The organism is Saccharopolyspora sp. NPDC045839 (genome assembly GCF_056431645.1).
In genome coordinates, this window is sequence record NZ_JBWKKH010000018.1 from 1 (window position 1) to 57,671 (window position 57,671).

A 57,671-nucleotide genomic window follows, 5' to 3' on the forward strand; every position below is an offset into this window, starting at 1 on the left:
CGGAGGGTCGGGTTGCGGCTGAGGCGTTGGTGGTGGGGTGGCCGGAGGGTGGTTTGGGGGGTGGTGCGGGAATTCGGGCGTGGCATGTGCCGGCGATGGGGGAATTGCCGTCTGGTCTGGATGATGTGGGTTTCCGGTACTCGGTGGTCGTGGTCGATAATCAGGGGCAGCGGCTTGATCTGGTGGTCGATGGCGAGGTAGCGCCGTCGGGGCAGTCGCACATGCTGGAGGCTGCGCCTGCCGATCCGAATAGCGCCGCCGAGCGTGTCCTCGGCAAGTTCGCTGACATGAACCGGTTGATGACTCGGCCTATGCATTATGGCGCTGCGGTCGACGCGATTAGCCAGCTGTTGAGGAATGGCGACTTCAGTGGCGCGTATATCGACGAGGATGCTCGGTTGATCGCGCGTGGGCTCGGGGTGCTTCGTGCTGAGCCGGTGACGTTTGCGCCGCCTGCGGTGGTTCTTGGAGACGGTCAGGACCGGTTGGGCAGTGCAGACGACATCTACGCGGTCGCAGCGGGTCTGAGTCCGGATTACAACGCCCTGACGGTCGCGTGGCGAATCGTCGACAAGACCAATCTCTTTGACCCGTCGGTTGATCTCGGGAGCACGGTTGGCGGTGGCGTGGGGTCTCAGTACGACGCCGTTTCCCGTCTCGTTGCCCATCAATACGCGACGAATCCTGGCTTGAGGTGGAACGAGAAGCGTCTGGAGGAGTTCGCGGTTGGTCTTGGCCTCATTCTGGGCACGGTCAATCCGGCGTGGGTGGTGCGGTTCGAGGGGTTGGCCGGTACCGGTCCTGATCAGGTCGGTCAGGAGCGGCCCGCGCCGGTCTCGCGGGACGGCGCGCGGGACGAGTCTTCGGACAGCGACGGATCTTTCGTGGAGTTCGATGGAACGGCTGCTGACGATCGGGTGATTGAGCACGACAATCGCGGCCAGGAATCGCGTGCGGGCGCGGCTGATGTCTTTGGTGGTGAGGTGATCACCAGTGAGCAGCTGGAGAACGTGGTTGGCGGGCCCGAGGCGCGGGATGCCTTCCTACGGGCGCTGGAAAGGCGACGCAAGCCGCGCACTGAACCGGAGCCGGCCTTCTTCAGCGACGATGCGAATTTCGCCAAGACTTCGCTGACGGCTCTGGCCGATGCTGGTGCGTTCGTCGAGGCGGTGGTGGTGCGGCTGCCGAAGACCGGGGCGTCCAGGTTGGACGGTCAGGCTTGGCATCTGAGTGTTGAGCGGGTGCGGGAGTCGGGATTCCCGGACAACTTCGAGGATGCTGGCTCCAGGTACTTCCTGTATGCGGTACGCGACGACGGTAGTGCGGTCACCGGCGATTTCCCGATCCGCAGCCTTGAGGGCGATCCTGGGGTGGGGTCGTCGTCCGGGCCTCGTGGTGGTGGGCCGGGGCCGGGCGGGGTGAGTCTGCCGTCGGTTGAGCCGTTGGTTGAGCGGCCCGCGCGGGGATCGTTCGAAGGGCGGGTTGGCTCAAACGACGATGGATTCCGCATCGAGGTCGAAGAGGCCCGCGCCGGGGAACCTGCGCCAGGCGTGGGTTCTGCCGCCGGGGATTCGGCGGTTGTCCGGTTGGGGCAGGAGCTGGACCGGGGTCGGGAGTATTCGCCGGACCGGCTGCGGGCTTTGCGTTCGCTTCGTTTCATGGTCGCCGATCGGGAGAACGTTGAGGAAGATGCCGTCACCGCTGATCAGGTCCGCGAGTTCGTCGAGTCCCGGCTAGGCCCGGGCCATGTTGGCACGCTGTTGTACCGGATTCAGACCGCCCGCGAGTTTCTCGGCGAGGTCAGCGAGGTCAACCGGTTGGAGGCCCGCCGTAGGCATTACGAAGCGGCGATTGCCGAAATCAGCACATTGCTGGGCATCCGCGAGCTGAACCGCGATGCCGTCGTCGAGATCGCCAAGAGGATCGCGCGTGGGCTGGGGGCGCTCCGGCCCGAGTTGGCGACGTCGTTTGACCAGTCGCTCGCCGCGCGCCGCGGAGAGGGCCGGGAGGCGCTGACGAGTGAAGCCGAGATCTACGCTGCCGCAACGAAGCTGAGCCCGCCGCACTACAACGACCTGAAGGTCGCGCAGCGGATTGTCGCCGAGACCAACCTGTTTGACACCCCGGTTGACCTGGACCGGGTTGACGTCGGCGTTGAAGTCGGCGTGGGTTTCCCGTTCAACACGGTGTCTCGTCTCGTTGCCCATCGATACGCGACGAATCCTGGCTTGGGGTGGAACGAGAACCGTTTGCGGGAGTTCGCGGTTGATCTTGGCCGGGTTCTGGGCACGGTTAATCCGCACTGGGTGGTGCGGTTCCAGGGGTTGCGTGGTGGTGCCCCTGGCCAGGCCGGTCAGGAGCCGTCCGCGCCGCTGGATCAGGAGGCCGCCGCGGCGGGGGAAAGCGCCGCCGCGCGCCATGCGGGGACGGAGGATTTCCGGGAATCCGCGCAGGCGGACGAGCGGGCGAGCAACGGCGACAGGTTCCCCGACCCCGACCGGGAAACCGTGCCCGCTCAGGACGACGTGCTGATGGAGGAGTTGCGCCCGTTCGCGGAGAACGAACAGAACGCGCCTTCGGTTCGGCTGACGCCTAGGGTGCTGCGTGACGCGGCGGAGAGGCTTCAGCCGCCGAGGGGGCCGCGGACTGGCGCGGAAAAGCAGGTTCGTGAGGACCTGCGCACGGCGGGAAAGAACGTCTCGAAAATCGCAGAGCGGGCGGAGCTGGCGCAATCGGTGAAGGATTTCCGGGCCGAGAACAAGACGGCGTGGGATCACATCAGGTTGGTCGCCGTCCATGCGGCGGCAGGCACGGCCGCGGCGCTTGACCTGCTCAGGAATTGGGGCTTGTTCCAGGGCCAGCGACTGGGTCGGGACGATGTCGCGACGTTGCTGGCCGACTTGATGCGGCGTGTGCGCGAGTTCCCCCCAGGCCCCGAGGAAAAGCTCACGAGGGATCAGTGGAAGCTCGTCCCGTACCTCGCCGAAGAAATGACCGACAAGGAGATCCGACGCGAACTGGGGTGGAGGCAGAGTCGCTATGACGCCGAGCTCGAGGGGCTGAGGAAGGTTCTGGGCCTCGAAAGCCGTGCCCAGGTCGTCAAGTGGGCATACGACCAGAGATCGTCGGCGGGGACCGGGGGGCTAATTTTCACGTCGGAGTCGCTGCGCAGGGCAAAGATCATGCTGCTCGCGGCCGAGCCGAGGCCGGCGCGGTCGGAGGCGGAGCAGCAGATCCTCGGTGATCTGGACAGGGCGTCAGCGGCGGTCGAGGCTGCCTACCGCAGCGAACCGGCGCGGCGGATGGACGAGGGTACGTGGGCCGCTATCTCGGTGCTCGCCCGCCATGCGTTGGCGGGCAGGCCGGAGGCGCTGGAGCTGATCAAGGGGTCGGAGCTGGCAGGGTTGGTGGTCGGCACGGTCGAGGAGAGGATCGCGGTCTCCGCTGCCGAGCTGGTTGACCGAGTGGTGAGTCTTGCGCAGGATTCCGGCGGCTCTGGCGATAACGCCGGCGAGGTGAAGCGTAAGGGTTCCGAGGAGATTTGGGGGGATGCGTTAGCAGCCGTGTTCCTGGCGAATCCGAATGTGTTGTTGGAGTCGGAAACGTGGTTGTACCGGGCTCGTCCAGCTGTCGAGGAGGCTGGTGGTAAGGCGCGGGCGTCGAGCGGGAATTCGTTCAAGAATTATCTGCCTTCTGCGCGGAAGAGCCTTGGTTCGGGTCCTCGCGTGGCGGGGTGGGTCGTGTCCCGGTCTGAGAAGGTAACTGATCAGGTTGTTGAGAAGTACATGTTCGTTCCGAATACTGCGGTATCGAATGCTGCGGTATCGGATCGTGATGGTGGGGGGTTGGCGGATGATCGAAAGCGCTTGAACTGGGAATTTGTGCTGGACAAGGCTGGGGTCAAGGTGTTGGCGGGGTTCGTCGAGGCGCCTCGGCGTTTCATTTCGGTGGCGGAGGTCGATGCGGTGCACGGTCGAAAGGGGGTCGGAGTTTCCGTGCGACTTGTCGCTGAGATCAATGCGTTGTTGCTGGCGAATGGTGCGGGTTATATCTTTGCTGTCAATGACGGCGGCAAGCGGGTTACGGGGTTCATATATGCGTTGTCTGGCAAGGAGGGGGATCGGTTGTTGTCGGTGGCCGGGATCCCGGATGTCGGTCGTGAACAGTTGCAATATAAACGCCGGCGGGGTGGGTGGGAGCTGCTGGTGGGTAACGACTGGCGGGCGTGGTTGAGTGCCGGTGCGGGGCAGTTGTTGACGGACCTGCAAAAGGGTCGGCCGCGGCCGGTGGACGAGTCGTCGACGCAGGCAGTGGACGAATTGAACTCGGTCGGCGCCGATGCGGGGGTGGGGGACCTCGTCGCGGCGCCTGTTGGCGAGAACCTGCTGCTGCAGCCGGCCTGGAGTGAGGCGAAGGCGACGCTGACCAAGTTGGAGGAACCGAAGCTCGGTGAACAGAACTACCGCGGGCAGAAGCAGGCGCGGGACGAGCTGGGGCTGGGGACGCCGGAGGGGGCGCGCAACGTCAAGAGGCAACGGCGTGCCGAGGAGAGCCCGGTGCAGTTGGAGTCGTTCAATCTGATTGACCACGCGTCTTTCGCGACGCCGGAGGAGAGGTTGGAGGCGTTCTTCCGGGCGAATCCGAGTCGCCCCATACCTACGCGCATTCTGCTGCAGGCGACGGGGATAAAAAAACGAGCGTTCGATCGCTTAAAAACTGTGGTCCAAGGTCGCCTGCATGGCGATAACGGGGGCTTGATTGTCGCCGAGAATCGTGGTGACGAGGCGACTTATATGTATGTGCCCAAGATGTCGATGGCGCGAACGGGGCACCGGTTCACCGCGGCCGACTGGGGGAAATTGTTAGAAGCAGGCCAGTTGGAGATGCTGCATTTCTTCGCGCAGGCGCCGGGGCGGGAGTTCTTCCGTACTACTCTTCGGAAGATCTGGGGTCCGAACTCTGACGATGTCGCAGATTACGCTGTTGATAAAAGAATCTTGAAAGTCAACCTAGTGTTGAGGCGGCACGGTGCCGGGATCATCGTTTCGCACACCGAAAAAGAGGGTGGCGGTGCGAGATCGTGGCGGTATACGACGACCGGTGCGCCAGGGGATCGGCTGGTTGATCCGTCCACGATCGAAGGTCTGGTGAAGAGGGTGCTGCCGCGCGGGAATCCGCCGCGGGCTGCGGGGTTGTTGATGAAGACGTCTGGGTGGTGGGGGTGGTTGAGGCGCGATGAGTTCGATGTGATGCGTGCGCTGATGGCTTCTCAGTCGGGTGCGTGGTTGGAGCTTGATGTTTTCGCGGACGCCAAGGGCACGATCTCGGCAAACGAACTGAAGCAGTGGATCGCGCAGTTGAATGCGGTCCTGGCACCCCGGCCCGATCCGGAGGTGCCGGGAGGGGAATCGGTGAGTTCGGGTCGGGTTGAGTTTGACCCCGAGCTGGGGATGATGTTCGTTCCGGGTGAGGGTGCGGTGGAGTTGGTGGAGGCGGGGGATTCGTGGGTGGGGGGTGTGTGGACCAGGGCGCGGGTGCTGTCGGCGGTGCGGGACGTGTCGGGGCTGGAGCGACCTGTCAGAGGTGGTGAGGTGTGGAATCGGATCTGGCGCGAGTTGGGTTCGGTGAGCGGGGTTGAGGCCCTGCAGGCGTTGGCGGGTGAGTCCGGGGCGGTCTTTGACGGGGTGGCGCGGGTGTTGGGGCTTCGGGCTAGTCGGGGCGAGGCCGCTGAGGTGGTGTTCAAAGAGATCCTGACTGGTTTGTTGGCTGAGCAGGCGGCCGCGGGGGCACCGTCGCAGACGCAGACGCAGACGCAGACGCAGGGACAGGTGCCGGTGCGGGTATCGGCTGAGGCGGGAGATTTGTGGGTGGGGGGTGTGTGGGACAGGAAGCGGGTGTTGTCGGCGCTGGGCAACGTGTCCTCTTTGCCGCCGGTGGACGACATTCTGTTTGAGTGGTTAATCCACGAGCAGTTGCCGGAGAAACTTGAACTCACCCAAGCCGAGAAAGACGCTGTGACGCGGATCGTGTCGCATCGCCACGGTCATGGCGACGAGGTCACCGCGGTGGTCGAGGAGATCGTGAGCGGTCTGACCGCCGAGCGGGAACTGGCAGGCGGCGAAGGATCCACTGTGGACGACGTCGGCCTTCGGTCGCTGCCGGAGCAGGCGGAGCAGCGCCGCGTCGCCGAAGCGCCTGAGCGAAATCCGGGGGAACGATTCAGTACGGAGGAAGCGGAAACCGCCGGACGGAGCGGGGAAACCGGGCCAGCAGGCCCCCGGGGCGCCTTGTACTACGACAGGCTCTGGCCGAACAAGCAGGAACCCGGGGTCGAGGACCTCGTCTGGCGGCGTACCAAGGTGCGGGAGGCGTCGTGGTTCGCCCCGCTGCCGAACCCGGTGAAGCCAGCCGACTGGGAGCACCTGCGTAACGTGCTTCCGGATGGCTCGGCGAACTTCGAGATCAGTGGCATCAAGATGTCCAGCCGTCCGGACAATGTCGATGACCGCTTCGTTTTCGGTGATTACGAATGGCGGCGCTTCGAGGTCAACGGGCGTGGGGTTCAGGAGTTCACGTTCAAGGCGCATCTGAAGGAAGACGAGTTCCTGGCGCCGTTCCGGGAGCGCGCGGAGCGTGAACTTCGGCTTGCCGAGGAGGCATCGGATGCTGCCGACGATGCCACCGTCGCCGTCCAGCGTCTCGAATGGCAACTGGATTCCTCGCCGGAAAACGCCGCCGTGCTGGCCCGTGCGCAGGACGACGCCGATGCTGCCCGGCGCCGGGCCGACGATCAGTGGGAGAAGGCCTACGAGGCCGGCATGGAGCTCGACCAGCGGCAGCAGCTGATCGACGATGTCAAGCGGCGTGCCGCCGGTGCGGCGGACGAGGTGTTCAACCAGGGCTACCGGATGCCACGTTCCGGCGACCAGTTCCACTTCCGGCTCGAGTTCGTCGATGACCCGGCGCAGGCACGCCAATCGATCCGTCTCCACACCGATCCGAGCGGCCGTACGAATCAGCTTGCCTGGAACCCGTACACGGCCGATGACTCGACGTTCGCGCACGAACTCGGGCACTGGCTCGGTCTCCCTGATGAGTACCGCCAGTTGGGGAGCTACCAGCGGGGCTGGCGGCAGGCGGCGGACGGTGTGCGGCTGCCGGAGTACACGGTCCGGACGCATCTGGACACCGATTCGCGTCTGGGCCCGCTTCGGGATGAGGTGGACACTGATGAGCGGTGGGCCGCCGAAGCGACGGCGGACGCGGCGCGCGAACCGCATGACGCGAGGCTGCGGGACGAGGCACAGCAGTTGCGGGCGAAGGCGGACGAGTCGAAGCAGCGGCTCGCCGACGCCGAGCGGGAGATCGATGAGCTGAAGGCCCGCGCGACCGGCGCGGTCTCGGACTTGTTCGATCCCGAGGAGATGCACCCGGACTCGCGGTTCTTCGTCAATCTGGAATTCACCGACGTCTGGGCGGACTCGCATTACAGAGTCAACCTCGTGAAGAAGTCGGCCGGCGATCCGAGCGCCTGGGACACCCGGACCGGCAGGTTCGGCCTCGCCGGCAGGGTCGGTCTCCACCTGGGGTTGGAACCTGAATTCCTCCGGGCATTGCGCTGGGGCGAGGCCGGCGACATGCAGGCGCGCCCGAAGGCCGATGACCGGCTGATCTTCAACCGGGCCGATCCGCCGATGCCCACCGACATCACGACCGGTGAGCCGCATCGCCCGCAGAACTCCTACATCGGCGATGACGGCGTGATGGGAACCCAGCAGAAGGCGTTCCTGCCGCGGAGTCTGTGGGAGATCGAGGACCACGCGATTTCGCAGGGGCTGCGCCCGGATTTGGCGGTGCCGGGCCCGGAGCGCCGGGCGAGGACGCTGGATCACCTGCTGACGCGGGAGACCGTCGACGAGCGCGCGGTGCTGGTCGAGCTGGCTGCGCTGCGCGGGGACCCGGCGGCGGTCCAGGAGGTGCGGGCCGCATACCTGGCGAACACCGGAACGACCCTGGACACCGTCCTGCGCCTGGCGCTCGGCGACGACGGTCACCAGCGCGCAGTGCAGCAGCTGGAGACGCGTGACACCGCGCGCCATGCGGGCACCGAGAATTTCCGGGAATCCGCGCAGGCGGACGAGCGTGCGAGCAACGTCGACGGTCGCGGCCCCGACTGGGCCGCCTGGCCCGCTCCGGACGGCGATGTGCTGATGGGGGAGTTGGATCCGTTCGCGGAGAACGAGCAGAACGCGTCTTCGGTTCGGTTGACGCCTGAGGCGCTGCGTGACGCGGCGAACGGGCTTCGGAAGGCCGAGCCGCCGCGGCCGCCGCGGACGGACGCGGACAAGCAGGTTTCCGAGGACCTGCGCAAGGCAAGAAGGGCGGTCTCGAAAGCCGGGGAGCGGGCGGAGCTGGCGCCATTGGTGCAGGCTTTCCGGGCCGAGTACCCGAAGACGTGGGACAGTGTCAGGCTGGTCGTTGTCCATGCGGCGGCAGGCAGGGACGCGGCGCTGCAGTTGCTCACTGAGTGGGGCCTTGTGTTCGCGGGCCAGCGACGGAGTCGGGATGATGTCGCGACGTTGCTGGAAGACTTGATGCAGCGTGTGCGCGAGCTCGGCTCCCCAGGCCCCGAAGAAAAGCTCACGAAGGATCAGTGGAGTCTCGTCCCGTACCTCGCCGAAGGCATGACCGGGGCGCAGATCGCACGCGAACTGGTGTGGGGGCGGAATCGCGTTGACGACCAGCTCGCGGGTATGCAGGAGGTTCTGGGCCTCAGAAACCGTGCCCAGGTCGTCAAGTGGGCATACGACCAGAGATCGTCGGCGGGTAGCGGGAGGCTGGTTTTCACGTCGGAGTCGCTGCGCAGGGCAAGGATCATGCTGCTCGCGGCCGAGCCGAGGCCGGCGCCGTCGGAGGCGGAGCAGCAGATCCTCGCTGATCTGGACACGGCGTCAGAGGCGGTCAAGCATGCCTATGAGCGCAGCGAACCGGCGCAGCAGATGGCGGAGAGTACGTGGGCCGATATCTCGGTGCTCGCTCGCCATGCGTTGGCGGGCACGCCGGAGGCGCTGGAGCTGATCAATGGGTCGGAGCTGGCACATTTGGTGGCCAGCACAGTATTCGAAGACCACACGGTCAAGGAGAGGATCACGGTCTCCGCTGACGTGCTGGTTGACCAAGTGGTGAGTCTTGCGCAGGAATCCGGCGGCTCTGCCGATAACGCCGGCGAGGTGAAGCGTCAGAGTGCCTCGGAGATTTGGGCGAATGCGTTAGCAGCCGAGTTCCAGAAGGAGCCGTACGTGCTGCTGGAGCCGGAAACGTGGTTGGCCCGGGCTCGCCCAGCTGTCGAGAAGGCTGGTGTTCAGCCGCGGGCATCGTCCCGGAAATCGTTCGAGACGTATCTGGTTTCTGCGCGAAAGAGTCTTGGTTCGGGTCCTGACGCGGCGGGGTGGGTCGTGTTCCTGTCTGAGAAGTACATGTTCATTCCGGATGCTGAGGTACCGGATGCTGAGGTACCGGATGCTGAGGTACCGGATGCTGAGGTACCGGATGCTGAGGTACCGAGTGTGGTGGTAGCGGATGGTGATGGTGGGGGGTTGGCGGGTGTTCGAAAGCGCTTGAACTGGGAAGAGGCGCTGGACAAGCCTGTGATCATGGTGCTGGCGGAGTTCGTCAAGAATCCTCGGCGTTTCATTCCGGTGGCGAAGGTCGATGCGGTGCACGGCCGAAAGGCACTGAACGCTTCCGAGAACATTTTCGCTGAGATCAATGGGTTGTTGCGGGCGAATAGTGCGGGTCATATCTTTGTTGTCAAGGACGACGTGCGGGGTAAGGGGTTCGTATATACGTCGACTGGCACGGGGGATCGGTTGTTGTCGAGGGCCGAGTTCCCGGATGTCGGTCGTACACAGTTGCGGTCCGATCTCCGGCGGGATGGGTGGGAGCTGCTGGTGGGTGACCGCTGGCGGGTGTGGTTGAGTTCCGGTGCGGGGCAGTTGTTGAGCAAACTGCAAGAGGGTCGGTCGCCGCAGGCGGACAAGTCGTTGATAAAGGAACTGAACTCGGTCGGCACCGAGACAGGGGTGGGGAACCTGGTCGCGTCTGTTGGCGGGAACCTGGAGCTGGAGCAGGCCGGGCATGCGGCGACGCTGACCAAGTTGGATGAACTGGAGCTCGGTGAAAAGAGCTACTCCGCGCAGAAGCAGGCGCGGAACAAGCGGGGGCTGCCGGCGCCGGGGGGGTCGCTCTCCGACAAGCGGCGACGGCGCGCCATGGAGAGCCCGGTGCGGTTGGAGTCGTTCAATCTGGTTGACCTCGCGGCTTTCGCGACCCGGGAGGAGAGGCTGGAGGAGTTCTATCGGAGGAATCCGAGTCGTCCCATGCCTAAGCGCATTCTGCTGCAGGGGGCGGGGCTAGCAGATACAATGTTCAAGCCCACGAACGCTGCGGTCCAGAAGCGTTTGGAGGGGATCGATGCGGGGGGCTGGATTGTCACCGAGAAACGTGGTGACGAGACGGCTTATCTGTATGTGCCCAAGAAGTCGGTGGCCGTAACGGGGCACCGGTTCACCGCGGCCGACTGGGGGAAATTATTAACGGCAGGCTTGTTGGAGATGCTGCATTTCTTCGCGAAGGCGCCGGGACAGGAGTTCTCCCGTACCGAGCTTTGGGGGGGTATCTGGGGCTCGAACTCTGACGATTACACAGAGCGGGCTGTTGATACAAGAATCGTCAACGTCAACAAGGTGTTGAGGCAGCATGGTGCCGGGATCATTGTTTCGCACACGTCCGGAAAAAAGGGTGGCGGTGAGAGTTCGTGGCGGTATATGACGACCGGTGCGCCAGGGGATCGGCTGGTTGATCCGTCCACGATCGAAGATCTGGTGACTAGGGTGCTGTCCCGCAGGAATCCGCCGCGGGCTGAGGCTTTGTTGATGAAGACGTCTGGGTGGTGGGGGTGGTTGGAGCCCGATGAATTCAAGGTGATGCGTGCGCTGCTGGACGCCCAGCCGCATACATGGCTGATTCCTGATGGTCCCACGCCAAAACGACGGGCGGGGATCGCGGCTCAGTTGAACGCGGTCCTGAAAGCCCGGCCCGACCCGAAGGTGCCTGGAGGGGAATCGGTGTATTCGGGTCGGGTTGAGGTTGACCGCAAGCTGAGGATGATGTTCGTTCCGGGTGAGGGTGCGAAGGAAGTGAAACTGGTGGTGGCGGGGGATTCGTGGGTGGGGGGTGTGTGGACCAGGGCGCGGGTGCTGTCGGCGGTGCGGGATGAGTCGGGGCTGGAGCGGCCGGGCGGTGGTGAGGTGGCGGATCGGATCTGGGGCGAGTTGCGTTCGGTGAGCAGGGATGACGACGCTCAGGCCTTGGCGGCTGAGTCCGGGAAGGTCCTTGACGGGGTGGCGCGGGTGTTGTGGCTTCGGGCTAGTCGGGGCGAGGCCGCTGAGGTGGTGTTCAAAGAGATCCTGGCTGGTTTGGTGGCTGAGAAGGCGGCTGCGGGGGCATCGTCACAGACGCGGGAACAGGTGCGGGGATCGGCTGAGGCGGGGCAGCGTTGGACGGGGCCCGGCTGGACCTCGGCGCGGGTGTTGTCGGCGCTGGACGACGTGTCCGGATTGCCGCCGGTGGATAGCTTTTTGATTCCGGTGTTGATCAGCGGGCTGTTGCCGGAGGAACTCACCAGGGCCGAGTACGACGCTGTGGCGCGGATCGTGTCGCATCGCAACGGTCATGGCGAAGAGCTCACCGCCGTGGTCGACGAGATCGTGAGCGGTCTGGCCGCCGAGCGGGACCTGGTCGGCCAGCAAATAACGGTTCCCGCTCAGGGACAGGCGGCCGGGTTCGGTGCCGACGCCCGCGGTAGCGCGGTCACCGGCGATTTCCCAGGCGATCCTGGAGTGGGGCCGTCCGGGCCTCGTGTCGGTGGGCCGGGGCCGGGTGAGGCCACGGGTGAGTGGTCTGGTTGGCCGGAGACGCCGGGGCCGCGGCTGCGGTGGGATCGGGATCTGGTTTTGGGGATGGCGGCTCGACTGGCGGCTGGGGACCGTCGTCGGTCTGAGCCGGAGGATGCGGTTCTGGCGGATGCGGTGCGGGCGGCGTATGAGCGGTTCGACGAGCCAAATCGTGGTCTCGAAACCCGGAAGTTCTTGGGGCGTCGTAATTTGGCTGATGCCGTTCAGGTGATCGCCATGCATGCCTGGAAGGGGCGTGCGGAGGTGTGGTCGTTCTTGCCTCCGACGTTGCCGCGTGATTTGAACGCGTTTGTGCGAGCGATGGCGAACGTGGTCGCGCAGGACGTGAAATGGGCGATGGGGGATCCGGTCGCGGCCGCACACATGGGTGCCGGCGACGGCGGGGTGGAGCGCGAGCTGGTGATTCGGCGGGCGGTCGGCCAGGTCTTGTCCGGTTTGAGCGAGGTGGCCCGGAAGTTCACGGATCTGGACGGCCTCCCTGCCGACGTCCGGCAGGAGCGGGCGACGCAGTTGGCGGCGGCGCGGCGGGCCGTGGGAGACGGCATCGATCCGGCGCAGCTGGTGGACAATGGCTTGACCTTGGAGCAGGTCGCGCTTGTGGTGGCGGATCAGGTGGATCCCTCCCGTGCGGAGGAATCCGCGGGCGAAGCGGCGCAGCAGTGGGCGCAGGCGTTGTCTGTTGGCCCGCCGGCGTCCGCGCAGACCGGGGATGTGCGCGCCGTCGAGTCGGAGCCACCGGGGGCTGTGGCCGAACCGCGCGATGCGTGGGACGGCGTGAAGGATTCCTCGCCGGATGTGCTGGATCTGCAAGGCATGGAGCCGGATGAGGCTCCGGATCGGGCGGGATTGCGGGATGACTGGCTGAACGACGAGGAGCATCCGCGGAGCCTGGACCCGGGGGATGAAGCCGCGCGGCGGCGGTGGGAAGCGGCACAGGACCTGCATTTCGCGGACGACAACGAGCGCACGCGGTGGCGCGACGGGCTGGAGTCGTGGGCGGCCAAGCTGGGGACGCGTGAGGCCTCGCAGGCAGTGGTGCCGCCGTCGAGCCAGCCGGCGCGGGGATTGCCTACCCCGGCGGAGAGGCTTGGCAGGAAGGCATTCCCCATTAAATTGCTTCGGCCGGAGGAGGGGTGGACGGCTGAGTTTGTGGTGCGGAAGGTGAACGAGTGGAAGGGGCCGTTCGAGGCGGGTGTGTGGTCGCGTGCGGTGGGGTTGGTGCGGGATGCGGCGCCGGGTTCGCTCGGCGGCCGTGAGTGGGCCGATCACCCGGTGGGTGCGGATGTGGCGAGGATCGCCGCCATCGCGATGTCGTGGACCGGTCGGCCTCTGTCTGACGTGGCGCGGTCCTATGCGGACGAATTGGTCCGGGAGATCGTCACCGATCTGCTGGGGTTGCCGAACCCGCCGGTAGTGACCCGGGATGCGTTCAGCCGGGAGGAGGCGCTGCGGTGGGTCGCCGTCAACGACGGGTTCGCGTCGCAGGTGGCGGGGTTGGCGCACCATGCGGGCGGGTTGCGGCACCACGAGGACTACTTCTACACCTGCGTGCTGGCCACGGCTGCGGCGTACAACTCGCGCAAGCGGGGGGAGTTGTACGCCTTCGGCCCGACGACGCAGCGGGAGTTCACGGAAAAGGACGTCAGAGAGGCGTTCAAGATCCCTCGATTCGATCGCTACGACAACAAGGCCGGTCTGCTCCGGCGACTGGACCGGCTGCCTGACCGGTATTCCGGTCTGATTCTCATCGAGAACAGCGAAAGGCCCCGCGAAAGCCATCTGATCGAAGTGCGGCGGACCCTGCGCGAGCGGCTGCACATCATGGACAGGCGGACGGGGCTTCCGGCCGAGTTGCCCGACGGCAAGAAGGGTCAGTACACCTTCAAGCTGGCCGAGATCGTCGAGAGCAGACTCACCGACGGGCTCGTCGAGCTGGACGGGCTCCAACCGGCACCCGTCGACCGGCCCGATCCCGGCTCGCTCGTGCGTGAGATCGGCGAGGGCATGCGGGACAAAGCCCGGCCCGGCTACCTGCAGACGGTGAAGGCAATGCTGAACAACGAGATCAGCTTGACCAGGATCGTCAGCTTGGGCATGGATTTCGACCAGGTGGCCGGGATGATCGAACGCCGCTATTACGTCCAGGCCGCGTCGCAGGTCAAACCGATCGACGAGATCGTGCGGGATGTCCTGCGTGACCTGAAGGTCATCAAGCACCGGTCGCCGAGCCTGCCGGAGCCGGTGGACGTGCCGATCAACGACGAGGCGCGCGACCCGGCTGCGGCAGCGGGGACAAGGCCGTGGCTGTACGGGATCGAGCTGTTCGAGAAGATGCACGCGGATGTGCGGCGCGGTGAGACGCAGCATGTGCTTGCCGACGGGACGGTGGGCGTGCGGACCTACCGGGTCGTCGCTGCGGGAGCTGCCGAGCAAGCCGCGAACAGGGTGGGCGAGCAGGTTCGTTCGGGATTCGCTTACGCGCGTGCCGTTTACCTTGCCGGATGGCCGAACCCGGAGGAGCTGCCGGCGGAGACGGACATCGACGTCGTCACCGACGTGGCGGAGCATGAGGTGCTGCCGTCGCCTGGCGCCGAACGGGTGAGGATCTCGGTCCACGAGGACAGTCCGGCGCTGCGCTCGGTTGCTCGAATGGTGTTCGCCGAGTTCAGTTTGATGCGATTGCAGCTGTTGAACCTGCACCCGAATCTGGTGGCGAGGGACGCCCTGCAGCGGCACGGTGGGGACATCCGGGACGGTTCCGCTGTCCGTGCCACGGTCAAGGAGATGGCGCACGACCTTCAAGCGAGTAAGGCGGACGTGGTGGCGGCCTATGCGCCAGAGACCGTCACGTTCGAGGAAGAAGGTGATGCCGAGCTCACCGGCGAGAACGCCGAGACGGCGTACAACGTCGGCAAGGCCTGGTTCGACAGGGCCTTCGTGGACCACCGAGAGCGTGACGGGTCAGACGAAGCCTGGAGCGCGAGGTCGGGTGACGGGCCGGTCACGGGCGGCGAGAGGCGGAAGCTGCCACGGATCTTCCTGAATACCTATGACAACGAGCGCCGGGGCGGTCGCAGCGGCGGAGAGATCAAGGCGGAACGGGTCGTCGCGTTGATACGTGAGGCGGTGAGCGACGCGCGCCGGATGGCCCTCGAAGCCGGGTTGCCGCCGGCCGATGTTCCGCACCCCTGGGATGTTCCGGTGACCGTGATTTCGACGAACCCGGCGCTGTTGCCGGGCGGGTCGTTGGGTCGTCAGCGCAGGCAGGTGCAGATCGTGCTGGGCGACTCGACGCCACTCCCCGAGACCGGACAGATCAGCACATGGCTGAACGACCAGCCGGAGGAGTTGCTGTCCCCGGACGAGCCGAAGACAGCAAGCGAGCAGGCGTTTCCTCGGCTGCCAGATGATCCGGTAGTGAACAAGAAACACAAGCTGTTGGTGGCGCTGAGCACGGCACGACTCGGGCCTGGGACACCCGATGAGGTTCTCAAGGGCATCCGTGACGCACTGGAGTTCCAGAGGTTCTTCCACGGGCGTGATGCTTCGCCGTTCACCGACCTCGAGCCGGTGAAGAGCAGTGGCATCGAGGGGCTGGCCCAGAGCATCGAACGCGTGCGTGGCGCGGGCCCTGGCGCGTTGTCGTTCCTGGTCGGTTATCGCGAGCCGTTCCGGGGTCACGTCTGGGTTCTGGTCAACCTGGGCCGGGACGACGAAGGCGACCTGGTGTACATCGTCGATCCTTCGAGCGGGGACAAGTTCCGGGTGCGGAACCTGGAACGGGTTCCCCAGAAGCAAATCGTGGACGTCGTGGAAAACGGGGCCATGGTTCAACGCGAGGAGTGGGGGTATGCGGTCCGTTCGGTGACGGTGACCGACCTGGTCGCGGAACCGGAGGAGGAGAACAGGGGCGGGGCCGGCGGGAAGGATGCCGACGGTCACGATCGCCCCGCGCGCTGGGTCCTCAAGGAGCGGCGATGGGAGATCAAGGAATCCCGAGAGGACATCTACGTGTCCAAGATACGGATCGAGAAGATCTCCGAGACCAAGACGGTGACGTCGCAGAACCCGCACGGGACGGGCAACCCCGTCACCCGCGAGAAATGGCCGGAGAACTCACTTCCTGGCCTCGATTCGATCTACGAGGTTGCCCTCGACGCGCGGGAGAACCCGGTCGACGTCTCAAGGCCGCCGATGTACGCCGGGCAATTCACCCACACACCCGACGTCGCGCCGTCCAGGTTCGGCTTCGAGACAGTCATGGCCGAGGGCGGAGTCGAAGCGCTCAGGGCGTTTGAGAGCCACACGGGGAAGTCGGCGGATCTGCTCACCCAGCACACGCTGGAGCAGTTCGGGACCGGCGGAGACGGGGTGCGGCAGGTGCTCCAGCGGATGATGGTGGCCAAGGACAGGGATCCGCGGAACCGCGACGCTTTCACCGTGATGTTGGTGCGTGGGCTCGAGGAGCCCAGCCCGGAGGCCGAGGCGGAGATGGTCCGTCGCAACAAGCTGCCTGGGCTGGCACTGGCACGCGCATACGTCGTGCGCTTCGACGGCGACGAGTTGACGATCGTGGACCCCCGGACCGGGGTCGTGGTTTCGCCGGCGGACTTCGGCTACGCCGGCGTGATCGAGGCGGTCGGTATCTCGGTGTCCACGCTTGTGGCGGACCCGGTCGACGCCGACGGCGAGTACGTCAGCCCACCAGAGAAGCCCGGTGACGCCGGGAATACCGGTCCGTGAGTGGGCGGCGGGCCGGGCGACGAGCCGGTGACGGAGGACGATCCTAATCGGCCGTTCGGTGCCGAACCGTCGGGCTCGGGCCTGCGCATCCACGCCGGAGCAGGGAGTTCCAAGCCGGAGGCGGAGTCCGTCGCGGCCGGTCAGCTGCTGAGCGAGCTGAACGAGGCGACGCTGTCGGACCCGGCTTCCGCCGGTGTGCTGCCCGAACCGGACCTGTTCGGGCTGCTCACGCCCGCCGACCCGCCGGAGTTCCTTCGCGGTCACGACTACTCGGAGATCACCGCGGGTCAGGGCTTGGACCTGCTGCAGCGTCTCGACCTGAAGCGCCCGGCACCGAACTGGTCCGACGTCGCGCCGCACAACCTGCGGGATCTCGACGACTTTGTCCTGACACGGGAACTGCGTGCCCGAGCACGAACGCGGCTGGGCGGAGAACGAAACGCCGCTACCCGCTGAGCTGCAACTGCTGCGCGCCCGCGCCTCCGTCTGGTTGGGCGGTCCGCTGGACGCTAGCAGCCCGGCGAAGGTCGAACTCCGCGAGAACATCGCGGAGTCCGAGAAGCAATTGCGGGGCTGGGCACCGATGGTGGTGTTCACCGACGTACCGCGGGCGCAGTTCGAGGAGGCCGCGAAGCTCCCGGTCGACCACGAACCGGACTCGCTGGCCGGTGTTCGCGAGATGCTGGCGTGGGCCGAGGACAACAATGTCGCGCTGGTCAACGTCCACGAGGTCTTCCACAGTTCGTGGCCAATGCCGCACCAGGAGGCGTTCCTGGCCGAGCTGGCGAAGCGGACCAAGCCCGGCTACACCGCGTCAAGCGACTACCTGCGGGTGGCGGATCTCCTCGTGCTGCCCAAGGGACACCCGTACGCGGATAAGTTCTTCGGTCGCGCGCGACAACTACGGCAAGACGCAGGCTGAGATCCACAAGGTGCCGGACTTCCTCCGCGCCGCGAGCTTCGTCACCAACCCGCAGCTGAGGTCGCACCGCTACTCGGTCACCTCCCGCACCGGCCCGATCAACATCGCAAGACTCGCCTACGAACTCGGGCATGGAGGCGAAGACCGAGGAGCCATGACCGGACCGGCGATGAACACGGGCGGCCAGTGGGTCGCCCGCCCCCGCCCGCAGCCGTCGATCTCGCTGCAGGATCGCGTGGCGACCGTCGAACTGACCAAGAAGGTCGTGCAAACCCTGGTCCGGGAGTTGCACAACCGCGACGGTGACCTGCACCTGACCCTGGTGGGCGACGCCGTGCACCGGCACGAGGCCCCGGACGTGATCTGGACCGCCGCACTGGGGTACCTCGCGCAGCGGCCGGAACTCGCCGGGCTGGTGCGGACCGTCACCGACCGCGAACTGGCCACCATCACCGGCGACCAGCACGAGGAGCGCCGCGTCGAACTGCCGGAGCAGGCCCGGAAGCACCTGCGGTTCCTGCCCGGGAAGGAGACGCACCGGCTGGCCGAATACTCGCGGCCCGCCAAGATGACGCAGGATCTGCCCGGGCCGGACACCGCGTCGGACGGCGCAGCGGGCCAGGACCACGAAGGCGGCTCCGACCACCACAATCCGTAAGACCGCAGTCGGTGCCGGAGCCGCAGCACCAGGACGTGAACTGGTACCTGACCGTCGGGTACTAGGCGTTGATCACTTCGTCACTTGCGTGGCCCTCGTGCTGCTCGACGAGCCGCTGCCACAGTCGATCGCGCTCATCGCCGGTGAACAGGGTCCTCTGGATCCCGAACACGTCACCTGCCGCCGTCCACCATGCTTCGGGGGATTCGAGTACTTCTTCGGCACCGTGGCGGTTCAAGGTCAAAGCTTTGAGAGTGTCGACGCCTGTCGCGTCGCGGCGCATCAGCATGCAGAGGCGGACAAAACCCGACTCCGGCGCTGTCGACAGCCACACCCACTTTTCCGCGAAGTCGGCCATCTTCGCGACGCCGGGCGCAACGTCGAAACCGACAAAGGCACCCGCCGGGTCGTGGTCGAACCGCCAGCCGCCCGGTGCCACCTCGGACGGCCGGATCCGGTAGGTGTAACGGCCCTGGTCATACGAACCTTCGCGCAGCAGTAGCGGCAAATGGAAGCCGTCTCCCAACCCGGCGTCCACCAGCCACGCCGCTTCGGGGTCTTCCGGCAGGCCGGTGATGGTCAGCGCCAGGTGATTCCGGCTGATTTTCGGCGGATCCTCCGTGCTGTGCTGCACTCCGCCAAGATGGCGGGTGACCTGGTAACCGAGCTCGCGCAGCAGCGCGGAGAAGGCGCCATTGAGGTGGTAGCAGCCGCCACCGCGGCCCTGCAGTATTCGCGCTGTCGAGGCCGACGGATCCAGCGAGGGCGGCTGTCCGAACTGGAGATCCAGCATCTCATAGGGCACCCGTTCGACGTGTGCAGCCTGCAACCTCTGCAACGCCGCCAGGCTCGGCGGTTCATGTTCGAGACCGAGTCGTGCCAAGTAGCCAGGTACGTTCACGGCGGGAGTATAAGATTCTCCGGGCGCGAACGGGAACCCTTTGTTGCGCGAACGGGAACCCTCTGTTGGTCGCCCCCCGCGGGGCGCGAGAGTGACGGGGACGCACCAAGACCAGGCCAGGTAGTGATCGAGCCGGAGGGTGTCCAACCCGCAGGACGTGTAGTTCTTGTCGTTGGGGTTGCGGCCGGGCGGTGTGTCGGGGGGACGTCCACTCCGCCCGGCCGCGCGGCTCGATGCCGCCGCGAGTAGGGGAGGGCGCGGCATCGGGCCGGGTTTCTAGAGCGCGCGAAGGCGCTGGATGATTCGGTCTTTGAGCTCGTGGTCGATTCGGGCCCAGACGGGCGGCTCGGTGAATCGCCAGGCGTGGTTGCCGGTGGTCGGGGTGTCGTCGGGTTCGGGGTCGACTGGGGTGCCGTCGGGCCACCGCATGGGAGAGGTCACCGGGGCCAGCCCTTCATTTCTTTGAGCAGCGCGTTGCAGTCCGGGCATGTCCTGGCGTGAATCCAGTCCATTTCGGACGGGTTGGCCAGGGCGAAGGTGCTGCCGCAGAACGCTTCGTCGGCTGTGCCGGCGTCCAGGCGGGTGCCGGCGAAAGCGTGTCGCACGAGGCCGTAGGCGCTGGACTCGTCCGGCACTGGCAGCCAGAAGTAGCGCTGCTGTGTCTCGGGCTGGGACATGAAGACTCCAGTGTTCGGGGGTTGTAGGGGTGGGCGGGCGGCGCGCGGAGCCCGAGAGGGCGCGCGGTGTCGGGGAACACCGCTCGGTCTCGACGCAGCGCCGCCCGCCTTATACGCCCGGTCCGTCCCGTCGGGAGGGGGCACGGACGGCCCGGGCAGGTTTCAGAGGTGCTGAAGGTCGTTGGTGAAAGCGAACTTCTGCATCACTCGGCGCGAGTAATCCAGGGTGATCGGGGCTGGCAACGGGAGGTCCTCCAACCGGCGAGAGTCTTTGAGGTCAGGCGCGGGTAACCTTGAACTGGAGATCGACATGAGGTAACCATAAGCAGATAATCAACCTTTGACTAGCCGCCTGATCGGGTGTGCTTGGGCGATACCCTCCTTCGCGAAGGGAGGTAGCTCACGCAGGCCCGGACTCCTGCTGAGAGGCAGCCACGATGGCAACCATCCGTACGGCAAAGAAGTTGCTGCTCGGACGCGAGATCGCGCACATGATCGAAACTGCGGGCATCTCGCAGACTGAAGCTGCCAAGTTGATCGAGACGAGTCAGAGTCGGATCAACGCGCTCATCGGCGGCACCGGTGCCATCGCGCCTGGTGACTTGATGCTGTTGGCGTCGAAGCTCGGCTTCACTGACGAGGGCTACCAGGAAGCGTTGCGCGAAATGCGGCGCGACAACCACAAGCGGGGCTTCTGGAGCGCAGGGCACAACCGCGCCTACGGGGAGGAGGTGCGCCTGCTGGTTGATCTTGAGAAACACGCGGATCAGATTCGCTGGTCCCAGGTCGAAGTCATCCCTGGCCTGCTGCAGTGCGAAGCGTACGTACGGGCCATGTATGCGGATCTGCCTGAGATCGACGGCTTGACGCTTGACGAGCGTGTGAACGCCCGTCTTGCTCGACAAGACATCCTCGACAAGTCCAAGCCGCCGTCCTTGCGGTTCGTGCTTTCCGAGTCCTGCTTGCGTCGGATGTGGGGCGGTGGGCGTGAGGTCATGCGCCAGCAGCTTGACCACATGATCAAGCTCTCGAATCGAGAGAATGTCATGATCCAGGTGATGCCCTACGAGTCTGCTCCTGGGCGCAAGTCGCCGATCGGCAATCACTTTGTGCTGCTTCGTGTTCCTTCGCCGGGCCAGGCCGGACCGCTGGAACTGGCGTACGTCGAAGGCGTGGGCGAGATTCGATATATCGATGACAAGAAGGCGCTCGCTGCGCACGACACTGCTTGGGCGCGACTGAGTGCTGCCGCTCTGAACTTTGCCGAGACCCGCAAGTTCTTTGCACAGGTCGCACGCGAGTTCAAGGAATAGATCCAAATATCAAGGAGTCCGCATGAGCGCCATGCCGCCGTTATTTGCTGAAGGTGAGTTCCGCAAGGCCACCCGCAGCCAGCCCGATCAGTCGTGTGTACGGGTGGCCCGGCGGGATGGTTGGGTTGAGCTGCGTGATGACAAGACGGTGTTCGGCGCGCCGGATGATCACCGGTTGGTGTTCTCCGCGGAGGAGTTCGATGCCTTCTTAGCTGGTGCTCGGGAGGGTCGGACCGAGGGGCTGTGCCTGGAGATCACCCGCCGCGACGCGGACGGCATGCACGTGTTCCGCCGGCGCGGCTGGGCAGCCGTCGAGCTGGTGTTCACCGAAGCCGAACTGCTGGCGTTCCAGGACGGCATCACCAACCACGAATTCGACGCAATCGCCTACGCCGCATAGGTTTTCCGCTGTCGCCCGCGTGTAAAGCCGTGAGTGTTTTGGCGCTATGGCACCCCAAAACACTCACGGCCCCTGACCTGCCGGAACGTCGCTCCAGGCTGAGTGAACGGCACTTTCACGCCCCCCGCCCGGAACGATTGAACCGGATGCCGCTCGGCGTACGTGTGCTGGCAAACAGGTCCGTGCACCGAGAAGGCATGGAGGGACTCCGTGACCGAGCCCGGCAGCTGGAGCGAGTTCGAGCGGATGGAGCAGCGGAAAGCTCAGGATGAGCAGCTGATCCGGGAGTGGGAACGAGCCAACGGCAGCGAGCATGTGCGGCACGTGCGCAACTTCGTCGAGCACGTGCGCCGGGACATTGGCGTCAACGGCGTCATCGGTCAGGTCGACATCAAACCGGTCGACGGAGGGATCGAGGTCGTCGCTGGGTATCGCATGGAGTCGGACCCGGTCGATGGTCTGCCAACTTTGCGCCCGTCGGTGTCGAGTCCGGATTCGTCCCGGCCAGACTGCGCTGGCGCGGGCGCCTGCGGGGTGGGTGAAGTGAGCACACCCCTGATGAAGCGTGTCGAACCGCTGTCTGACCTCGTGTTCCCGGGCGAGCCAGCGACGCAACCCGACTGGGGTGGTCCAGGCGGTGCCGGCGCGGTCGCCGATGTCGAAGGTCAGCAGGCCAGTGCGACTGGGTGGAGCGGGCCCCAGGCCTGATCTCTGCACCGGTGGACCACAGTTTCAATTGAAACTGTGGTCCACCGGTGCCGGCGTCAGAAGTGCACCAGCACCCGGCCGTCGTTGTTCGGATCGACCTCCACGGAACGGTAAAGGCGCTTGAGATGCGCCGCACCTAGCATCTTCACGACCCGGTTCTGCAGCGTCTTCTTCCCTTTGCCGACGATGATCTCGGCCATCGGGATCCGCTCGCGTGCGGCCCGGAAGATCACATTGCGCACCGCCTGATCGATGTCGCGGTCGCTACGGAAGATCGGGTGCAGATCGACCGTGATCTTGTCGGCCATGCGGGACTCCTCCTGAGTGCGTGACGGGTAGTAGCGCTGCGATCGACACCACGCTACGAGCACGTTGGGAAGGCGGTCGGGGGTTCATTCGGGCAAAGCCCGCAGTGGGTTCGCGGGCGGTGAACCCTGGCGCTGTGTGTGGCCGTGTCCATGACGGTGAAGGGAGGCACGGTGGACGCGCCGATCGAGGTCGAGCGGATTCGGCACGCTCTCGTGGTCAGCCGTTCAAAAGCTGACGACGAAGCTGTCGCTCTCGCTGAGGCACTGCCGCAGGAACGTGGCCGCACCACGGTGGTGGTCGGCGCGTCGGCGCTGGCTGCGGTGGCGCAGCTCGATCCGTGGGTGGTGGCGGACATCGCCGGGGCGACCACACGCAACTTGCGAATCCTCGCGCCGAGCCTGTCGTCGGTGGCCGAGGACGGCTCACCATTGCCGGGACGGACATTGTCGGAGTGGCTCGGCGTCGAGGTCGTCGTGCCGGCCGGCGTCCCGCGCACCCTGGCGGACGGGAGCCTGTTCGTGCCCGGCTCCGGCCCTGGGTGGGTCGCCTACCGTTCGGGGCGGCCGGGTGTCCCGCTCGGGCCACGGCTGCCGAATCCGGAATGGCAACGCCCGCTGGCCATGCCGTTGCCGGAGGGCGTCACGCAGATTCCGCTCGGGCTGTGGGTTCGCGGTCCGGGGAGCCCGGAGCGGCCCGACGACCAGCTGTCCACGCGACCGCCGGACCCCGATCGGATGTACGTCGTCATCGGCGCTCCCGGCGAGCAAGCTCCGTCACCGGCGGCTGTGGCCGCGGTGTTGCGCACGCTGCCGGACGAGGTGCGTGAGCGCGCGGTGCTGGCGGAGTACGGCGGCCGGGGTGTGGCCAGTGCCGTGGCTGACGAACTTGGCGTGCCGGTGCGCGCGGCGCATGGTGTTCCGCTTGAAGGGCGCCCGGTGCTTCTTGACGAATCGGGCCGTCCGTTGTGGCGCCCGTTCGCGGTGGAAAGTGTGTATCTGCCCGGGCGTGGGCCGGTGCTGGACCGTTGGGTCGCGCCAGGCCCTGCGATGCCGTTGGCTGCCCCTGGTTCGTATCGGCTGGCCGATGGGTGGCGGGTCGACGTCGTGGCGCGCGGGCTGCTGGTGCGCCCGGACTCGCAGGCCCCGCGCCCGGAGTGGCTGGCCGAGCCAGGGCCGCACGCTGACCTGGTGGTGGCTGCTGACTGCGCGGTGCCCGCGGAGGTGCTGTCGGCGCTGGACGGTCTGATCCACGGCCTGCCGGAGGATGCCCGGGAGCACCTGCGGGTCGTTCCCGCATCCCAGCACGCCGCCGAGGCGGTCAACCGGCTCGGTGCGGCACCGGGCGCGGAGCGCGGCGAGCCCGCGCAGGCACCCCAGGCGGCCCAGGCGCCCACTGTGGCTACGCCCCCCGTACGTGAGGCACCGCGCGACAAGCGGCCGGTGGCGGGAATCGTGGTGACGACGGACGGCCGGATGCTGCCGGCCGAGCCGATCGTCGCCAGTTCGGTCGGGGACTTCCGGCCCCCGGCAGCGCCCGGTGTGATCGGCGCCCCGGTGCCTGCGGAGCCCAGCAAGCCCACCACGCCGGTCGCGCCCGCCACGGTGTCGGCGACCACGCCGCCGCAGCAGCTTCGGGTGACCCCGGAAGCGGCACGCCCGCCGCAGCAGCTTCCGGCGACCCCGGGAGTGGCCGAAGCAACCAACTCGTCCCGCCAGGAGCCTGCGGTACTCCCGAAGACCTCGGCCGGTACACCCCCGCCGGTCGAGTCTGGCCCGCCAACAACGGGCCAGATCCCCGCCGGTGGGTCGGTTCTTGTCCCACCAGGACCGGCCCACCGCGGGGTCAGGGCTCCGTCGGAGCCGCCGAGTGACAGGCCGATGACCACAGTGGACCTGCCACAGCGGACCGAGACCGCGGCCGAGCCGCGGCGCCCGCAACCGCCCGCTGACCCGCCTGCATCGCTCCCGCCGCTGGTCGCCAAGGCCGGACGGGCACCACGGGACACGCCGCCCGCCGACCCGCCAGCCGCACAGGCCGCGACGGTCGCCGCGCCGCCTGAACCCGAAGCCAAGGTCTCGCCGACCCCAGCCCAGGAACCGGCCGAAGCTCAGGAGCCGGTCGAGGAGCCAGCTCAGGCGACGGTCGAGGAGCCGGTCGAGGAGAAGGTGCAGCGCCAACCGCGGCGAGAACCGCTCGAGGTACCCGCGGACGCACGCAGCACCCCCGAGCAGCGGAAGAACGTCCGCACCAGCCTCGGCTCGAAGTACGACGTGGCCACCCGCGCGGTCACCAAGCTGCTGTCCGAACGACCGGGACTGCGGGCCGGCCGGGGCGAGGAGGCCGCGATGCTGGCGGAGCTGGCCGTGGTGCGGGTGTTCGGTGAGGAGCCGGGCGGCGATTACGACACCGATTTCCACGTGTGCCTGACCAGCGGCCTGCGCCGCCTCCCCACGGTGCGTGCAGTGGTCGTGCGGGGCATCCCCGACGACACGGTGCTGGCGCCGGGCGCGGTGGTGCGGTTGCGCGAGCCGGTGGTGGCGGCTCCGGCGGCGCAGCCGCAGTCGGTCGGCGGGACGGAGGCGCTGATCTGGGTCTCCACCGCCCGTCGTCTCGACGGCCTGGTGCGCAGCGTCGGTGCGGACGAGGTCGACATCTCCGGCGATGTGGTGCTGCCAGGTCAGACCCGGCTCAAGGTGCTGGGTGTGGAGGGCGGCTCGGTCCGCCGGATCCTGTTCGCCGAGGACGGTAGCGACGGCGAGGAGATCCTTGCCCGACTCCGTGCCGTGGCCAAGGAACGCGCCGACGCCGAGCTGGACAAGCCGGTGTCGGACCGGTGGTACGGCCCGTTGCACGCCGCATAGCCGGAAGGATGATCCGCCGCATGGACGACCTGGCCGACGAGTACGAATCGCCGCGGCTCACCGTCGATCTGGATCCGCACGAACGCCTCCTCGAGCTGGCAGGCCGCGCCCCGGACGGCTGGCTGGCCGTTGCCCGCGAGGTGCTGGCCGGCGGCGACCGGCAACGGCTCAACGAGCTGGTCGGCGCGCTGCTGCCGCAGCTCGAAGGGCGTCCCGTGGTGCAGTACCGGTTCACACCGGATGCCGATGGGGCCTGGGACGGGCCTGACCGCGCCGTCGTGGCGTCGGTGCGGGCCGCGCACGGCACGGCGGCGTGCTGGGCGACGATGCGCGACGGCGTCGACCGCGTCTACCTGGTGCAGGCCGATGACGGTGCGAATCTGTCGGCCGTCACCATGGCCGTTCAACGGGTTGCCGGCCATCAGAGCGATCCGCGCGTCGAGGTGTTCGCGGCGGGCACCGACCTGCCCGACTACCACAAGACCGCGCTGCGCTCGGCCGTCCTGCTCTGGACTCGTGAGCCGCCGGCGGAGGTGAAGGTCGCGCGGACGTTCGACGGCGCGTCCGGCGACGAGGGCCCGTGGTTCGATTCCGCGCACGAGCTCGTGGTCGACTCCACCGAGCGGCAACGGCTGCTGGACTTCCTCAGCAGCGGCGAGATCGTGCTGGAGACCGACCTGCGGATGACCGACCTGGTCTCCGGGGCGGCCGGTGCGGTGCCCGCCGGCCTGCGCTCCGACGGCGTGTGGGTGTGGTCGGACGCATCCCGCTACTACCTCGACCGACATCTGCTGGCGCCGGACGCCGCGCTCGCCGCGCATGCGTTGGCCAGCGGGCGAGCAAGCCGCATGACCCCACTGGACCGCTACCGCGTGTGCTCGGTGCTGAACCCGGAGAACGAGGAGGGCCCGCTATGGCGAGCAGAATGACCGGCACGCGGTCGATGCTGGGAGTTTCGCCCAGTGAGCCGGAGTGCTTTCGCACCATCACCGACGCGATCGCCGCGGCGAAGGACGGCGACGTCATCTCGGTGCGGCCCGGCACCTACGCGGAATCGATCGTGCTGGATCGCGACATCACCATCTCCGGTGCGGGAGCACCCGGCCAGGTGCGGGTGGAGGCATCCGGCGATCCGGTGCTGCGGCTCGATGTCGAGCACGCGGCGGTTTCCGGCATTGAGTTGGCGCACCGCGACGGGGAGATCGCGGTGGATCTGCGGGCCGGAGTCCTTGAGCTCGACGAGTGTGTGCTGGCCGCCGAATCCGAGGTCGCCGTCGCCGCGCGGAGCCGCACGGAGCTGAAGGCCCGTGAATGCGAGCTGCGCAACTCGGGCGGCGCGGGCCTGCTGGTGTACGACAACGCCCGCGCCGAGCTGAACGCATGCACGCTCGCGTCCATTTCGAGTACGGCCGTGGTATCTCGTACCGGCGGTTCGGCGACGTTGGTGGACTGTGTGGTGACCGATGCCAACAGCGCACTGCTGGTGGCCGACCACGGCCGGAGCACGCTGCAACGCTGCCGGATCGACAAGATCGCCGACAACGCGATCGTCGTCGAACAGCACAGCCAGCTGAAGATGAACGACTCCGACATCTCCGACGTGCGAGGTGTGGTGCTGCTCGCGGCAGCCGAATCGGTGCCCGTGCTGCGCGACTGCCGGATCAGCGACGTCGACGCGCAGGCCGTGGTGGCGATGCAGAACGCCACGGTCGAGCTGGAGCGGGTTGGGATCGCCAAGGCCGGCGGGCATTCGGTGCAGGTGTTGGACGGATCGACGGCCCACCTGTCGGCCTGCACCTTCACCGACGCCGGGCACGACGCGGTGACGGCAAGCGCCGACGGCGTCGTGAAGCTCACCGGCTGCGACATCACCGGTGGCGCGGCCGGCGGGGTCGTCGCGGACGGCCAGGCCGAAGCCACGGTGTCGGATTGCCAGGTGAGGCGGACGACGGGCCCGGCGTTGTCCGCACGCGGCGAGGCCACGCTTGCCGTGGACGGTGGCATCCTCCGCGAGTGCGGCTCCGGCGCGGAATGGCACGGGCAGTCCGGCGGCGGAATGATTTCCTGCACCGTCCGCGACAACGTTCGTGACGGTGTCGCGGTGTTCAGCGACGAGCCGGTGGAGATCCGGCGGTGCCGCATCGACGGCAACGGTGACCAGGACACCCGGTTCGAAGGATCCAGCGTCATCTTCGACGACAACGGCGAGCCGGGTGAGTCGCGCGAGCCGCGCCTGTCGGTGGTCCAGGAGAAGTCCGGTGAGCCCGGTGAATCAGACGAGCCGCAGGACACCGGAGAACCCCGCCACGCCGACGAACTCGACAAGCTGCTGGCCGAACTGGACGACCTGGTCGGTCTGGACGGCGTGAAGCGCGAGGTGGAGACGCTGGTCCGGTTGCACCAGATGGCCGAGCGTCGCGCCGCGGCCGGTCTGCCGTCGCCGCCGATGTCGCAGCACTTGGTGTTCACCGGCTCCCCCGGTACCGGTAAGACGACGGTCGCGCGGTTCTACGGCCGTATCCTGGCCGCCCTTGGTGTGATCCGGAAGGGGCAGCTGGTCGAATGCGCCCGGCCTGACCTGGTGGCTGCCGTGGTCGGCGGCACGGCGCTCAAGACCGCGGAGGTCTTCGAGAAGGCCCTCGGCGGTGTGCTGTTCATCGACGAGGCGTACACCCTGTCCCAGGGCGGTGGCGGCGGTGGCCCGGACTTCGGCCGGGAGGCGATCGACACGCTGGTCAAGCTGATGGAAGACCACCGTGACGACGTGGTGGTGATCGTCGCCGGGTACACCAACGACATGCGGCAGTTCCTGGCCGCGAACCCGGGCTTGTCCTCCCGGTTCACCCGCACCATCGACTTCGCCGACTACTCCTCGTCCGAACTGGTCACCATCGTCGAGGGGATGTGCCAGAACCACCACTACCAGCTGGAGTTCGAGACCCGTTCCGCGCTGCACGGGTATTTCACGGCGTTGCCGCGCGACAGCTCCTTCGGCAACGGCCGCACCGCCCGCAAGGTGTTCGAGGAGATGGTCGGACGGCAGGCCTACCGGCTCGGCGACGACCGGTCGGTGACCGCCGCCCAGCTGACCCGGCTGCTGCCGGAGGATCTTGGGCCGCTTCCCGGGGCCGCCGTGGGGGCCGGCGCGGGCAAGATCGACGAGGAACGGGTCGAGCAGCTGCTCGGCACCCTGCGCAGCCTGGTCGGGCTGGCCGAGGTGAAGGCCGAGGTCGCGGCGATGGTCGACCTGCTGGCGTCCGCGCGGCAGCGGGAGGCGGCCGGGCTGCCGTCGCCGCCGGTGAGCAGGCACCTGGTCTTCGCCGGACCTCCGGGCACGGGTAAGACCACCGTTGCCCGGCTGTACGGATCGCTGCTGTCCGCGATGGGCGTGCTGGCGCAGGGGCAGGTCATCGAGGTCGCGCGGGCGGACATGGTCGGCGAGTACGTCGGCCACACCGCGCGCCGGACCACCGAGGCGTTCGACCGTGCCCGCGGCGGCGTGCTGTTCATCGACGAGGCGTACACGCTGTCCTCCGGTGGCAGCCGCGGCAGTGGGCCGGACTTCGGCCGGGAGGCGATCGACACGCTGGTCAAGCTGATGGAGGACCACCGCGACGAGGTGGTGGTGATCGCCGCCGGATACGAGCAGGAGATGGCCGGGTTCATCGCCGCCAACCCCGGTCTGTCCTCGCGGTTCTCGCACCGGGTGCGCTTCGCCGACTACACCGCCGACGAGTTGGTCACCATCTTCAACCAGCACGCAGCCGAGTCCGGTTACGAATGCACTGGGCCGTCCGTGGCGGCGTTGCGGGCGCATTTCGCGGCGGTGCAGCGGGGGAGTTCTTTCGGTAATGGCCGTTATGCTCGCCAGGTTCTGGATGTGGCGATTGCGCGGCATGCTCGTCGGACGCGGGGTTTGGTGAATCCGACGTTGGATGATTTGTGTGTGCTGCATCCCCAGGATATTCCGGGGCCGGTTCCGGTTGGTGAGCAGTCGGTGTAGTTGGCGCGAGTGCCGAGTTAGGGGATAGGTAAGCTAAAAGGGGCGGTTATGGCGATCATGTTCAGTGAGTTTGAGCGCCAGCTGTCCCTTTGGCTTACGGGGGATGAGCCGCCGCCGGTTAATGAGGATAAGGTGCGGGAGTTGGCGGCGGTGTGGCGGTCGCATGCGGCTCGTTTGCGGCAGTTGCGGGTGGATGCGCGGGCGGCGGTTGATGGGATTCGGTCGTCGGATTTCGCGGGGGCGTCGGAGCGGGCTTTTGCGGCGCGGATGGCGCCGTTTGTGGATGGGTCGTCGAATTATCTGGATGCGGCGGCTGATCATTTTGAGTTGATGGCTGATGCGTTGGATCAGATCGCGATGGAGGTGGAGTTCCTTAAGCTGGTGGTGTTGATTCAGTTGGCGTTGCTGGCGGTTGAGTTTGAGTTTTTTGTGCAGTGGTTTTGGGTTCCTGGGGTTCAGACGTGGTTTATGTCGCAGGCGTTCATGCACAAGGTGGTTGTGGAGAAGGCTGTGGCGTGGATGGCGCGGCGGATGGCGAGTGTGCCGCGTGTTCCGGTGGAGATTCTGGGCATGCTGGCGGTGAGTTTCGGGCAGCAGTTGGGTGTGGTGTGGCTGGGTCAGCAGATCCAGATCGGGAAGGGCACCCGGGAGGAGCATGACGGGAAGCATTACGAGAGTGCCGCGGTGATCGCGGCGGTGGGGTCGGTGTTGTCGTTCGGGGCGATGGGGGCGCTGCCGAAGCTGAAGGGTGCGATCAAGGATTGGGTGAAGCATGCGGGCGGCAAGCCGGACGCGGTGGACGGGTGGTTTGCCAGTCCGTGGGCGCGGATCGGTGGTGAGGGCCTGCATGAGGGCGTTACCGAGATGGTCGCGACCGGGATTTTGGGCGATTTCGCGTTCAATCCGGCGGCGTTCACTGCGGGTGCGGCTTCGGGGGTGGCTGAGATCGCGGGGGAGAAGGCGGGGGCGGGTCTCCAAGGGCTGGTGTTGGGACAGGAAGCCAACAAGCATGTCCCGGGCGATGAGGATGCTGACAGCGGCTACGGTAGCGACGAGGACGCGGACGCGGACGCGGACGACGCGGGCAGCGAGTTCGGTAGTGGCAGCAGCGAGTCCGGCGGCAGTAGCGAGTCCGGTTACGGCGGCGAGGACGCGGACGACGCGGGCAGTGAGTCCGGCTACGGCAGCGACGAGTCCGGCTACGGCAGCGATGCGGACGCCGACGACGCCGGTAGCGAGTTCGGCGGTGGCAGCGAGGACGCGGACGAGGCCACCAGCGAGTTCGGCGGCGGCAGCGAGTTCGGCAGCGGCAGTGGTGATGGTGGGCCGGGGCTGGGGGCGTTCACCGGCGGAACCACTGTCCCACCGGCTATTTCCGCCCACTCCTCCGGTCAGGGCGATTCCGGTGGTTCTGGTGGTGGGCGGGATGCCGTGTTGCCGGGCAACGGCCGGCACCAATCTGGCGACGAGTACAGCCCGGCCTCGGTGGGTGAGCCCCGTGACATCAGTGTTGTCGGGGGTTCTGGTGCTGTGTCTGGGGGTGGGGAAACCTTTGGTGGCGGGAGTGTGCCGGGTGAGCGGGTCGGTGCCGAGGGCGGGTCGGGCACCAAGTCCGTTGTGGACACGAAGTCCGTCGTGGATCCGGTGGGTGTTGTTGCGTCGCGGCCGGGGCCGCCGGATGCTCAGGTCCCGGCCACGCCGGGTGATCCGGGTCGGTCCGAGGCTGTCCGGGAAGAGTCCGGCGGGCAGCAGCAGGTGCCGGAACATCGTCGGCAGGTCTCGTCAGGGCCGGCTGTTCCGCAGTCGGGTGTCACCGGTGATGGCAGCCCGGGAGGGGTCGTCACGCATTCCGCACGCACCCCCGGGAGCGAGGGGTTCGGGTTGGGCGGTTCCGCGCAGTCCGAGCCCCACGGTGCGGGCTCCGGGCCGGCGCCCAACGCCGATGAGATTGTCACCCACAATCAGACCAACCCGAGCTCCGAACCCACCCACAATCAGGCCAACCCGACATCCGAACCCACCCACAATCAGGCCAACCCGACATCCGAACCCACCCGCGAGCCCGATGGCGTGCGGGAGCCCGGGTCCGAATCCACCAGCGAACGCGGTGGCGAGTCTGGTGGTCATCGCGGGTTCACCGGTGAGTCTGGTGGTAGCCGTGAACGGGTCGATGAGTCGACCAGCGTGCCCGGCAGTGAACGCGGTGGTGAGTCGACCAGCGTGCCTGGCGGTGAACGTGGTGGTGAGTCGACGTCGGCGCGGACACCTTCTGGGTCTGGTGTCCCGGTCGCCAAGGACACCGGCGCGCCGGTGTCGTGGGGTGTTGATGCTCCGGTCGTTTCCCATGCTTCGGTCGATTCCGGCACCGAGGGTGGCCGCGACGGCGTGACCTCGACACCGATCCAGGTTCCGGCTGCGGCGGCCGGTACCGGGTCGGGTTCTGGTTCGGGGACGGGTCAGGGTTCCGGCCAGGCGCCGGTGACCGCCCCGGCTTCGCAGGCTCCTGCGGCGGCTACCTCGGGTATCCCCGCGGCCGCCGCGACCGGTACTACCGGGGGCACTTCAGCGGCGGCCACCTCAAGTTCTGCGCCGGCGGGGCCGGGCGCGGGTACGTCTGGCGGGACGTCCGCTGGGTCGGGCACGACTGCCGGGTCGGCTGGGACGACCGCTGGGTCGGGGTCGTCGAGCCGCGGTGTGCCGTCGCTGACCGCCGGGACGGTGCGTCCGGGGATGCCGGGCCGGGTCGATGATGGTTCCCGTTCTGGTGGGGCGCGGGAGGTGACGGCGACTGCGACGGCGGCTGCGGGTGTCGGTGACGGTGGTGACTCGTCGCGGGTGGAGTCGTCGTCGGTGGTGGGGAAGGTGGGTGGTGGTCGGGCGCCGGGGCCGGGTGTGGGGTCCGGGTCGGGTTCGGGGCCGGGGTCGCGGCGTGATGTGTTGGGGATGTTGGTTGCTGCTGATCCGGATTTGCGGGCGTATGCGGGGTTGTTGGGGGATCCGGAGGCGTTGCCGGCGAAGTTGCGGGCGTATGCGGGGAAGCCGAAGCAGGATCTGCGGTTGGCCGGCGCGGGGGTCACGTCGTTCATGTGGTTGAACACGGTCTTGGGTGGCCGGGTTGATCAGTTGGCGTTGACGGGCGAGTACGGGCCGGAAACGCTGCTGGGTTTGTACGAGCTGCTGCTTCGTCAGCCTCGGCGGGGTGACCGGGCGCCGAAGATCGCGTTGTTGGTGGCCGAGTTGCTGGATGTGCGGCCTGATCAGGGTTCGTCGAACTCGTGGAATCCGGGGGCCTGGTTTGCGGGTTCGTGGAATCCGGGGGACTGGTTTGGTCGTTCGTGGAACCCGCGGGACTGGTTTGGTCGCTGGAGTGGGAAGGGTCTGCCGGCGACGGGCAGTGAGAAGACCGCGCCGGAGGTCGTTGAGGAGAAGACTGCGGCGGAGGTCGTTGGCGAGAAGACCCGCTCGAACGATCCCGACGACCGGGATGACTCCGACGAGCGGGCCCTGCTCGCCGAGGAGTCCGATGCGGCTTCGATCGTCTCGGACCTCTCCGATGGGTCCGACCGGACCGATACGACCTCCCTCGCCGAGGTCGAGGACAACGACACGGGCCAGATCCGGGAGACCCACCTCGAATTCGTATTCGCGTCCAGTGTGGACAGTGAGGCGAACCCTGATCTGGTGGAGTCTTACGGGGTTGCGCGGCAGGAGTTGGAGGAGGCTCGGCAGGACCGCCAGCAGGAGGTGGACGAGGCGTTTGTGCGTGCGGACAGCATTTTGGGGCCGGTTCTTCGGGAGTACCCGAGGGCTCGGGTGCTGATGGCGCGTCAGTTCCTGAGGTTCCCGAATGATGACGGAGCGGCTGCGGGACTGCTTGCACAGCTGGAGGGCCAGATGAGTCGGCTGGCACATATCGGTGCGGGTGCGGGTCCGGGGCCGGGTGTGGTTCCGGGACCGGGGGTTCAGGCAGGGGGTGGTGGTGCGTCGGGATCTTCGTCGGATGTTGTGTCGGGCTCTGCGGGGGGAGCGCAGCCGGCCCCGAAAGCAAAACGAAATCAGCGTCGGGACCGCGATAAGGCTGTGCGGCGTGCGCGGATAGGGGAGTTGCGGCAGTCGCTGGTGGATCTAAATGCTAGGCAGGCTGAGTTGGCGGGGGTGCCGGCGTTGGATGCGGCTGGGCGGAGGGAGCGGGAGGCGCTGCAGGAGAGTATCGAGTCGGCGCATGCGGAGTTACGCAAGCTTGAGGCGGAGGATCAGTTGTTGCGCGAGAAGGACGCGAAATACACGCGTGAGTCTAGGGCGAAGCGGGATGCGCGGCGGCGGGCTGAGGCATTGTCTGCTGGGGGACAGGTTTCGTTTGCTGGTGAGTCAGCTCAGGTAGCGGGGCGGTCAGGGCAGTCTGTGGCGGCGGTTGAGCTGAGTGCGTTGATCACTAATGCGGAGGCTGGGTTGAAGAGGATGCGGGATGAGGGGCGGCAAGTTCGCGTAGGCGGGGTGGATGTTGGCGTAGGCGTAGACGGTCTGATTGCTGATATGCGGGCGCATGAGGTGGGAGTGGTTTTTGGGGGCGATGATGGTCTCGTGAATGTGGTGGCTTATTACATGTTGAGTCATCCGGACGATTCCCAGGGCGCCCAGGAGTTGCAGGAAAGGCTTCATTGGTTGACGGCCGCGGCGCAGTTGGGTGAGTGGGCGGGGATCGCTGGTCGTGATGCTGTGGACCGGTTGTTTGCTGTTGCGGACGGGATTTTGGGGCCGTTGACGGTGTCGGAGCGGTTCCGGACTGTGCTGGCGCGCTGGTTGGGCGAGCATCCGGGTGACTGGCGCGGTGCCCATGCGGTGCGGGCGGATATGGCCGGTTATCTGGCCGGGGATCCTGGCATTGGCATGGTGGTGAGTGGTTTGACTCCCGAGGCGTTCGAGGAGGTGAGAGCGGAAGAGGCGCGTTGGCAGGCGGTTCGTGCTGGGAACCAGGCGGATGCTGGGGGCGTTGAGGTCGCGATGCGTGAGGGTGTTGCGGTCGTGATGCGTGGGGGTGTTGATGATCCGGGATTGAGCCTTATTTATCGGGCTAGTTCGGTAAAGCGGATGTTGGCGGATGCCGGTCGGGCGCTGCGGCAGTTGGCCGTCGACCGCGTGGACCGTTTGTACGCTGCCGCGGGCGAGGTCTTGGGGCCTCTTAATGAGTTGAAGCCGTTCCGGGATGTGATGGCACACGCGTTGATGACGCGGGATGATCAGCAGCTGCAACAGTTGATGGAGAATCCGCGGGCTGATCAGCAGGTGCGGGATTTGCGGTGGAAACTGGTCCGTTACCTGGCTGGTGACCTGGATGGTGGTGCGGAGCCGGGTGTTGCCGACGGCTGGCTTTCCGCCACGCTGACCGCTGGAAGCAAGCCCTCTAAAGGCAAGGAGATGTATTGGCGGCGCGTGGCGATTGGCGCGGCGCTGAGTGGTTTGCGGGACGAGGATGCCATCAGTGGGGTGCTGCGAGGTGAGGCGGTTGAGGACGCGCTCAGCGGGGTTTACCTCACCCGCGAATTGGCAGCTCGGTTCCTGAGAGGTACTACATGGGTTGAGCGCGCTCTTGATCCTATCAGGAAGCAGCTGAAACTCGATTTGAACGCTAAGGTGGAATCTCTGCGGCAGATTTTGGCGGATGTGGAAGCAAACACTGACCTGCGGAAAAAGTATGAAGCCAAGATCCAGAAATGGTCGAATATTGATGGGAAGTCTGTCGCAGTAATCCGTGATCAGATAAGGGAAGTCGCTGCTGCTGTTCAGGGGTTGCGGAATGACGCGAGCCTGAAATTGCGGGAGCTTCTCGCGGACGGCGAAGTCGGGTTAGCAGTGTTGGAGGTTTCACTCGGTCGAGATCGTGTGGACGGCGCGTTGCGTGAGGTAGACCGGTACGTCGGGCCAATGTCGAAGCAAACGCAGATTCCGTTGCGGGAGGCGGTCGCGTATCGGCTGCTGACGAATGGAATTAGTGAAGAGGCTGAGAGGAAAGCGGACGCTGAGGCGTTTTTGGAGCGACTGCGTCGCTTGACGGTCATGGTGGCGGCTGTGAGTGCGGGCGCGGGGCCGGCCCCGGATGGAGACATGCTGCCGCAGTCTGCTGGCGGTGCGGGCTCGGAGACCGTGGAAACGCGGCCGGAGTCTACCGGGGATGTGGTGGGTGGCGCGGCGATCGATGACACCGAGGGCGATGACTTCGATCGATTCATGAAGGTGGAACAGCCAGAGTTGTCGCGCCGGCTTCGAGATTTGGCGGGGTTGGGGCCTGGTGAGAGAGAGCGCTGGGGAACCGACCAGGAAGAGGCTGGCGCGGTTCGGCAGGATGCCCCTGAGGATGATGTCCGGCGTCCGGAGGCGACGCCAAAGCAGGAATCGGTGCATTCGCCTACGCCGCAGCCAGATTCCGACCGTCCCTACTCCTCATACGAGGAGCTGGTTGCCGACCTGCACCGCGACGCGGCGGATCCGGCCGACTCAGTGAACACTTCGGGACTGTCTTCGCTCGGACCGAACCTGTTCAACCTGCGCCAACCGGAACCTGCGCCGGACTTCCTCCGCGGGCATGACTACGGGGAGGACTATTCGAATCTGAGTGCCGCGCAGGGCATCGCAGTGCTCGAAAATCTGGACCTCAGGAAGAGCCGCCCGACGTGGGATGCCATGCGGCCGGATGCGCTGCAAGGCGACGTGCAGGTGATGACCAGGAAGCTCTCCAATCGTGAGCGGATTGACTGGGCGCCGGCAGGGATCCACCTGCCACTGCCGGCTCAGCTCGAAACGCCGAAGGTGGTGCATTCAGTATGGTTCTTCGGTGCGCCGCTGTCGGATGCGTTCCGGCGGAACCTGGAGATCAGTGCATCGCAGGCTCCCACGTTCTTGTTTGTCAACCTTCCACGCGTTCGCGTGGAGGAAGCCATCAGGCGGCAGCCCACCGATCCGGCCGATCCGTTGACCGCGGTCTGGGATTTCGTGCGGTGGACACAGGAAAGCGGCGTCATCCCAGTCAGCTTGGCGGAGGTGTCCAACGCTGACACACCGTTCGATCTGGCCGAAGCGACCGCAACCGAAATGCTCAAGCTGGACGGTCCAGGCTGGGCGGCCGCCAGTGACAACGTTCGGATGTCGATCCTCAAGCGCTTCGGCGGGGCGTATCTCGATTCGGACAACCACGTGACCGACGTCGATCGGCTGTTCAGCGCGGTCAACAGTCGGGCCGCCTACGCGGTCAACATGGGAGTGGACGGAGACGATCCGAACAACGACGCGTGGGTGATGCCCAAGGGACACCGGGCGGCCCAGGTGTGGATCAGCCTCCAGGCACGAAACTATGACGCGACGCAGCTGTTCAACGATTTCGCGCAGGTACTCGAGTATCGCGACAAGCACCATCTCCCGCCGATCTCGGGAATCGAGCGGGGCGGCGCCCTCAGCTGGGGGCCCCAGTCCGCGACGCAACCGCAACTGTCTTCGGGAAGGCAGGACGTCCTGTTCGTGGCGAAGGCGGTCGTGGAAACCCTGGCCCGCGACTTGCTGAGCAACCGCGACGGTGATCTGCACCTGACAGCCGTGCGACGGACCATCGATGCGCATCCGCAGCGTGACCTCCTGTGGAACGCCGTGGTGTCGTTCATCGCGTCGAGGCCTGACCTCGCCGGTGCGGTGCACTCGGTCACCTTGGAGGCGTTTTACGAGCACGGCGATGTCCGGTTGGAACTGCCGGAGACCGCTAGCAGGCTGATTGAGATCGACGACGACCCCTTCGTGCTGCTCGGCGAGGGGGTATACCCCGCGCACCTGAACGAGCCCGTCGGCGGCGACACCACCACGCCTTCGCCGATTGATAGGGCCACGTCCGAAACTCCTCACGACGCGCCGGAGGAGTCCGCACCGTCGCACCGCTCCAGTGAATCGCCGGAGCCTGGCGGTCGGAGTGCACGGTCCGACGAGGAGTCCTTGGCTGACGACTCATCGGAGGCACCGTCGGATTCGGACGTGTCGGAGTCTTGGCCTGCTTCGGGCGACTTGGGCGGCAGCTTGTCGACGTTGGAGTCCTCGGTGGCGGATTTGCGCGGGCAGATCGGCCGGCTGGGGCGGGCGGGCTGGTCCCGCGAGGACGAGGACGTGGCGCGGGAGATTGTGCGGGGCACGCATGACCACCGGAAGTTGCTTGAGAATGCCGACTTGTCGTTGGACCAGGTGGTGGCGCTGGTCGCGGCCAAGTATCACGAGCTCGGCCGGGATCGCCGGGTCGAGGTTGTGGAGTTTTCCCGGGCGTTGGCGGACAGGCTGGGTACGCGGGGCAGCGGGCTGAGGATCCGGGCCGGAGCGGGACCGGAGGAGTCGGGCAGGCCAGGCCTAAGCCCGCGGAACACGTTTGCGGCACAAAAGGAGAGGGAGAGGGAGGCCCTCGAGGCGCGGCTTTCGGCGTTGGAGGCGTCGGTGGAGCAGCTTATTGCTCGGAGGGCGCAGAAGGAGAAGGTGGAGAGTAGTACCCGCAATGAGGAGCGGGAGCGGGAGCGGGATTTGCGGGTGGTGCGGTTGCGGGGGGCGCTGGAGGAGCTTCAGGCTCGGCAGGCGGCGTTGGAGGCGTTGACGGAGTGGAAAGGGGGTCTGCAGGCGGATCGGGATGCGTTGCCGGAGGACCTTGCGGCTGTGCGGAGTGAGTTGCTTGCAGGTGTGCGGGGTGAGTGGGAGGGGCTGCAGGGGCGTATCGAGGCGGTGCAGGCGGAGTTGGCCGAGATTGCGGATGACGGTCTAAGGCGTGAACAGGTCAGGGAAGGCGAGAGTGTGTCTGGGGAGGGGCAGGCTGCGGCGTTGTCTGCTGGTGGGTCTGCTGTCGGGAGTTTGCCGGGGGGTGCGTCGGCTGAGGTTGTTAGGCCGGCTGTGGTTGTTGAGTTGGCGGGGTTGGTTGGGCGTATGGAGGAGCATTTGGCGGCGTTGCCGGCGAATTTCCGTCCGGATGTGCGTGACGGGGTCGACACTGCGAGGCAGTGGGTGCAGTTGGGGAGCTGGACCCCGGAGGACCTGGACTGGATCGAGTTGAACCTGGAGCAGGCGCGGGCGACCGAGGAGTATTTGCGGAATGTTCGGTCGTCAGAGGAGATTCCGGCGGGGGGTATGGAATCGTCCCATTTGGACGATCACACAGTTCGACGGTCCGGGCAGTCTCTGGCGGCAGCCGAGCTGAGTGCGTCTATTCGTAACGCGAACGCTGGGCTGGACAGTATGCGTCAGCAGGGGCTGTCAGTAGACGTAGACGGTGTGGTGGCTGATGTGCAGGCGCGTATGGGGCCTCTTGTAGGCGATGAGGGTATCCGGAATGTGGTGGCTCACCACATGCTGAGTCATCTGGGGGATGTGGCGGGCACCAAAAAGTTCCTTCGAGAATTCTATGGATTGGTCTGGGACGAGCGGCACGAGCGGGCCGAGGCGCAGTTGAAGGAGTGGCGCGGGGTCGCTGATCCTGATGCTGTGGACCGGTTGAAGGATGATGCGGACGAGATTTTGGGGCCGCTGAAGGCGTCGGGGCGGTTCCGGGATGTGCTGGCGCACTGGTTGGGTGAGCATCCGGGTGACCGGCGCGGTGCTCAGGCGGTGCGAGTGGAACTGGCCGATTACCTGGGCGGTGACCCTGACATCGGCGTGGCGGTGAGTGGTTTGACTCCCGACGCGTTCGAGGAGGTGAAAGCGGAAGAGGCGCGTTGGCACGCAGATCGTGCTGGCACCCAGGCGGAGACTGGGTCCGTTGCTGCCCCGATGGAGCCCGGGGTCCTTGGAATGCTGGAGGTTAATTCTCAGATTATCTCGATAAAACAGGAATTCGCGGATGCCGGTCGGGCGTTGCGGCAACAAGGTCAAGGTGCCGTGGACCGTTGGCACGCTGCCGCGGAGAAGGTCTTGGGGCCCCTTTACGAGTCGGAGCCCTTCCGGGATGTGATGGCACATGCGTTGATGACGCGGGATGATCAGCAGCTGCAGCAGTTGATGGAGAACCCACGGGATGATCAGCAGGTGCAGGAGTTGCGGTGGAAACTGGTCCGTTACCTGGCTGGTGACCTGAGCGGCGGTGCGGACTCGAAGGCTGCCGACGACTTGCTTTCCGCCACGGTGGACCCGGATCCTGGAGACAATGTTCCTAATGGGAAGAAGATTAATTCGCGGCGCGTGGCGGTTGGTAAGGCGCTTAGTGGTTTGCGGGGCAAAAATGCTGTCGAAAACATGCTGCGAAACGAGGCGATCGAGGAAGCGCTTCGCGAGGATTACCCCAAGGGGAAATTGGGGGCTCGGTACAATAGAGAGAAGACATGGGACAGCGAAATTCGTGCTGCTGCCACGGAGCGGCTGATCTCCGATTTGAAAGCCAAGGGGGATTCTCTGCGGCAGATTTTGGCGGACGTGGAGGCAAGTCCTGAACTGTGGAACGAATATGACGCCAAGATCGCCGGCTGGTTGAAAATTAAAAAGCACGTGCAGCTCAAAACGATCCGCGGCCGGGTAGCGGAAGCTGCCGCTGATGTTCAGGAGTTGCGGAGGCAGCACCGAAATAACGCGATACAGAAAGCGCAGGAGATTTTCGAGACAGCAAAAAGCGGGTTGCGGCAGTTGGAAGCTCAGCACCGTAGAGGTCTTGTGGTCCGCGCGTTGAATGAAGCAGACCGGTTGGATGAAGCAGACTGGTCCGGCGAGGGAATGCAGAATGATCAATGGCGGAATGCGGTCGCGTATCGGCTCCTGACGAATGGGCATGATGGGGAGGATGCTCAGGCGTTTCTGAAGCGACTGCATCGTCTGCATATCCTGGCGGCGGCTGTGAGTGCGGGCGCGGGGCCGGAGCCGCGTGGGGACATGCGGCCCGCTGGCGATCCGGGGCCGGAGATCGTTGAGGACACGCGGTCGGAGTCTGCTGAGGCTGTGTCGGCTGATGCGGAGAGCGATGACGCCGAGAGCGACTTCGATGAGGAGGAGTTCGAAAAGACGGTACGGCCAGCGTTGCTGGAGCGGCTGAAGGCTTTGACCTCAGCCGCCCACGCGGACAACGGGAACTACCGGGCATCCGAGCACACTGACGACTCGATCGACCGGTTCTGGTCGGAGACTCCGTGGCGCGCCGAGGTGGACCGGGCCACGGCCGCGTTGCAGATGACGATTCGGGGCTTGCGGCGCTCCGCGGCGCAGACGCTGCGGCTCGGAGACCCGGACATCACCGAGCGGGAATCGGCGCTCACCGGGCCGGCGCGGCAGCGTGCCGAGGAGTTGCGCGCCGAACTGGTGGACCGGGTGGCACACCGGATTTCCCAGTCCGACCCCGGTGCGCGGCTGGGCTGGCCGGTCCACGACGACGCCACGAATCTGGCCAACGACCTTCGCAACTCCTATCAGGAACTGCTCGCCCACAACGCGTTCGACACCGAAGGGGACGGAAACCTCGGCCGGTTCCGGGAAGATTCCGCGGCGGCGCTCGCCGAGGCGCGCGACGGCCTGGACCGCGTCGCCGCCGACCTGGAGCAGCGCTGGCGCGACCGGGGCCGCGACCAACTCGGCATCTCGCCGGAGCCCGAGCACTCCCCGGCGGAGCGAGCGGTGCTGGACGACCTGGCGCTCGCGGTCGGGCGTCCCTATCACCAGCTGGACGCGCTGACCGCCGCGGCCTGGGCCGACGGGCGTCCGGAATCCGACGGCGCCGCATTGCAGAACTTCGCCGATGATCTCGCTGCCCGAGCGAGGGACGACTTCGGCTCGATCCGCGACCGGTTCGGCTCGCCGCCGGAGCAAGCCGCGGAAACCGTTTCGGAGCCGGGCGAACACCAGCAGGACGCCCCGGCGGAAGAGTCGCGCGAAGGCCGGCCTGACTCCGAAAGCGCGGAGACCAACGCCGAAGACCCCCACTACGATTCCGACAGCGAAGCGGTCCCCGACAAGGGCTTCCGGTCGGATATGACGCCGGCGAAGGCGCGCGCGAGCCTGCAGCAGCTGGCTGGCAACGAGCGACCGAACTGGCACCGCATGCCCCCGTCCCTGCAGCAGCGGTTCCGCACACAGGCCGAATTGCTCCTGGGGCCGCTGGTGGAGACCGACCAGGGGCAGCCCGCGGCGCGTGAGCGGGCCGAGGCGTACGCCCAGTTGCGCGACGTGATCGCGCGCGAGCGGGCCAGCGGGGTCTTTTGGAACCAGACCGCCTCGCTGCGCAAGAACCTTCAGGCGTGGTTCAACCACGACGGGGTGGAGCGAGTCTCCATTGACCTTTCATTCGCGGAGGCCAACGAGCGTCGGGAGGCAGCCCGGGCGGGCGATGGACTTAACCGCGCGCGCACCGAATTCGAGCACCGGTGGAGCGCGGAACTCGGCCAGGGCGACCGGCAGCTGCAGGAACTCACCGACCCGGGCGAGCAGCGCAACCCGCTGGCCGGCCGGGATCTTTCGCCGCGCGATCAGCAGCGGCTGCGACAGCAGGTGGAAGCGGCACTGGCGTCGCGGTCCGGCGAAGTCGAGACGCAGGCGCGGGAACACGCCGAGATGCTGGGCAGCCTGGTGTCCGCGCTGGCATCCGAGATGGACGCGGCCCGCCAGGTGGCCGAGGAACCCGAACTCGCTGGACCGCTCTCCGAGGAATTGCTGAGGGACGCGGAGGTCGAGCCGGGCGTGGCCGCGGCGAGGCTCGATGCGGTCGGGGACCGGTTCGGTTCGGGTGTTGTCGAGGATTTGCGTGTGCGTGCCGAGGGGTTGCTGACCGATTCGGCGGATGGGTGGTCGACGGCGGACATTCCGGGGCCCGCGTTGCGGGTGCTGGTGGACGAGGTGGCCTCGACGCTGCTCCCGCAGGACGTCGAGTCGTCGGCAGTGCGGGAGTGGCGGGCGACCGAACTCGCCCGGAACACGAAGCACGCGAGGTCGCTGCTCGGCGAGCGGCCCGACCCGCTGCCGGATCGGGGCCCCACCCCGCGGGTGCAGCACGAGCTGTGGCAGCGGATGGAAGCGGCGGTCGCGTCGCAGTTCGACGGCGTCGAGGCGCAGGCGCGGGAGCAGGCCGAGGTGCTGGGCGGCTCTTTGGCGGCATTGTCGACCGCGATGGACGTTCCTGTGCAGGTGGCCGAGAATCCCGAGCTGGCCGATGCGCTGGCCGAGGAATTGCTGAGGGACGCGGAGGTCGAGCCGGGCGTGGCCGCGGCGAGGCTCGATGCGGTCGGGGACCGGTTCGGTTCGGGTGTTGTCGAGGATTTGCGTGTGCGTGCCGAGGGGTTGCTGACCGATTCGGCGGATGGGTGGTCGACGGCGGACATTCCGGGGCCCGCGTTGCGGGTGCTGGTGGACGAGGTGGCCTCGACGCTGCTCCCGGAGCACGTCGAATCCACGGCCGAGCGGATGTCGCAGGAGTTCGGTGCGCTGAACCGGGCGGACGGCGAACTCGCCGGACTCCAGCGGCGTTTCCAGGGGCGTCGCGGCGATGTGATCGAGGGGGCCAAGAGGACGCTGGTGCAGATCGCCCGGGACGGCCGCGCCGCCGAGCTGGCGGCGTTGCGGCAGAGGGCGACCATCCTGGCGGGCGAGCCTCCGGAGGTGGTGCCAGGAGTCGGACCGGACGCTGCGACGCAGCAAGCGCTGCATCGGGACCTGGTCACGGTGCTGGCCGCGCAACTGGACCACTCACGCATCGACATCGAGAAAGACTTCGGCATTCTCGACCTGCGAGAGCGGGAAACGATGCTGAACCGGGAACTGGCGAGTTTGCGGCAGCGCCCCCGCAGTGCGGAACGGGTCCAGGCGGAGCAACACGTGACCGAGCAACTGCGCAGGGTGCGAAACGACCTGCTGCGGAGGTCGCGCGACAGCGTCGAGGAGCATGCGTGGCGCGCCACCACCGGTTTCCGGCAAGAGGCCGAGGCAATTCGGACCTGGACGCGCAATGGCCCGGTCCCCGCGGCCCACGGCGAGGGCTGGGGCGCGGACTGGCAAGACGGACCGAGCCGGCGTTGGGACAGCATCGGGTACAACGCCGCTTCGGACCACCTCCAGGAGCGGGTGAAGCAGTTCCGGCGTTCCTGGGCGACCGACGTCGAAGCCGGGCAGCGCGCCCTGGACAACCGCAGCGACGAAGACCGCGCGAGCATCCTGGCCGAGGCCAAACGGCGCCTCGGGCCGCTCGCGCCGCAGGATGTGCGGCTCACGAAAGGCCGGGTCGACGGCGCCAAGACGTGGCCGGTGGGCATCACCGGGGAACAGTTAAACGAACTTCGCGACGAGATGGCGCTCGCCCTCGCACCGTTGGCCGCCGAGCTGCACGACCTGCCAGAGACGGCCGAGCCCGCAGAACGGGAACGTATTGAATCGGGACTGGGCGGGATGCGGACGGCCCTGTTGCAGGGCCGCAACGCCGCGGAACTCGGCTTCGAAGGTCTGCTGCAGCACCAGCGGGGAGACTGGCTGGATCAGCGGTTCCAGCAGTGGCAGGAACCGGGGCACGGTGGCCTCCCGGACTACGAGCAGACCGCGGAACCGCCCCAGTACACCGAATCGGGAGCGCCGCACTACGAAACCGATTCCCCGGACGCGGCGGCGTTGCAGCAGCTGTCCGACCGGTGGCGGGCAGCGTTCGACCAGGCCCGGCAGTCCCTGGACGAGCACGGCGACGCCGCACGGGATTGGCGGCAGCAGGCCCGGGAGATGCTGGGAGTCGAGCAGCGGGGCGTGCTGTCCCCGGACACAGCCCAGCAGTGGTCGGCATTGCACGACGGGATGGTCGACGCGGTTGCCGACGCAGGCCTGCGGCGCGGTCCGGAGGCGGCCGATGCGGTGCTGGCCAGGATGTGGACCGACGCCGTCGCGCACGGCGCCGATCGGTTCATGGAAGGCGGGCCGACAGCTCGGACCGTCGCCTGGCATGCGCGGGAATTGCGCACGTTGCCGGCGCAAGAGGCGCAGCACTGGCGGCACCGGGCGTTGGGCCGCGTGCTCCCGCCGCTCGACGCGAGCCGCGGGGAACTGCGGCAGTCGCAGCCGGCCCACAACGTGATGCTGGACGGGTTGGCGAACATCGCCCGCGAGAACCGCAACGTGATGACGCCCGTGATGGAGCGGTTCGCCGCCAGGTCGATCGTCGACCCCGACGAGCTCATGCGGCAGGCACCGCCGGAGGACTACGGTGCCACAAGGGATTCCGCGCAGCGAGCACTGGACACGTTGTTCGGCAACGCCATCCGCGATGCTCATGGGGACGAGGACGCGAACACCACCTCGTTGGCGGAGGCTGACTCGGACAAACGGGCCGAGGCGTTTGCTCGCGCGGACAGCATTTTGGGCCCGACGCTTCGGGAGTACCAGCCGGTTCGGGAGCTGATGGCGCACCATTTCCTGAGGTTCCCGAATGGAGAGGCTGCGGAGCAACGGCTTGAACAGCTGCGGCACCAAATGAGCCGGCTGACGCGTATCAGTGCGGGTGCGGGACCGGCCCCGGGTGTGGTTCCGCTGTTCGCTGGTAATGCGGGGCCGCAGACCGTGCAGGCTCCGCAGTCGGCGTCCGCCAGGCTGAATGGAATGATCGCCAGGTGCAAGGCCAGCCTGAATATTATGCGCGCCGAGGGGCGGGAAGTAGACCGACTGATCGATGCATTGAAGCAGCGGTCGGGCATGGAAGCTCTTGTGGCCCGTGACGGTCTCCTGGATTTGATGGCGCGTTACATGCTGTTTCATGAGAGGACTGACGAGGAAGTCAAGGCGTTTGGTCGAAAACTACAGAAGTTCGACTGGGATGAACGATACGAGCGGGCCGAGGCGCAATTGCGTGAGTGGACCGAGATTGGGATCATGGGTTATGAGGCTGTGATGCTGTTGCGGGCTGATGCGGACGGGATTTTGGGGCCGCTGACGGCGTCGGAGCGGTTCCGGACTGTGCTGGCGCACCGGTTGGGTGAGCATCCGGGTGACTCGGACGGTGCCCGGAAACTGCGAGAGGAAATGGTCGGTTACCTGGCCGATGACCTCGGTGACCTGCCCGATGGCCAGGGTGACCTTGGCGTGGCGGTGAGTGGTTTGTCTCGCGGCGCACTCGAGACGGTGAGAGGGCAAGAGGAGAGTCGGCGGGCAGAGGAGAGTTGGCGGGCAGTTCTGAACCCGGCGGAGGTCGCTGCCCCGATGGTGCGCGGGGTCGATGCTGATCCAGCGCTGTACGTTTTTTCCCGGATGAGTTCGGTACAGCGAGAATTCGAGGAGGCCGCTCAGGCGTTGCGGCAATTGACCCACACCAAAGGTCAAGATGCCGTGAACGGTTTGTATGCTCAGGCGGAAAAGGTCTTGGGGCCTCTTAAGGAGTCGAAGCCCTTCCAAGATGTGATGGCACGCGAGTTGCTGACGAACCCGCGGGATGATGAGCAGTTGCAGCAGTTTATGAAGAACCCGCAGAATGATGAGCAGTTGCAGAAGTTGCGGTTTAAACTGGCCAGTTACCTGGCTGGTGACCTGAGCGGCGGTGCGGACCCGAGTGCTGGCGACGGCTTGTTTGACGCTAGCGTGCCCACGGAGCGCGGAGACGAGTATCCGGAAGGGTATCAGGTGCGGGTGGCGGTGGGTAAGGTGCTGAGTGGTTTGCGGGACGGTAAGGCTGTCGACGAGGTGCTGCAAAACGAGGCGCTTGAGGACGCGCTTCGCAACGATTACACCGGCTCCGAATTGGCGCGTCGGTACCACAAAAATCCTATGTGGGCTGGCAAAATTCTTAGGGATGCCAGGGGCCAGCTGATCTCCGATTTAAACGCTTCGGTGGACTCTCTGCGGGAGATTTTGGCGGAGTCGGGGACAGGCCATGACCTGCGGGTCAAATATGAAGTAAAGATCACGCAGTGGTTGGATATAAGGCCGACGTGGCCGCTTGGACATACGGTCCGTAGTCGGGGACTGGAAGCTGCCGATGCTGTTCGGTTGGTGCGCGGAGATAACGCGAGGCGGGAATTGCGGGACATTTTCGCGGTGGCAGCGGGCGGGTTCGAGACGCTGCAGGATCTGCCCGGTCTAGATCATGATGTGCGCAGCGAGTTCGACATGCATTTCGGAGGAATACTGGATGATGATCACGAATTGCGGGATGCGGTCGCGCATCGGCTGCTGACGAATGCAGGTCAGGTAGAGGATCGGATAGGGGATGCGCGGGCGTTCCTAGAGCGACTGCGTCGTCTGAGGAGCGCGGCGACGGCGGCGAGTGCGGGTGCGGGGTCGGAGACCGAGGAGGCTCCGGGGTCGGCGTCTGTCGAGCTGGATGCGTTGGACACCATCGCGGAGGCTCCGGGGTCGGCGTCTGTCGAGCTGGATGCGTTGGACACCATCGCGGAGGCTCCGGGGTCGGCGTCTGTCGAGCTGGATGCGTTGGACACCATCGCGGAGGCTCCGGGGTCGGCGTCTGCCGAGCTGGATGCATTGATCGCCAAGGCCAAGGCTGCGCTGAATATTATGCGCGAAGAGAAAGAGAAGGGGGAGCAAGTAGACCAACTGATCGATGAAGTGAAGCAGCAGCCGGGCATGGGAGCTCCTGGGGTCCGTGACGGTCTCCCGGAGGTGATGGCGCATTACATGCTGAGTAATCGGGGGGATGGCGAGGGCGTCAAGGCGTTTGGTCGAAAACTGCAGAAGTTGGACTGGGATGAACGATACGAGCGGGCCGGGGCGCAATTGCGTGAGTGGACCGAAATCGTGGGTCATGATGCTGTGGGCCTGTTGCGCCGTGATGCGGACGGGATTTTGGGGCCGCTGAAGGCGTCGGTACGGTTCCGGACTGTGCTGGCGCACCGGTTGGGTGAGCATCCGGGTGACTCGGACGGTGCCCGGAAACTGCGAGAGGAAATGGTCGGTTACCTGGCCGATGACCTCGGTGACCTGCCCGATGACCAAGGTGACCTTGGCGTGGCGGTGAGTGGTTTGTCTCGCGACGCACTCGAGACGGTGAGAGGGCAAGAGGAGAGTCGGCGGGAAGAGGAGAGTTGGCGGGCAGTTCGGAACCAGGCGGAGGTCGCTGCCCCGATGGTGCGCGGGGTCGATGCTGATCCAGCGCTGGACGTTTTTTCCCGGATGAGTTCGGTACAGCGAGAATTCGAGGAGGCCGCTCAGGCGTTGCGGCAGTTGACCCACACCAAAGGTCAAGATGCCGTGAACGGTTTGTATGCTCAGGCGGAAAAGGTCTTGGGGCCTCTTAAGGAGTCGAAGCCCTTCCAAGATGTGATGGCACGCGAGTTGCTGACGAACCCGCAGAATGATCAGCAGTTGCAGAAGTTGCGGTATAAACTGGCCAGTTACCTGTCTGGTGACCTGAGTGGCGGTGAGAACCCGAAGGATGCCGAACGCTTGCTTGTCGCTACCGTGCCCATCACGGAGCCGAGAGACAAGCTTTCGGAAGGGCGTCAGAAGTATTCGCTGCGTGTGGCGGTGGGCAAGACGCTGAGTGGGTTGCCGGACTATGGGGCTGTCAACGAGGTGCTGCGAAACGAGGCGCTTGAGGACGCACTTCGCAACGATTACTCCAAAGACGATTTGGGACGTCGGTACAACAGAGGTGAGGTGTGGGCTAAGGGAATTCTTAAGGATGCCAGGCGCCAGCTGATCTCCGATTTAAATGCTTCGGTGGACTCTCTGCGGGAGATTTTGGGGGAGTCGGGGACAGACCGTGACCTGCGGGTCAAATATGAAGTAGAGATCACGCAGTGGTTGGATATAAGGCCGACGTGGCCGTCTGGACGTACGGTCCGTAGTCGGGGACTGGAAGCTGCCGATGCTGTTCGGTTGGTGCGCGGAGATAACGCGAGGCGGGAATTGCGGGACATTTTCGCGGCGGCAGCGGGCGGGTTCGAGACGCTGCAGGATCTGCCCGGTCTAGATCATGATGTGCGCAGCGAGTTCGACATGCATTTCGGAGGAATACTGGATGACGATCACGAATTGCGGGATGCGGTCGCGTATTGGCTGCTGACGAATGCAGGTCAGGTAGGGGATCGGATAGGGGGTGCGCAGGAGTTCTTAGAGCGACTGCGTCGTCTGAGGAGCGCGGCGACGGCGGTGAGTGCGGGTGCGGGATCGGAGACCGCGGAGGCTCCGCAGTCGGCGTCTGTCGAGCTGGATGTATTGGAGACCATCGAGGAGGCTCCGGGGTCGGCGTCTGTCGAGCTGGATGTATTGGACACCATCGAGGAGGCTCCGGGGTCGGCGTCTGTGGAGCTGGATGCGTTGGAGACCATCGAGGAGGCTCCGGGGTCGGCGTCTGTGGAGCTGGATGCATTGATCGCCAAGGCCAAGGCTGCGCTGAATATTATGCGCGAAGAGAAAGAGAAGGGGGAGCAAGTAGACCAACTGATCGATGAAATGAAGAAGCAGCAGCCGGGCATGGGAGCTCCTGGGGTCCGTGACGGTCTCCCGGAGGTGATGGCGCATTACATGCTGAGTAATCGGGGGGATGGCGAGGGCGTCAAGGCGTTTGGTCGAAAACTGCAGAAGTTGGACTGGGATGAACGATACGAGCGGGCCGAGGCGCAATTGCGTGAGTGGACCGAGATCGGGATCATGGGTTATGAGGCTGTGGGCCGGTTGCGGGCTGATGCGGACGGGGTGTTGGGGCCGCTGAAGGCGTCGGTACGGTTCCGGACTGTGCTGGCGCACCGGTTGGGTGAGCATCCGGGTGACTCGGACGGTGCCCGGAAACTGCGAGAGGAAATGGTCGGTTACCTGGCCGATGACCTCGGTGACCTGCCCGATGGTCTCGGTGACCTTGGCGTGGCGGTGAGTGGTTTGTCTCGCGGCGCACTCGAGACGGTGAGAGGGGAAGAGGAGAGTCGGGGGGCAGAGGAGAGTTGGCGGGCAGTTCTGAACCCGGCGGAGGTCGCTGCCCCGATGGTGCGCGGGGTCGATGCTGATCCAGCGCTGTACGTTTTTTCCCGGATGAGTTCGGTACAGCGAGAATTCGAGGAGGCCGCTCAGGCGTTGCGGCAATTGACCCACACCAAAGGTCAAGATGCCGTGAACCGTTTGTATGCTCAGGCGAAACAGGTCTTGGGGCCTCTTAAGGAGTCGAAGCCCTTCCAAGATGTGATGGCACGTGAGTTGCTGACGAACCCGCGGGATGATGAGCAGTTGCAGCAGTTTATGACGAACCCGCAGAATGATGAGCAGTTGCAGAAGTTGCGGTTTAAACTGGCCAGTTACCTGTCTGGTGACCTGAGTGGCGGTGAGAACCCGAAGGATGCCGACGGCTTGCTTGCCGCTACCGTGTCCATCGCGGAGCGCGGAACCAACCTTTCTGAAGCCCGGCAGAAGTATTCGCTGCGTATGACGGTGGGCAAGACGCTGAGTGGGTTGCCGGACTATGGGGCTGTCAACGAGGTGCTGCGAAACGAGGCACTTGAGGACGCACGTCGCAACAATTACTCTGACGCCACTTTGGCGCGTCGGTACAACAGATTTAATGATCAGTGGGGTGCGGGAATTCTTAAAGAGGTCAGGGGTCAGCTGATCTCCGATTTAAATGCTTCGGTGGACTCTCTGCGGGAGCTTTTGGGGGATGTGGAGGCAAGCGATGGCCTGCGGAGTTACTATGAAAATAAGATCACGGAATGGTTGAAACCTAAAAGGGCTATTGTCAGAATTTACCGTCGTCGGGCAGAGGAAGCTGCCGCTGCTGTTCGGTACCTAGGCGAACATAGCGCGAAACCGAAATTCGAGGAGATTTTCGAGAGAGCAAACAGCGAGTTAGAGGAGCTGAAAACTCAGCACGGTCCAGATTCGGTGGGCCGCGCGTTCGATGAGGTAGTCGAGCACTTCGGGCCAATCCAGGATGAGCAATTGCGTACGGCGCTCGCGCATCGGTGGCTGACGAATGCAGGTCAGGTAGAGGATCGGATAGGAGATGCGCAGGGTTTCCTAGAGCGACTGCGTCGTCTGAGGAGCGCGGCGCCGGCGGTGAGTGCGGGTGCGGGGTCGGAGACCGCGGAGGCTCCGCAGTCGGCAGGTGATGGTGACTGGTCGTTGGGTGGTGACGGTGGCGAGGTACCGGCTGATCAGGTCGACGGCCCAAGCGCTCCTGCGCGGGGCGTCGAGCCGGGTCCTGGCACGTCCATTGACGATGAGCATGTGTTCGAAGCCCCGATCGATGACACAGAAAGAGATGACCTCGATCGCTTCTTGGAGGAGGAACTGCAAGGGGTGCGGGGGCGGCTTGGGCTTTCGCGCGAAGGTGGGGAGCCGTTCGGGAGCTCAATGCCCGCCACGGGGTCTGTTGTGGACGATGATGCGGCTGTGGTTCCGCGACCGGAGGGTCAGGCAGCGGAACGATCAGCGGAGTCCGCGGCGGCCGAGCTGAGTGAGTTGATCGCTAACGCGACCGCTGGGTTACAGACGATGCGCGACACAAACCTGTCAGTTGACGTAGGCGGGGTGAATGTAGACGTAGACACTGTGATCGCTGATCTGCAGGCGCGCGGATTTTTTCCGGGTAATGACGGTCTCCGCGATGTGTTGGCTCATTACATGTTGAGTAATCCGGGAGATATCCGGGGCAGCTTGAAGCGCGAGCAGTGGCTACATGAGTTGATGGCTGCGGCGGGTTGGAATTCGGGCCATCAGAATGAGTCGCCGAAGGGGGCTCAGGATCAACGGGCGGAGTCGGAGGCGTCGAAGAGGCCGGCGGTGTGGGAGGCGGATCAGCGGGAGGAGGAGCGGCGTGTAAAGAGGCGTTACGACCCTACGAGGGGGGAGCAGTCCGCGCAGGTGCGTGCTGCGGAATTGTCTGGTGGGGTTGGGCCTTCGTCTGGTGGTGGGTCTGCTGCCGTTGTTGACGCTGTTGATCGCAGGACTGCTGCTATGGCGGAACTGCGGGACTTGAGCGATAAGGCCGACTTGCGGTTGTCGACATTGCCTAGCGAGGAAATACTCGGTTTGTTGGAGGCCGCGTCTGAGGTGTTGGGCTCGCCCCTTAAATCCTCGCAGGATTTCTTGGGTGTGATGGCCCATGAGTTGTGGTTGTCGCCTCGAGACTCCCCGTCTGTTGCCGCGATGCGGGAAAAGTTGGCCGGTATTTGGACAGATCGCAGGACTGCTGCTATGGCGGAACTGCGGGACTTGAGCGATAAGGCCGACTTGCGGTTGTCGACATTGCCTAGCGAGGAAATACTCGGTTTGTTGGAGGCCGCGTCTGAGGTGTTGGGCTCGCCCCTTAAATCCTCGGAGGCTATCTTGGGTGTGATGGCCCATGAGTTGTGGTTGTCGCCTCGAGACTCCCAGTCTGTTGCCGAGTTGAAGCAAAAGTTGACCCGTATTTGGACAGCGATGGCGGCTGTGAGTTCGGGTGCCGGGCCGGAGCCGAGTGGGGATGGGCTGTCGAAGTCTGCTGGTGAGGCGGGGTCGGAGACCGTGGAGGCTCCGCGGTCGCCGTCCACCGAGGATGTGGTGAGTGCCACCGAGAGCGATGGTGGTGGGGATGCGGGGACGTTCGGGCGGCGGAGTTCGGAGTCCGAGGACGAGGGCGGGGTCGGTTCGGGGCCGGCCGATAGCGACTTCGTTAGTGACGACGGTGTCCAGTCGCTGGACGGTAGTGCTTCGGAGGCGGGTACGTTCGGGCGGCGGAGTCAGAGGTCCGTGGAGGGGTCCGACCAGGAGATCGACCCCGACTGGTGGGACGAAATCACCTTTGGCAGTGGTGGTGCCCGGTCGTTGGGCCCCGATGGTGGCGAGGTACGGGCTGGTCGGGCCGATGACCCGGCGGTCCCTGCGCGGGAGCCGAGTTCTGGCACGTCCGCTGACGACGCGCATGTGGAAGCGGCGAGGGACGAGGCGGACAGCGAATCCGAGCGCTTCATGGGCGAACAGGAAGGGTTGCTGGAGCGGCTTGCGCGCGTGGGCCACAGGGACGAGCCGTTCGGGACTTCGATGCGCGCTGCGGGGTCTGATGTGGACGGTGATGCTGACTCCACTGGTGAGAAGGGGGCGCGTCGTAGTAAGGCCTGGCCTGGTGTGGATGCGATGCAGGATTACTCCACTGACGGTGATAGGGGTTCGTCCAGCTCGGATCCTGATTCGGGTTCTGATATCAGCCGCCTGGTGGATCGAACCGATACCAACCTGACCAACCTGACCAAACTGACCGAGCTGTTCGATGGGACGGATCGGATCGAACAGCCCGGCGATTCCTCCAACGACAGCGAACCGCCAAACAAAACCGCCGATGTCCGGGCGCGGGTTGATGGTGATACCCGCCAGGACAGACATCGGTCGCAGATCCCCAGGGATCTCCACCGCAGCGAGTCGATGGGCTCGGCGCAGCAGATCGCCCAGACGGTCGGAGCAGATCAGGTCGTCCAGGCCGTGCGGGGATTGGTGCCCGAGGACACCGATCCGGACGACTTCGAGTCGGTGGAGCATGCCGTGCTGAACGAGATCGGCAGCTTGCGTGGTGAGGGCAAGGTGTTCGAAGTCGGCGGTGTGTCGGTGCGGGTGCAGGCCGCCAAGTTCGACTGGGACCGCAGCGAAGCCGCGGAAGGAAAAGCCACCGAGCAGTCGGCCACCTCGACCGCCGGTCACAAGGCGAGCACGACGACTGCGTCCAGCCATCGGCCGAGATACCAGCAGCTCTTCTTCGTGCCCGCCGTGCCTGGAATTTTCGCTCTGGGCCTCGTCGACCTGCCAACTGGCCTGGCCTCGAACCGCGTCACGAGCCACGCCAGAACGCACAGCCAGTCGATGCGCATCGCGCTGCCGGAGCGTGCAACCCCGGGCAGTGACAGTGAATACGCCGGCGCGCAGCCGGTGTATGTGCCGGTGACGTTCCGGGTTTCCCGGGTTGACAGGGACGGGCACGACACTGGTCCTGTCGCGATCGTCGGTGGGCGCGATCATCCTGACGCCGACCCGGTCGGCACCACGTTGAGCGTGCCCACGGGATTGCGGCCGATCGCGCGTGAACGCGCTGTACCGATGCCGAATGAGCTGCCTGCTTCGGTGCTGGAGGACGCTACGGTCAGGCAGTCGACGCGCGGTCTGTATCAGGGCAAACCCTTGCGGGCGACGACGAAGTCCGGGGAGCCGCCGACCATCTACGACCAGGTGGCCGCCCAGCTTGGGTCGCTGGACAAGGACTCGCGGAAAGCCCTGCGGGAGTTCTTGGGTCAGGACAATGTCAAACGGATGTTGCCGGACATGCGGGTGAGCGAGAAAGCGGCCGCCGCCGGTCGGGGCTGGGTTACGTTGGAGACGCCGCTGCGCTCGAGTAACCCGTTCAAGCGCCTGCTGTCGAGCCGCACCCAAAGTGTGCAGATGCGGGCCGTCGCCCGGCAAGTCGGCTATCTCGAGACGATAAACGACGCACTGGCGGAGTCGGCCTCCGATGCCGGCACTGAAGCGCTGAACGTTCACGGTTCGGGGCGTAAGGGTGAGGGCTCGGGAGCCGTCGGGCCCGCCGTGGACGTCGGGGTGCTCACCGCAGCCGCAGGCCCCTTTGCCATGGGCGGTGGCGGCCGCAGCCGTGACCAGGAGTCCCAGACCTCGTCGAAGGTCGGCGAGACCGCTGCCCGCAAGGTCCAGATCGTTCGCTACCGCACTGCGTATGACTGGGAGATCCGCACGAACGGTGGGTCCCCGATGACGTTCGCCGACGCCATCGACGGCTTGCACTGGACGCCGTTGGAGTTCGCCCGGGCGGCCGGGCTCGTGAGCGAGGACGGCCAGCCGCACCCGAATCGCGTGGCCGGCATTACCCGCGCGGCGCTGGAGGCCAGTGGTGCGGGCGCGAAGCTCGCCAGGATCCTTCGCGATACGGCGCACAAGATCCCAGACCATCACCGGTGGTCGTTTTGGCGGAACACTGATCTCGTCATCGATTTCGACAATCCCAAGCTGGCCAAGGGAATCTCGCGCAATGCCAGCGAGCAGTTGGCGCGCGGTAACCAGATCGACAGTTTGCTCTCAGGCAACACGTTGTCGTCCCCGCGGATGGTCGAGGAAATGCTCACCGATCAGGCCTCGTCGATCGAGATGGTCGAGCACGGTCGGGGACACGACTATCACGTATCGCTGAAGGTGGCGGCGGAGGTGCTCGATGTCCGGGATATGGACGTCGAGGAGGCGGATGCTGGGGTGACGATTTCCGAATCGGAGTCCGCCAAGCACAGCAGGAGCGTGTCGTGGAAGGCCGGGGCTGGTTTCGTGGCCCGCGTCTACTCGACGGTGGCCGGCCAGATGTCCCTTGTCACCAGCTACCACAAGTTCGGTTTCGAGCGGAGCAAGTCCTCCCACATTGGGGAGGGCGCCGAGCTGTCCTTCGGTGGCAATCGGGGCAAGGAGCCGGCCGCCACCGGTGGAGTGGGCAAGGAACCGCGCAAACGGGTGGCCTTCCGGGTGCGGTACACGGTGTCGGGGACGCACTGGCAGGAATGGAACCAACTGGCCAAGGGCGTGTCGATCGGCCGGCCGGGGATGCACACGCCGACGGAAAATCAATTTTCAATTGTGGACGCCTTGGCCCAGGAGGAGAATCGGGATCCGGGTGTCGTGGCCACCGACATCGTCGTCGAACTCCCCGCGTGGCAGGCCGATCAGCTCAACGCCGAGTTGAAGAAACTGCGCGATGATGCCGTCGAACCCGTCGACCGCACCGTGGTTACCTACGACGACGAGAGGATGCGGCAGGGACTTTCCCGGGTCTACGACGGTACGCAGGTCGTGTCCGCGCATGGTCTCAAACACCTTCGGGAATCGGCGTTCCGGCAGCTCAGGGAACTCTCTGGACACTCGGTCTGGGAACTCGCCGAGAATGCGGACCTGGTCAATAGCGGGATCTCGCTGGCAGAGGTGCGTGGGACTCCGCGCTCCGCAAGCAAGAAGTTCCGGATTCACGGGCTGAAGACGACCAAGCGCCGCCAGGAGCAGCATGCTGTGGTCGAGTATTCGCGCATGATGCTAAACCCCACGCCGGTGCTGGATAGTGACGGTAATCCGGTCAAGGTCTGGGAGCAGCCGACGCGGTCGGTGACCGGTGAGCGCACCACCGAAAGCAGCAAGACCGGCACCTTCTCCTGGTTCAACTCCATCGAGCCGTTGATGGCCGCGGTGGATGAGAACACCGGCGTCGTGGCCGGTACGGTCATCGAAGAAGTGGCCCCGGGGAAGGGCAGCTATCTCCGCAAGCGGGGACATGAGATCGACACCAGCCACTCCCGGTCGGAGACGGGTAAACCGCGCGAACGTCACCTGGTCACGGTGGATGTCGTGAATACCGTCGGCGTCGAGGTAAAGACCATTGGCAAGATCGACCGAATGGGGTTGTTCAAGGGCAAGCCGTCCGTCCGCTCCGCCGAGCGGTTCACGCTGCCTCAGTCGAAGACGGTTTTGGTCGACGACCGGCAGTTGCAGGAGATGATGACCAGGACGGCCGAGTTCGAGGCGCAGCGGGCACTCGAAGCCGAACAGAAGGAACCCGGGGTTTCCGTCAAACCGCTCGACTCGCCCCTGGACGTGGCGCCGGTTCCCGACGGGCACACGCTGGCCACCCCGTCCTGGAGCCGAGGGGTCACCGAACCGGTGGACCTGAGCGGCCAGATTCGGTTGCTGCGCCAGCAGATTGCCGAGCGACTGGGCCCCGACGCGGCCGAGGCGCTGTTGCCGGTTTCCCCACTGGGCAGCCCCCTCGGTAACGACCGCTCGGCCGAGCATTTCCTGTCCAACGTGCAGGCCAAGCTCGGCGACCTCGAGAACGGGGGAGCCAGCACACAACTGCGGTGGGAAGGCAGGTGGAAGGGGCACACCTACGAACTCCGCGTGGGGGCCGAGCTTCTGGGTGAGCCGGAGGCGGAAGGGATCAAGCACGGCGAACTTGCGACGTCCAGCGCGGCGTCCATCGTCGCGAACAAGATCCGCAACGCCACCTGGGTCGTCCTTGAGTTCATGACGGGCGGCATCCCGGGCGCCGTGTTGCACGGCCCGGATTCTTCGGGTGGAGCCGGTCCAGCGGGCAGCGAATCGATGCCGCAGCACGGGCCGTCCTACGGCAGGCTGGGTCTGGGATTGATCCACGTCGCCGAATGGTTGAAGCAGGTCCGTGGCCGCACGCAGACCGAGACCACGAGTTACACGAACTCCGAGAAGGTCGCAGGTGCACTGGCTTCGCACCGCGCCGACGTGCTGTTCGACGTGCGCATCGAGCGCGATGGGGAACGCATCGCCGCAGCCCCGGACGTTCGCACCGTTGGGGTGACCACAGCGGTCGAGGACACCCTGCCCGCTGACCTGGCCCAGCGGTCCCGCGCGGCGGAGATCACCGATCTGACGGCATCGCAGGCAACGGACGAGGCCATCCAGCGCTGGAAGACCGACGACGCCGAGGTTCTGCCCAGTGCCAGCGAGTTTCGGGCAGTGGAGTTCCGCGGGCTCGTCGAGGACCTGGTCGCCGCCGCCGAGCGGACGATCACCTCCGCCGGGGGCTCGGTGACCGCGGAGGCGCGCCGGAGCTTGCGGGCGTGGTTCACCCCGCACCGCTTGGAGGCGTTGCTCAAGCGCTTCGCGGATCTGGACGCGAAGTCTGTGTCGGTCCAGCTGCCGCCCGGGCTGGGCGTGAACCTGGACCTGTACCTCAAGATTCCGGATCGGGGCGCGCTCGCGTCGACGAGCGGACGAATCAAACTGGATGGCTCGGAGCCGAACAGCCATTCGGCCGACGAGAAGGAGCGCGGCTCGGGCAGTGGCCATGCCGTGGCCGTCGCACCGTTTTTCGCCGGGGGTGTGTCGCATCCTGAGGGGGCGAAGACCTACGAGGAAGGCCGGCACGCGTTCGGCCAGGCGGGTGACTGGAATATGCCGCTCATTTCCCGTGGTGGGCACGAATCCGAAAGTGAACACCAAGAGGAATCCGAGACGGACCACGAATCGATTCCCAAGGAGAGTGCGGACTCTCCGTTGAAGGACATCACCAGCACCTGGTTGCACGGCGCGGAGTTCCTCATGATCGCCACCCCCGCTGAGCACAGCATCGGCAAGCGGCGAGCGGCCGTCAGCGCAATGTTCGAGTCCGGTTACGTGATCCGCCGCAGCGACCGCGGCAACGAGCTGCCGGACGAGCTGGTGACCGCCACGAGGAAGTTCGCCGAACGGGACCAGGAGTGGACCTCCGCGATCGACCAGCAGCGCGTCGCGCACTTCACCCTGTCGCAGGCCACGCAAGCCGCACAACGGGCGG

Annotated in this window: 14 protein-coding genes (1 of these 14 running past the window's edge); 11 read left to right on the forward strand and 3 right to left on the reverse strand. The window is 65.9% G+C overall.

The window, feature by feature from the left end:
• Positions 1-95: 95 nt before the first annotated feature.
• The 4 genes from AC07EQ_RS23980 to AC07EQ_RS23995 are packed head-to-tail and all read left to right on the forward strand — an operon-like array spanning position 96 to position 18,298.
• Entirely contained in the window at positions 96-16,718 is a 16,623-nt protein-coding gene (locus tag AC07EQ_RS23980) for a hypothetical protein (protein ID WP_478390139.1), read from the forward strand.
• On the forward strand, positions 16,719-17,174 hold the full coding sequence (locus AC07EQ_RS23985; RefSeq protein WP_478390140.1) for a hypothetical protein: 456 nt from the start codon (positions 16,719-16,721) through the stop codon (positions 17,172-17,174).
• Positions 17,122-17,640 carry a hypothetical protein gene (locus AC07EQ_RS23990; RefSeq protein ID WP_478390141.1) on the forward strand — a complete coding sequence of 173 codons (519 nt, stop codon included), beginning with the start codon at positions 17,122-17,124 and terminating at the stop codon, positions 17,638-17,640. The genes AC07EQ_RS23985 and AC07EQ_RS23990 overlap by 53 nt, the downstream gene beginning before the upstream one ends.
• Before the next feature lie 10 nt (positions 17,641-17,650).
• On the forward strand, positions 17,651-18,298 hold the full coding sequence (locus AC07EQ_RS23995) for a hypothetical protein (protein ID WP_478390142.1): 648 nt from the start codon (positions 17,651-17,653) through the stop codon (positions 18,296-18,298).
• Between the two features lie 61 nt (positions 18,299-18,359).
• Here the strand turns inward: AC07EQ_RS23995 and AC07EQ_RS24000 are convergent, their stop codons facing one another.
• Both AC07EQ_RS24000 and AC07EQ_RS24005 read right to left on the reverse strand, forming a co-directional pair.
• Positions 18,360-19,199, reverse strand: coding sequence for an arylamine N-acetyltransferase family protein (locus AC07EQ_RS24000; RefSeq protein ID WP_478390143.1), 840 nt, complete (start codon positions 19,197-19,199; stop codon positions 18,360-18,362).
• 437 nt (positions 19,200-19,636) lie between these two features.
• Complete coding sequence (locus AC07EQ_RS24005; RefSeq protein ID WP_478390144.1) at positions 19,637-19,876, reverse strand: HC3 family zinc finger protein; 240 nt, start codon at positions 19,874-19,876, stop codon at positions 19,637-19,639.
• Positions 19,877-20,313: 437 nt separating this feature from the next.
• Here AC07EQ_RS24005 and AC07EQ_RS24010 point away from each other — a divergent pair, with 437 nt between their 5' ends.
• The 3 genes from AC07EQ_RS24010 (at position 20,314) to AC07EQ_RS24020 (ending at position 22,297) form a co-directional block, all read left to right on the forward strand.
• Positions 20,314-21,189 carry a Scr1 family TA system antitoxin-like transcriptional regulator gene (locus AC07EQ_RS24010; RefSeq protein ID WP_478390145.1) on the forward strand — a complete coding sequence of 292 codons (876 nt, stop codon included), beginning with the start codon at positions 20,314-20,316 and terminating at the stop codon, positions 21,187-21,189.
• 22 nt (positions 21,190-21,211) lie between these two features.
• Positions 21,212-21,589, forward strand: coding sequence for a DUF397 domain-containing protein (locus AC07EQ_RS24015; RefSeq protein ID WP_478390146.1), 378 nt, complete (start codon positions 21,212-21,214; stop codon positions 21,587-21,589).
• 210 nt (positions 21,590-21,799) lie between these two features.
• The gene (locus AC07EQ_RS24020; protein ID WP_478390147.1) at positions 21,800-22,297 is read left to right on the forward strand and encodes a hypothetical protein; all 498 of its coding nucleotides are present in this window, start codon (positions 21,800-21,802) and stop codon (positions 22,295-22,297) included.
• Between the two features lie 56 nt (positions 22,298-22,353).
• Here AC07EQ_RS24020 and AC07EQ_RS24025 read toward each other — a convergent pair whose 3' ends face one another.
• Positions 22,354-22,605 carry a Smr/MutS family protein gene (locus AC07EQ_RS24025; protein ID WP_358582041.1) on the reverse strand — a complete coding sequence of 84 codons (252 nt, stop codon included), beginning with the start codon at positions 22,603-22,605 and terminating at the stop codon, positions 22,354-22,356.
• Between the two features lie 171 nt (positions 22,606-22,776).
• On the opposite strand from AC07EQ_RS24025, the gene AC07EQ_RS24030 reads away from it, so the two are divergent.
• The 4 genes from AC07EQ_RS24030 to AC07EQ_RS24045 form a co-directional block, all read left to right on the forward strand.
• Positions 22,777-25,467 carry a hypothetical protein gene (locus AC07EQ_RS24030; RefSeq protein WP_478390148.1) on the forward strand — a complete coding sequence of 897 codons (2,691 nt, stop codon included), beginning with the start codon at positions 22,777-22,779 and terminating at the stop codon, positions 25,465-25,467.
• 20 nt (positions 25,468-25,487) lie between these two features.
• Positions 25,488-26,396: a hypothetical protein gene (locus AC07EQ_RS24035; RefSeq protein ID WP_478390149.1), complete on the forward strand. Its 909-nt coding sequence runs from the start codon at positions 25,488-25,490 to the stop codon at positions 26,394-26,396.
• Entirely contained in the window at positions 26,381-29,470 is a 3,090-nt protein-coding gene (locus AC07EQ_RS24040) for an AAA family ATPase (RefSeq protein ID WP_478390150.1), read from the forward strand. Before AC07EQ_RS24035 ends, AC07EQ_RS24040 begins: the two co-directional genes overlap by 16 nt.
• A 48-nt stretch (positions 29,471-29,518) precedes the next feature.
• Positions 29,519-57,671 carry part of the coding region annotated (locus AC07EQ_RS24045; RefSeq protein ID WP_478390151.1) for a WXG100-like domain-containing protein on the forward strand (this coding region is incomplete at its 3' end). Its footprint extends 1,385 nt past the window's final position, so 28,153 of the 29,538 annotated nt are shown.

Bases quoted from the DNA above. Each gene is read 5' to 3' on its own strand.
- AC07EQ_RS24015 (WP_478390146.1), top strand. From the start codon at position 21,212: ATGAGCGCCATGCCGCCGTTATTTGCTGAAGGTGAGTTCCGCAAGGCC.
- AC07EQ_RS24025 (WP_358582041.1), bottom strand. From the start codon at position 22,605: ATGGCCGACAAGATCACGGTCGATCTGCACCCGATCTTCCGTAGCGAC.
- AC07EQ_RS24010 (WP_478390145.1), top strand. From the start codon at position 20,314: ATGGCAACCATCCGTACGGCAAAGAAGTTGCTGCTCGGACGCGAGATC.
- AC07EQ_RS24040 (WP_478390150.1), top strand. From the start codon at position 26,381: ATGGCGAGCAGAATGACCGGCACGCGGTCGATGCTGGGAGTTTCGCCC.
- AC07EQ_RS24005 (WP_478390144.1), bottom strand. From the start codon at position 19,876: ATGTCCCAGCCCGAGACACAGCAGCGCTACTTCTGGCTGCCAGTGCCG.
- AC07EQ_RS23980 (WP_478390139.1), top strand. From the start codon at position 96: ATGGGGGAATTGCCGTCTGGTCTGGATGATGTGGGTTTCCGGTACTCG.
- AC07EQ_RS24035 (WP_478390149.1), top strand. From the start codon at position 25,488: ATGGACGACCTGGCCGACGAGTACGAATCGCCGCGGCTCACCGTCGAT.